Raw genomic sequence first — 57,671 nt, 5'->3', positions numbered from 1 at the left:
TTGCTAGTACCAATTCTTCATTGGCTCTGGTATCATTTTCCGCCAAGATTTCTTGCACCATGGGTTGATAGGTCATGACTTGCTTGATATCTTGGCGAATCCTGTAGAACTGATAGGCTAGAAAAACAAGGACGATAAGGGCGATCGTTCTTGTTAGTTTTTTCATCTTATTTGCTCTTAATATCTTCTATATTCTTGATGAGGATAGAGTAGGTTCCGTTGTCATTCTGGATAAATTCGACGGATTCTGCATCTTCATAAATCGTGGTTGGTACAATCAGCTCAATCCCGTTTGAGAGGGACAATTTCTGATTTTCAAATTTTTTCAGTTGGCGACTGTTGTCAATTTCCTCAAAGCTAACTTTTTCTGGAATCACATCTTTCAACTCATCGACGAAACTCAAACGAGCGCTGAGATTGTTATCAAATAATTGATTGGCCAGTTTTTCAGACGACAATTCATTGTCTTCTTCCAGATGATTGAAAATCGCTGACTTGACCTTGGATTGGAACTGGAAATCTGCCTGATTGAAGTTCTCCGCAATCTTCTGAGCTGTTTGTTCAACTGCCTTAATGGATTTCTTGGCGGAGATGGCGGGACTATCTTGTAGGACATTATCTGAGAAATAATTCAGAAAAGTCCCATTGTACTTGATTCGTTTTTCAATCAAGTGGTACTTGTAGGTTTGCAGATTAAGAATCAAGGCCTCGTCTGGGGCAGAGCCGGCACTCGGCAGATTATTCTGCGTGAGTTTCAAGGGGTTATCACTTTCTGCACCAACATGGACGAGATTTTCACGAAGTGAAATCCGTAAGAAAGCAAATTGTTCCACGCCATTTTTTTCAAACCGAACGAAGACCAAGTCATTGGTTTTAAGATTTTCCGAAACAGAAAACTCCTCTTTCCAAAGGTTGGCGATGGTGATGGAACTTGCTAGCAAATCATCTGACAGATAGGCAAGAAAGGGGCTGTCCTCCCCCAATTGACCTGTCTTTGCTTCGTCCGAATAGGAACGCTCGATTTTTTTCCGCAGATACTCCTCAATTTTGGGTGTAATGGTCAACAGCTTGTCTGCCAAGACCAGCTCTGTGTCTTCTGGAGAAAATTGGTGAATAACAGCTTCTTTAATATAAATATCCATGGATATTAGGCCTCATACAATGGAAAAGCATCGGTCAAGGCACGGACTTCTTGACGAATCTCGTCTAATACCGCCTCATTGTCAGCATTTTCTAAGGCTTTAATAGTCAATTCAGCCACCTTGCGCGCTTCTTCAACACCAAATCCGCGAGCCGTAATTGCCGCAGAACCAATCCGAATACCACTTGTCTTAAACGGTGACAATGTTTCAAATGGAATCGAATTTTTGTTTAAGGTGATGTGTACTTCGTCTAGGAGATTTTGAGCCACTTTTCCATTTTCAACGACCTTGGTCACATCAACAAGGAAGAGATGATTGTCTGTTCCGCCTGTGATGACACGGAATTTATCATGCGCCAAGAATACATCTGCCATCGTCTTACTATTATCGATGACTTTTTGGGCATATTCCTTGAAGGCAGGGTCCAAAACTTCCTTGAAAGCAACGGCTTTTGCGGCAATGACATGCTCAAGCGGTCCACCTTGGATTCCAGGAAAAATGGCAGAATTGATTTTCTTCGCTAATTCTTCATCATTGGTCAAAATCAAGCCACCACGAGGACCACGTAAGGTTTTATGGGTCGTTGTAGTTGTAATATGGGCATGTAGTACTGGGTTCGGATGCAAACCTGCTGCAACCAAACCTGCGATATGCGCCATATCCACCATGAGCTTAGCTCCAACCTTGTCTGCGATTTCACGGAACTTAGCAAAATCAATGATACGCGCATAAGCAGAAGCCCCTGCAACAATGAGCTTAGGTTGTACTTCTTTGGCTTGGGCTAAAATGGCATCGTAATCCAGTAAACCTGTTTCTTCATCTACATTGTAAGCGACAAAGTTATAGGTTTGACCAGAAAAGCTAACCGCAGCACCGTGGGTTAAGTGCCCACCAGCTGCTAAATCCATTCCCATAACCGTATCACCCGGTTCAATCAAGGCCATATAAGCTGCGCAGTTGGCTTGGCTACCAGAATGTGGCTGCACATTGGCAAATCTTGCGCCAAAGATTTGCTTGGCACGTTCGATTGCAAGACTCTCCACAACATCTACACATTCGGTTCCTCCGTAGTAGCGACGATCTGGGTAGCCCTCAGCATACTTATTGGTCAAAATCGAACCTTGTGCTGCCATGACAGCCTTTGACACGACATTTTCTGAGGCAATCAATTCAATATTGTGCTGTTGGCGCTCTTCTTCTGCAGCAATGGCAGTCCATAGTTCTTTATCGTAGGCTTTGTAATCTTCTTTATCAAAAATCATGCGTTTTCTCCTTTAAACTTCAGTTCTGGTAGCTGGGCGAGAAGGTTCTCGCGAGTGATAGCGCCTTGGCGTAAAATCCGAGCTTCCGCTCCTGACAAGTCCAAAATCGTCGAATCTTGTCCAGTTAGAAACTCATCGTCTTTTACACCTATGACCTCCCCATGAAAGTCCTGCATAATCTGGTCAAACAAGACACCACTTGTCCTTCCAGATAGATTAGCAGACGGTCCAATCAGAGGTCCAAATGTCTGTATCAAGTTGAGCGTCACAGGGTGGCTCGGAACACGAAAACCAACCGTTTTCATGCCAGAATTGACCCAGTGAGGGACTTGTTCATTTGCTTGTAAAATAATGGTCAAGGGACCCGGTAAAAAAGCTTGAAAGAGGTGGGCTAGGTAGGCTGGTTGGTGCTTGGAAAAGGCTAGCATATCCTCTAAACTTGCCACATTCAAATTCATGGCCTTATCTAGCGGACGGTTTTTAAGGTCATAGACACGCTGGACAGCCCTTTTGTCTAAGGCTCGACCAAACAAGCCATAGACAGTCTCGGTCGGCAAGACAACCGCCCCACCTGCTTCTAGTATCCTTTCAATCCTATCCATGGTCGACCACCACCATTCTATCCTGTCCAAATTGGTCTTTTAGAATACGGACACGTTTGCATGGAAAGGCTGTTTGAAAGAGTTCAGAGACTGTTTTCCCTTGCTTATAGCCGATTTCATGGTAGATTTTTCCACCTTCAGCTAGAAATTTAGCCGCTCCTGCTGCTATTTCCCGATAGATAGCAAGACCGTTTTCTGCTGCAAATAGGGCTAGGTGGGGTTCCGAGTGAAGCACATTCAAGCCGACTTCTGCCTCATCCTGTCGTGAAATATACGGAGGATTTGAAACAATGATGTCATACTTTCCGCTTATCTTCTCCCAAATATCCGATTGGACCAAGGTCACCTCAACCTGATGTTGCTCTACATTTGCCTTTGCGACCGCAAGAGCTTCTGCCGAAATATCTGAAGCTACTACCTTCCAACTTGGCTTGCTGTGGGCAAGGCTAATCGCAATCGCACCACTTCCTGTCCCAATGTCTAAGACAGAAAGCTTTTCTGTCGGATTTTCAGCGAGAATCAAGTCCACCAACTCTTCTGTCTCAGGACGGGGAATTAGCACGCGCGGGTCTACCATTAATTCCAGACCATGAAAGTCGGATTTTCCAACAATGTACTGGGCTGGATAATGATGAAGCAGCTGCTGAAAAATATCAGCTAACAGTACCTCATCTTCTGCTGTCACTTCTTTGGTCAGCTGCAAGACAAAGTCTGTCAGACTGAGAGCTTTCAACTTGCGAAAAGCATAGGCTAGGCTTTCTGGCTCTTCGCCAACCTCCTCCAACTTGCTTTCATAGCTTGAAAACAATTGAGCATAGTTCATTATTTATTCAACTCTTCTAATTTCTGCGTTTGATCATAGAGCACCAAGGCATCGATGACTTCGTCCATTTTCCCAGACAAAATCGTATCGAGTTTTTGAAGAGTCAAGCCGATACGGTGGTCTGTCACACGGTTTTGCGGGAAATTATAGGTCCGAATCCGCTCTGAACGGTCTCCCGTACCAATGGTTGACTTCCGCTCTGCATCTTGCTCGTCTTGGGCAATTTGTGCAAAGTGGTCTGCCACCCGTGCCCGAATAACCTTCATCGCCTTATCACGGTTTTTCTGCTGGGTTCGCTCCTCCTGCATTTCAACCTTGATATTGGTCGGCAAGTGGACAATCCGCACAGCTGTCGCCACCTTATTGACGTTCTGACCACCCGCACCTGAAGCGTGGTAAATGTCAATTCGCAGGTCTTTTGGATCGATGTCATACTCGACTTCTTCAATCTCTGGCATAATCAAGACAGTTGCGGTTGATGTATGCACGCGTCCTTGACTCTCGGTCACAGGCACGCGTTGAACCCGGTGAGCACCTGATTCATACTTCAACTTAGAATAGACCGATTGTCCTGATACCATGGCGACAACCTCTTTGATCCCTCCGACACCATTGTAAGAGGCCTCCATGACATCAAAACGCCAGCCTTGGCTTTCTGCAAATTTCTGATACATGGTCAGCAAATCTCCTGCAAAGAGAGCTGCCTCATCACCACCAGCTGCTCCACGAATTTCTAAGATGATATTCTTGTCATCATTCGGGTCTTTTGGTAGTAGCAAAATCTTCAATTTTTCTTCGTAGGCTTCCTTGTCAGCCTTAGCTGTCTTTAGCTCTTCCTTTGCCATTTCTTCCAAGTCAGCATCACCAGAGGCATCCTTAATCATTTCTTCAGCGTCTATGATATTTTGAAGCACTTTTTTATATTCGCGGTAAGCTGTTACCGTATCACGAGTTGCAGCTTCTTCCTTTGACAATTCCATAAAACGCTTGGTGTCACTCACCACAGCTGGGTCACTCAGCAATTCTCCCAGTTCTTCATAGCGGTTCTCCACCGCCTGCAATTGATCATAAATGTTCATAATAAGATACAAAGCCCGTAAAGAAAGCAAGAGAAAAATAGGAGACTGATGAAAGGTGGTTACACCTACAGCAGTCTATCTTTTTTCCGTAGCTTTTAGGGCATGTTCAGTTCCTTTCTAAGATAAATTTTTCTAAACAACATAACACCGTCACTTATTCTTTCAAATGAACAACAGCTTCTTTTTCATTTAACTCCCCTATATTTCTGGTCTAAAATAATGCCTGCGACATACAGGGATATAGGTCTCATTGCCCCCGATTTGAATCTGCTCTCCTTCGTATACAGGCTTGCCATTCACTGTCCGCAAAACCATAGTCGCTTTTTTCGAACAATATTGGCAGATCGTCTTAATTTCATCCAACTTATCCGCTAGAAGCAACAAATGCTTGGAGCCTTCAAATAGTTCATTGCGAAAATCATTTTTTAGTCCAAATGCCATAACTGGCACACCTAATTCATCTACTACACGAGCAAAGTCATAGACATGCTGCTTGGTTAAAAACTGGGCCTCATCAATCAAGACACAGTAGGGTTTTAAGGACAAATCAGCGATGTAGTCATAGACATTCATCTTTTCTGTGATTGCCACCGCTTCTCGTTGCATTCCGATACGACTCGCAACAATTCCCACGCCTGCACGTGTATCAAGGGCTGATGTCATGATGACCACGTTCTTGCCCTGTTCCTCGTAATTATGCGCCACCTTTAAAATCTCAATGGTCTTTCCAGAATTCATGGAACCATATTTAAAATAAAATTGAGCCAATTTTTTTCTTTCCAATCTATCAAACTCATTCATTCCATTCTACCATAAAATCAGCAAATGCGGTACTAGAGAGAAAGAAAAAAACGTTTCCGTTCGGCTATCCTATTCCGTGCAAATGTGCTATACTAGTCCTAGCAAAGAAAAAGGAGAATCCTATGCCGTTTGTACGAATTGATTTATTTGAAGGACGCACCGAAGAACAAAAAATCGCCCTTGCGCGTGAAGTGACTGAAGTTGTCTCCCGCAACACCAATGCCCCCAAAGAAGCCATTCACGTCTTTATCAACGACATGCCAGAAGGCACCTACTTCCCCCATGGAGAAATAAAACGGAAGGGATAGAAAAAACTCAGTTTAGTCATTCGCTAAGCTGAGTTTTTTTATTTCACTTTATCCCATAGAGGCGAGGAATAACATGGTTCATGTCCTGCTAAATTGCTTTTATCAAATTTATTGATATATCTGCTTTCATAAAAATTATTTACTATACCAAGCAATGCCTTCTTGTCTCCAGCCGCGTTTTGAAAGGACTTTGTATTCATTAGCATCTTTGGTATAGAGGTGTTTTTTGATGCCTGGATGGTACATCCGATAGATTTTTACAGAGCCTGATGAGCGATACGCTACACCTTCTTGTCGCCAACCTCGTTTTGAAAGGACTTTGTATTCGTTAGCATCCTTGGTATAGAGGTGGACTTTGAGCCCTGGATTGTACATACGGTATACTGGTTGACCCTTGCTTGTTTCCGTCTTCCAAGCAGTACCTTCTTGTCTCCAGCCACGGGTTGAAAGCACCTTGTATTCGTTGGTATCTGTGGTGTAGAGGTGGACTTGTAGACCTGGGTTATACATACGGAAGACTGATTGTAAGCTAGCTGGTTGTTGGGTGTTCTTCTTAGAAGAAGACGATGATGATGGTGGTGTTGGTTTAGGAGCTGGTTTTGGCTTTGGTTGAGCTGCCGCAAGAGCTGCTTGTGCTTGATTTAATGCTTGCTGGGCTGCTTTTTGTTTAGCGATGGCATTATTGTATACAGTTTCTGAAATAGTGTATTGCATTTGCGCCTCACTGAGTTGTTGTTGTAAGATAGATCTTTCTGGTAGGGTAGTTTGTAAGATATTCAAATCAATTTTTGAAGCATCAACAACATTTTTGTTTTCAAAGTCTAGTACGTGTACTCGTAATTGACCTCCGTTTTGAGACATAGATACACCTAGATAAACCTCACTGGTACTCTCTAAGCCTGCGATACTAGCCGCATGCGCCCACTCACCACCGTTGAACATAAAACTAAGAAACGCTTTGTATACATACTCTTTAGCTTCTGCCATTGACATCGATTGTTGGCTAGTCAAGGTTGTATTCAGATTTTCGTAGTAATTATTCTGTCCAGCCTTTAAGCCAGAACTTCGTGCGCCTTCATTGATTGCTTGGACATCATGTCCGTTATTCCAACTATCCCAATTATCAATAAGATAGCCTGGAGTAACAAGAGATGCGAAACGGACAGATCCGTTGCTTACGTGGGCTTTTGGTGTCCCCATTTGGCTTCTAATTTGGTTCATGAGGGCTTGTGCAAAAAAAGTTAGTTCTTGTTGTTCTGCGACTGACATGCGATTGATGTCTGAAATCATACGGGTCTTATCATCATTGTTTTGAGTGTAGACGTTGAGGGCTTTGACACTATCGTTGATGGCTTTGAGTTTTGCACTAGCTGCAGCATGACCTCCAGGAGTGCGTTGTTCTTTCAGATATGCGACATACTCAGGTGTCAAGGTGAACGTTGGAAGAGAATCAACTTTGTTTTGGGCATCATCTACTCTTGCCTTAGATACGTTTAGATCGTTTGTAGCTACAGTAACTGCTTGATTGGCTTGTTCTAGCGCTCTTTGTGCTTGACTGACTGCTTGTTGTGCTTGTGTCAGTTTGCTGGATTCTGTCTCTGCATAAGCAACTGTTGTCTGTGTAACTGTAGAGACGGTGACAGTTGCTAGAGAAGCAAGCGCTCCTAACAATAATATCTTCTTTTTCATTGATTTCTCCTTGTTTTTCAATTATTTTCCTACTTACTAGTATACCATGTTTTAAGAGGTGTTTATAGCTGATGATGTAAAGATTATCTACATTTTTTTGAATAGATAATCTAGTTGATGATAACACCTTTTTATGCTATTCCTTTTTGTTTCTTCCTTGTCTCCTGTTTCAAACTTACATTCTTGGAACAAGAAACTCGCATAAACATTTTGTTTGTAACAGGCTTCTAGTTCATCATAGTATGTTTCGATAAACTCTTCTAAACGATGCTTATCTAATGGACTTGGTGCAAATGGTACGTTAAAAGTGCTGAGTATCTGTATCATAAAACAAATAAGAGCCTTGACTTAATGCATATAGCTGAATTTTATTTATTTTCATTCCATTCCATTTACCAACAGTCTACCCCTTATTTCTACGATAGAGCGGATCTTTTTAGGGCTTTTCCCCATTTAATTTGTCGTTTCTGGTATTTTTCAACAACATTCAGCCAACGAATGGGGTTATTTTGCCACACAAGGAAGTACAAAAAATGGCATGATACCTACTAAACTAATCATAATGATTTCACTACCAATAACCTTCCAAGCATATTTAACCCCTGCCAATATGTAACATTCTTATACAAGGCACGTTCCAACAGCCAAATCAGTCCAAGACACTCCACTATCCACGCAATTATCAAAAATACTAGCGTCGCTTCGCTATAATAGCCACCAAAAACCAAGGCAATGAGTCCAGATATATCAACAGATTGGTCATTCCTGCACCAGTCGCATTTAGCAACTTACTTTGAGGGGCAACTAAAGTTATGTTACGCTCTGTGTCAAAGTAGTCTGCCCTCGCTACATTCGCCCCTATAGATGACTTTTCAAAAAAACATATTTCACTAACCTGTATTTATCGCTCATTCGTCACTGTTCTATGATAAATATGATTCTATTATACCCAAAAAAGCCTTGGATGGCTCCAAAGCATCAAGATTTAATGATTTTAATATTGTTTCCTAACAATCTTCAAACGCAGATTCAGACAGATACCGCAGACGAAGATTCCGACAATGAGGCCAATCCAATAGGCAAATGGTCCTAGTGAAGTACGATTATCAAGGAAAAAAGCGATAGGAAAGGTCAGGCTCCAATAAGAGACCAGGCCGATGATAAAGGGCATGGTGGTGTCCTTGTAACCCCGTAAAATCCCCTGTATTGGTGCTGTAAACGCATCTGCCAGCTGGAAAAAGAGGGCATAGGTCAAAAATTGGGAGGTCAATTGAATAAAGGTTTCGTCATGACCGTAAAGACTTGCCACCATTGGACGAAAGAAATAGAGAAAGGATAAGGTCAGAGACGCAAAACCTAGTGCAATCAAGCGCCCCAAGCGACTGTAGGCCCTCACATCTTGATAGCGTCCCGCTCCAATTTCATAGGAAATCATAATCGGCAAGGTCGCAGAGATACTTAAGGGAAAAGCGTAGAGAAGCGTTGCAAAATTCATGGCAGCCTGATGCGAGGCAATGACTTGCGAAGAAAATTGGGACATATAAAGCCCTACGACCGCAAAAATCGCTACTTCCGCAAAAATTTGGAGACCGATTGGTAGTCCTAACCGCACATCTTCCCTGATAAAAGAAAGGTCGAAGATAGTCTGACGCCAACTCCCATAGCCCTGCATCTTAGGATGTCGGTACATAACCCAGATGACAATCCCTAACACAGCCCAATAGGTGAGAGCTGTTCCCATACCAGTTCCTGCTCCTCCTAGTCTAGGCAAGCCCCATTTTCCATAAATCAACAGGTAGTTAAAAAAGGAATTGAACGGGACAATTAAGAGCATCAGATACATGGACAATCTCGTCAATCCCAACGCATCAAAAAAGGAACGAAAGACGCTAAACAATAAAAGAGGTAAAATACCAATTGAAATATAGATAAGGTAGTGCTCTGCTACCTGAAAGACGGTACGCTCTAGCTGTAACAACCGTAACATCGGTATCGCACCCAAAAAGACAAGCAGAAAGAAGATCATGGATAGACCGATTGCTAAGTAGATAAAATGATGCAATTCCTGTCGAATCCGTTTCTGATTTCCCTGCCCCAACTGTTGACCAACAATCGGAACCAGAGCTGATACAATTCCTGTTGAGAGCGCAAAAAAGGGATTCCATAAGCTGGTCGCCATTGACACACCTGCCAGATCCACCGTGCTGTACTTCCCCGTCATCATCGTATCGATAAAACTGGCTGAAAAATTCGCAAATTGATAGATCAAGAGGGGAACAAAAATCTTTAAAAATACGAAAATCTTTTCTTTCCAAGTCTGCGTTTGATACATACTTCCTCCTTTTCTCTCACTGAAATTCTCATCTTTAATACGCAATAAAAATCAAAAAGCAAATGAATTGAACTCGGACTAAAACCTCGGAAAAAAGAGACGTAGCCGTTGCGAACTTTGTTCGCTTTACGGATATGGCTCCTATCAGGGCAGGTAGCTGTTCTAGCTTTAGCTAGTTACAGCTAAGAATCCCTTTGGGGATAATAGAAATAGTTAAGGGAGTGACTATTTCTACCCGAGCCTAAAAACTAAGAAGCGAGGCTTAGCGGAGAAATAGGAGTTTGTGGAGCAAACTCTCCTCTAATACTTCGACCGCCTATTTTACCGTAGCTGTTGCAGGCTATGCCTGCTTTACAGATACAGAAGAAATAATCCAGTGGATTGTTTCTTCAAACAGGGTACGCTTTGAGTTTTTTTACGGGCTTTGGATCTTAAGGCTGACACTTCATTTTAAGGAAGAAAGTGCAAAATGTCAACTCGTTACTGATTGTCTATTTCTTTGATAAAAAATCTGCTGAATAGCGTATTCAGCAGATTTGTTGGTAGCTACTAGTGGGCATCGCCATTCCAAATGGAGTTTTTCACGATGACATAGTCCACGTGTTTCAAACTTGACAAGTCCTTTCCACCGGCGTAGGAAATAGAACTTTGCAAGTCTTGCTCCATTTCAATCAAGGTATCGCCCAAATGCCCTTTGGCCGGTAGGAGAATCTTCTTTCCTTCAACATTTTTATACGCACCTTTTTGGTATTCAGAAGCAGAGCCGTAATATTCCTTGAATTGCTCGCCGTCTACTTCAATCGTTTTTCCTGGGCTTTCAATGTGACCTGCAAAGAGTGACCCAATCATCACCATGCTGGCTCCAAAGCGAATGGATTTGGCAATATCGCCATGAGTACGAATCCCCCCATCTGCGATAATCGGTTTCCGTGCAGCCTTGGCACACCAGCGAAGTGCAGCCAACTGCCAACCACCAGTTCCAAAACCTGTTTTGACCTTTGTGATACAGACTTTCCCCGGTCCAATGCCGACTTTGGTCGCATCTGCCCCTGCATTTTCCAATTCACGAACGGCTTCTGGCGTTCCAACGTTTCCAGCGATGACAAAGGTTTCTGGCAATTCTTTCTTGATGTGCTGAATCATTTGGATGACACTATCCGCATGGCCATGGGCAATATCAATGGTAATGTATTCAGGCGCGTCAGCCTTCAACTGGCTGACAAAGGCGTACTCGTAGTCCTTTACCCCCACTGAGATAGAGGCAATCAAGCCCTGTTCGTGCATGCGCTTGATAAAGGGAATCCGCCCTGCTTCATCAAAACGATGCATAATGTAGAAATACCCCTCTTTTGCCAATTGCTCCGCTAGTTTTTCATCAATAATGGTTTGCATATTAGCTGGTACAACAGGCAATTTGAAGCTGTGACTCCCCAAGGTCACCCGAGTATCCGCTTCTGAGCGGCTCTTAATGATACATTTGTTGGGAATCAATTGAATGTCTTCATAGTCAAAAATAGGGAATTCGTTCAGCATTTCAGCTCTCCTTTAAGATAATGACCTACCTATGCTACGTGCATCGCTACGCCTTCCATGGCGTTTCCTTAATTTATTATACAGAAACGTTTGTATTTTGTCAATTTAAAAACTATATGATTTTCAAATATTCGCCATTTCTTAAATTTATGTTTGTTAAAAATGGATATCATTCGGTTTTTATGTATCCCGATTCAAAAAATCGCAATCGATAGATTGCGATAAGAAAAATTTAATCAAATTCATATAATTGGGGATAGTTGGCACATTCGGGATTCTTGGGATGGCAGACCTCACGCCCGAAATAAATCATCGCCTGATGCGCTTTGAGCCACAATTCTGGGGGGAGAACTTCCATAACCCGTTTCTCCGTTTCCAGAGGTGTCGCTGATTTTTTGACAATATCATGGTGTTTACAGATACGCCCCACATGGGTATCTACCGCAAAGGCTGGAATGCCAAAGCCAACACTCATCACCACATTAGCGGTCTTGCGTCCCACTCCTGATAGAGCTTCTAATTCTTCCCTTGTCTGTGGCACGGTACCTCCATGGCGACTGAGTAATTGCTGGGCACATTCTTTAAGAAATTTAGCCTTGTTGCGGTACAGTCCTAGCCTTGAAATATAGCCTGCAATATCGGACTCGCTGGCTGCTGCCATCTTCTCAGGGGTCGGCAGTGCTTCAAAAAGGGCTGGGGTTACCGTGTTGACTGCCGCATCTGTCGTCTGAGCAGATAGCATGACCGCTACCAACAATTCAAAATGGTTGCGGAAGTCCAGACTAGGCTTCGCGTCAGGATAGAGGGCTATAATTTCTTCAATCACTTTTCGCGCACGTTTTTTTGATAATACCATATACTCTCACTTCTTTTTTCATTTTTCACTATCTATTATTATAGCACAGGACTAGGACAAATGAAAAAACAGAGTATCTTTAACGTATCCACTTCTCCGTTCACAACTGGTGCAACTGCCCTTGCCTGCATAGCCATAAAGCTGCCCAGATCGTAGACTCTTTACATCTTCATATCCCCACCACTATTTCCAGCTAAAAATCTCCAGCATCAGTTTCATAGACATAACTTGAAAGCAACTTATTCTTCTTGTCTGAATGACGGATTTCTGTAATACGGTGTGCCTTGTCATAGGTGTAAGATTCATTGAGGTCTTGATTGTCTTTCTTGGTCACCATACGATTAGTCGCATCATAAGCTGTACCCTGTGATGAGACCACTCCCTGCTCTTCCTCAAGTTTGGAGGTGTTTAGGTGACTCTAGCTGTGTTTTGTAATGTAGTCTCTTATGGTAGCATCAATCAAAAAGCCAAAGGACATCGGGTTTTTATCTCCCTCCATTGTCGAACCGTTCGCAAGGCCAATCACTTGATTCTTATCATTGAAAAGAGGAGAGCCTGAAGAACCTCCAGCAATTGGGGCAGTAAAGCTCAAGAAGTTACCGTCTCGTTCTGTAATTGTCCCCTTACTATCCCACAAGCTACCCAGCTCCTTATCCCCCGGATACCCCACTGTCCGAATAAACTGGCTCGCTTTGACCTTCTCAATGGTGGCCTCATCTGCCAAGGCAAAGGGTTTAATATGCTGTAACTGCTCGTTCGAGCTAATCGGTTCTTTCAACTTTACAATCCCTACATCCATACTTTCGTCGTCTGGTATCGCAAATGACTTCACGGGAAGCTCTATTTCTTTATTATCTTTCGTTACAACACGCACAACTGTATCCTCAGCTTTTTCAAGTGCTGTTAAAACATGCCTGTTCGTCATAAGGGTGTCCGGGGAAATAAAACTTCCTGTGCCAAACTCTTCTGAGTTTGTTTTCGATTGAATTCGCGCAACGGCGCTGTACTGACTAGAGGCTATATCCGTGATTTGTTCACGACTGCCTTTACTTGTCTCTCCTCCCATGGATTGTGTTGGAATACTGGTTGATTGATTCGTTGAATTGGAACAAGCAACTAGACCACTACTCGCAAGCAATAGGACACCTGCAATCGCAAACCGAAGATAATATGTTTGTTTCATATGAAAACTTTCCTTTCCGTTTTATACAGCCAGTTAGAAACAAGGGAAATCCCATGCATGCTTGGTGCATGAGTACCAGCCGCCCCTTGCTTGTAAAACGCTTACTTTTAGTCCTATTCTAGTGTCAAATCCTTAACGATTGCTTAAAATAAAGGGGCATCTGTCTGTTTATTATCTGTAGGTTTCCAATCAAATCTTGAAGAGATCTTAACATGTGAACATAATCTAGCACGGTAAGACATTTGTAACAGCACAATAATTAAACTATCTCACCTGAGCTACTTCACTATTGATTATAGAAAATCCTGTCATCTATGCATACATACTACAATCAATATACAATATATTATAAGCCATATACTTTTAAGCCATACTTGCTCACCTTTTGCTTTACCATCGTTTTGAACATCTTTGTAATTCACTTTCAAACTTTTCAAGATACAGTATCAATCTGCACAACAAGTAGCTTATTTATGCTGCAATTAAAAGAGTCTATCAACACTTCCATCCATACATAAGCGAGTGAATCAAAGTTTCTTTCGCTGTTTTCCAGCTAAGTAGCTGTCCCACATCTTTTGCTGCGGTTTAGCAAAAGGATAGCGATGAAAATCTTCGACTACAACCCACTGCACTTCTCGGTCTGTTTGAAATGCTTCGTTTGAAGTAAGTCCTTCTAAAAGCTCAATCTGCCATTTGCGGTGGCTAAAGATATGCTGAACTGGCGAAAATTCATCTGCCTGCCATTCGACTGTTAGTGGATAGAGCTTGCAAAATTCCTTACGAACATCAACTTGTGGACCGTCTTCTGTCACCTCAAACAAAGACACTTGCGGGAGCATGACAGCTCCTTTTTCTATCAAGGGAAAGGACCAGAATCCTGCCAATAAATTAGACTGCTGATTTTTTTCCAGTAGAAACTCATTTTTTTCATTTCGGATAATAAAGGCTTGGTAAGCAACTGGTCGAGGCTTTTTCTTTGGTGCCTTTATCGGATATTTGTCCATTGTTCCATTAAGATACGCTGCGCTGAACTCCTTGACAGGACTGTCTTCAGGGCGTGGATTGATAGGTGATTCAATGTCTGAACCCAAATCCATAAGAGCTTGGTTAAAATCTCCAGGGCGGTCTGGATCAATCAGTTCTTCCATGATAGCCTGAAAAATTTTGCGGTTTCCTGGTACACCAATGTCATAATCCACCTCAAACAAACGACTCATCACTCGCATGACGTTGCCGTCAACAGCTGGCTCTGGTAAGTCAAAGGCGATGCTGGCAATCGCACCTGCAGTATAAGGACCAATGCCTTTGAGACTAGCAATTTCTGCATAGGTATTTGGAAAAGCACCACCAAAGTCGGCCACCATGTGCTGGGCAGCCTTTTGCATATTCCGCACTCGGGAATAATACCCCAGCCCCTCCCAGAGTTTCAAAATCACCTCTTCCGGCGCTTCTGCCAAATCTCGAATGGTCGGCAGGTGATACAAAAAGCGCTCATAATAGGACTTAACCGTATCGACCCGCGTCTGTTGGAGCATGATTTCAGACAGCCAAATCGCATAAGGGTCTTTTGTGTGCCGCCATGGTAAATCCCGTTTATGCTCATCATACCAATCAAGCAAGGCTTTTCGAAATGCTACTATCTTCTCCTGTGGCCACATTTCAATGCCATATTTCTTAAAATCAAACATGTAACCAGTATATCATAAAAATCACCCATTTCCCTAGTTCACAATCTAAGAATAGAGACTGGACAAATGTCCAGCCTCTATTCTTAGATTGAAGAAAAAATTCTTTTGTGCTGCGGACGGTAGCGACCTCCTGCAGAATTCCATACCTATAATGAATGAAATAAAGGTTGGATATCGTTCAGTCGCTTTGATGAACGCCAGTTCTATCTGCAACTCCTTGCTCTGTCCAACTTCCCTATTCAGTAACTCCCTGGCTCGTCTGCAATTGGTAATAAAATCCTTTTGCCTGCATGAGTTGATCATGATTACCTTGTTCCACAATCTGACCAGCCACCATGACCAAAATCATATCAGCGGACTGGATAGTAGATAGGCGATGAGCAATAATAAAGCTTGTCCGACCTTGCATCAGACGTTCAAAGGCCTGCTGGACAAGAATTTCTGTCCGTGTATCAATGGACGACGTCGCTTCATCCAAAATGAGAATATTAGGGAGATGGACAAAGACCCGCGCAATCGATAGCAATTGTCGTTGCCCTTGAGACAGGGAAGCTCCGCCATCTCTTAATTCTGTATCGTAACCTTGTGGCAACTGCCGAATGAAGAAATCAGCATTGGCAGCTTTGGCCGCTTCTATCACCATTTCACGTGTCGCCTCGGGATAGCCATAGGCGATATTTTCATGGATTGTTCCTGTCTTCATCCACGTTTCCTGCAAGACCATACCGATTTGACGGCGCACATCCTTACGGCTGTAACGCGAAATGGGGACATTGTCCAGTAAAATTTGGCCTTTATTGACCTCATAAAAACGCATCAAAAGATTGATAACCGTTGATTTTCCAGCCCCAGTCGGACCCACAATAGCTACCCTAGCACCCGATGGAACATGAACAGTCAAATTTTCAATCAAAGGCTGAAGAGGATTATAGGAAAAATCCACCTCTTCAAAGCGAATTTCTCCGCGTACCTCTTCTTCTATCAGCGACAATACATTCCCTTCTTCAACAGACTCTTCCTCCAAGATTTCAAAGAGCCGCTCTGCACAGACAAGGGCACTCTGCAATTCTGATAAGACTGACGAAATATCATTGAAAGGCTTTGTATATTGACTAGCATAATTGAGAAAGGTCGTGAGTTCTCCCACGGTGAAATTTCCAGCCATAATCCGCATGGCACCAAGTCCAGCCAACAAGGCATAAATCAAGGCATTAATAAAACGGGTCATCGGATTGCTCGTTGAAGAAGCAAAAATCGCTGATTGCGAATAGGTCGCATAGGTCTGGCTGACTTCCTCAAACTGGTTGATTAATTGCTCCTGAGCATTGAAGGCCTGAATCAGGGGCAACTGTCGGATACTTTCTTCCAGTAACTTGGTCTGTTGCCCACGCGATTGAGTCTGCTGTTGATAATACCCATAACTTTTTTTAGCAATGAAGCGGGCGACAAACAGAGAAATTGGAGTCAATATTACCACCAGTAGCATCATGGTTCGATCCAGCCTTGCCATACTAAAAATCGTTAGGAAAATGGTGAGCACACCGATGAGAAATTGGCTGAAAATCATGGTCAAGCCATTGGTTAATTGTTCGCTATCGCTAGTAATGCGGGCAACAATATCCCCGATACTCTGACGGTCCATATAAGCCAGAGGCAAACGATGGATTTTCTCATAGACCTCTTGGCGTAGCTCATTCATCATGCGGAAAATCAGCTGATTGATGAAAAGTGGTAAAAAGAACTGGATAAGGGTATTGAGTACAATGACCAGCGCCATTCTCACCAACAACTGGACAAAGCGGTCTGTATTTCCTTGGACCAACACCGCATCTACTGCCTGCCCAACCAAGACTGGTAGATAAACAGACAATATCACCTGTCCTAGACTTCCGATGAGAATAGTCAGGGCCCGAATAGGCTGCCGCAAGATACGAGCTAGGAGTTGAGACAAACTTGTCTTAGTCTTCATGAGACACCTCCTGACAATGTTGAGACTGATCAATCTCCTGATAAATTGCACAGGTCCGCAATAATTCCTCATGGCTTCCTAATCCAACTTGCCGTCCTTGATCCAAGACCAAAATCTGATCTGCCTGGGAAAGACTATTGGTCCTCTGGGAAATCATGATGAGCAATTTATCTGGCAAAGCCGTTTGAATCGCTGTCAGTAACCTGCGTTCTGTCAGATAATCAAGGGCTGAGGTCGCATCATCTAAAATCAGAATTGGCGCCTCCTGCAAGAGGGCGCGTGCAATGGTCAACCGCTGGCGCTGGCCTCCTGAAAAATTACGTCCAAATGCCTCAACCTCTGCTTCCAATCCACCTTTTTCAAGGACAAAGTCCTTGGCCTGCGCCATCTCTAATGCCTCCCACAAATCTTCATCTGATGCAGACTGCCGACCAAGCAAGAGATTGGAGCGAATCGTTCCGCTAAAGAGCTGGGCCTGTTGGCCAACCCAAGCAAATTGCTCACGCCATTCTCTCAAATTGACAGGCGAATGCCCATCTGGTTTAAATAAAGCTAGGTGCTGAGGAGCTACAGGATAGAGTTGCACCAACAAGTCGACCAAGGTTGATTTTCCAGCACCCGTTCCTCCGATGATACCAAAAAATTCTCCTTTTTTAGCCCTAAAAGAAAGAGCTGTCAAGGCATGTTCTGCTGCACTAGGATAGGTAAAAGACAAATCGTCCACCACCAAGGTCCACACCTCTGACACACTGGCATACGGAAACGGCTGTTCAATATCTTCTGATTTCTGCTCAAAAATTTCATTCAAGCGACCAACGCTGGTAAAACTTTGGTTTAAAGTCGAAATGACCATGACCATTTTCACCAATTCCACCAGGATTTGCGATAGATAGTTAATCAAGGCAACCAGCATACCTTGGTTTAAACTCCCTTGACCAATGGCTAGTTTCCCCTGATACAGCAAAATAAGCAGCGTGCTATTAACCACCAAAAAGGTAGCTGGGGTCAGTAAAGAGGACCAAAAACCAGCAGTTAATTGCTCTCGGGTATAGGTCAGATTGACCTGTTGGAAAAACCGTATTTCACGCAAGGTTTGTCCAAAAGCACGGATAACCCGCATGCCCGTTAGACTTTCCCGAACCTGCCCTACTAGACGGTCAAGGCTTTTACGCATGAGGAGGTAAAACCTGCTCGCCATGACTGAAACGGCAGAAACAATCAAAAACAATAGGGCAATCATGGCCAAAAAATCTAGTGATAAGCTAGGACTGATGTAAAAAGCCATCACGAGAGAACCAAATACCACAATCGGTGCCCGCAAAAAAAGGCGCAAGAAGATGTTAATGCCCGTCTGAATCTGCAGAGTATCGCTCGACAAACGTGTTAGCAAGCTATCACTGGACAAATGGTCACGACTAGACTTGGGGAGGGATAAGACTTTTTTGTAGAGATCCTGAGTTAGTTCTTTGGTGTAGCCTACTGCTGCCTTGGCTGAATAATATTGGGCGGTAAGTGCCACAATCACACCAACTACTGCAAAAAGAACCAATAATAAAATCATAGCAATCAGCTGTTCGTGATTGCTATGAGGAATTATGGTATCAACAACAAAGGCAATGATAAGAGGGACAGCTAGCTCAAAACAGGCTTCTAAGAATTTGAACAAAGGAGCAAAAATTGCTTCCTTTACATAGCCATTCCCATACTCCCTAAATCGTCTCATCTTATTTTTCGTTTTCTAGGGCTTGCGCAGCAGTAATAATAGCAAGTTTGTAAATATCGTCCGCGCTTGAACCACGAGAAAGGTCATTAACAGGCATGTTCAATCCTTGCAAGATTGGCCCGATAGCATCAAACATTCCCAAGCGTTGCGCAATTTTGTAGCCGATATTTCCTGCTTGCAAGTCTGGGAAGACAAAGACATTTGCCTGACCAGCTACATCGCTATCTGGTGCTTTGATAGCCGCTGTTTCTGGTACAAAGGCTGCGTCAAACTGCAATTCACCATCCAAGGCTAAATCTGGCGCCAACTCCTTAGCAATACGTGTTGCTTCTGCTACCTTATCAACTTGAGGGGCTTTACCACTACCTTTTGTTGAGAAGCTCAACATGGCAACTTTTGGCTCAATGTCAAAGATACTTGCTGTTTCTGCTGTATTGACAGCAATTTCAGCCAACTCTTGGGCGTTTGGATCAATGTTAATCGCACAATCCGCAAAGACATAGCGCTCATTGGTATTTTCACGGTTCATCAAGAAGACACCTGATGTACGAGAAATACCTGGTTTGGTTTTAATGATTTGTAGCGCTGGACGCACTGTATCAGCTGTTGAATGGATAGCACCTGACACCATACCATCAGCCAAACCCATTTTCACGAGCATCACACCGAAGTAGTTGACATCGCGGAGCAATTTATCTGCATCTTCCATCGTTGCTTTCCCTTTACGAACTTCTACAAACGCTTCTTTCATTGCTTCAAAATCCGCATATTCATTTGGATTGATGATGGTACAGTGTGGGTCTGCAAATCCAAACTCTGACAATAGACCGCGCACATCATCAGGGTCACCGAGAATAATTGGATCCAACAATCCCTCGAATTTCAGACGTGCAGCAGCACGCACCACGCGCTCATCGTTTCCTTCTGGAAAGACAATTTTCACTTGTTGTCCAACAATCTTCTCACGTAAACCACCAAATAGTGAACGAATTCCCATTTTAATTACCTTTATAGCCATTTTCGTTTTCTTTATTGCGTCGTTAATGCGCCCTTGCCTAACTCCAGTTATGCCTGCGCCGCATTGCCTAGTACTAAATTCAACGGAAAGGATATACCTCTTTCTAAATTTTATCTTGCAAGTTCATGATAACGCTTTTAAAGTCATTTGTCAAATCGCTTTCACTGATCAGTTCTTTTTCTGTAAATGGATTAAAAAAAACAATCCGATGACAATGCAAGGCCTGCCGCTCTATCCCATGCTCCATACTACCACCGTACAAATCATCTCCTAACAAGGGAAAACCAATATGGGCAAAATGTACACGAATCTGGTGCGTTCGCCCCGTATGCAAACGGATATCGACCAGATGCACATCACCCCAAGACTGAACAATCTCATAAGAAGTATGGGCATGTTTTCCTATCGGGGTCACGCAACGCGTGATAATACTATCTTCTGGCCGACCGATTGGCGCAATAATGTCACCACTCTGTGCCAGCTGACCTGCACCATGAACCAGGGCAAAGTAGCGTTTTTGAATCAATTTTTGCTGAAGCTGTTTATCCAGCCTCGCATGGGCATAGCCATGTTTGGCAAAAAGCATAAGACCTGACGTGTCACGATCGAGACGCGTTACAATGTGAACTTGCTTATTTTCATAGCCCTGCTCTATATAATAGCCCTTGACAAAATTTGCAATCGTTGACGAATGTAAGACGCTCGGAATTGAGGCAAAACCTGCTGGCTTATTGATCAGCATGAAATGGTCATCCTCATAAACAATATCCAAGGGATGGGCAATCGGCTCTAACTTCCCTGTCAAGTCTTCCTCGCTTGGAATCTCAATGCGGAGATGGTCCCCGATGTCTAGCAAATAGGTCGCATTCTGTGGCTGCCCATTGACGACAATAGCTCCACCTTCATACTTAATCTTTGCCAACAAGCCTTTTGAAATATCGTGTTTTTTCAAAAAAGTCTTGATTTTCACATGCTGATCCACGATGAATTCAAACCGCATTACTCCACCTCACCGATGAAGGCATCCTTGACCCGATTCCAGAAACTTGTATGGCTCGGCGTCGCCAAAAAATGAATCTTACTATTATCAATCTGGTAGTCAATCTGCTCAATATTGTCATAGACAAAGGTCCGATTATCAATTGAGATAGAATACCTATCATCATGCTTGGGCTCAATGACAATCTTATCTTTTTTTGGTACGACAATCGAAGATCCCAAGGTCCGATAAACACGGTTATTCAAGCTCGCAACCTCTGCAATCTGCAAAGCTTCGATGGTCGGATGTAAGACCGCGCCTCCTAGAGATTTATTATAGGCTGTCGAACCTGTCGGGGTCGATACGGAAATCCCATCCCCTCGGAAACGTTCAAAAGGAACCTTATTGATAAAGATATCTGCAACCATCGTCTTTGATAAGCGTTTGATAGTGGCTTCGTTTAAGGCTCGCATGACAATCTCACGCCCGTTCATCAGCTTGACCCGGACATGTAAAATCGGATAAGACACACGCGCGCCTGTATCCAACTTCAAATTCTCAATCAATTTATCGACTTCAAAGTCGCGGTAATCCGTATAAAAGCCAAGATGCCCTGTATGGATACCGACAAAACGGACCCGATCCATGATGGCTTCATACTTGTGAAAGGCGGACAAGAGCATGCCGTCACCACCGATTGAAATTACAATATCTGGATTTTTGGGAGTCAAAATAAACTGCGCTTCTTTTAATTTAGTCCACAGTTCATTCATCACCACTTGACTTTTAGGATTTTTGCTACTCAGTAGAGCGATTTTTTTTCTATCTGTATTCTTCATCTGTATCATCGCTATTTCCCACTCCGTCATTCAATTTGCGATGGGCTGGGTCAAACAAAGCCTGTGCCTCTTGAATATCGTCGCGGATTTTGCGCATCTCCTCATCTAATTGGTAAGCAATCTTAGCCGTAATTTCCAAACGTTGCTTGATTTCTTCTGGAAAATTTCCTTTGTACTTATAATTCAAGGAATGTTCAATCGTAGCCCAAAAGTTCATGGACAAGGTGCGAATCTGAATTTCAGCCAGCACCGTCTCATTGCCGTTAATGGTGTCAACCGGATATTCAATCACGACATGGTAGGAACGGTAGCCTGACGATTTCATATTATTGATATAATCGCGTTCATGAACAATCCGCATGTCTTTTCGCTTCCTAAGAATCTCAAGCACTTCTTCCACGTCATCGACAAATTGCACCATGACCCGAACACCTGCTATATCCTGCATATCTTGAGCTAAATTTTCCAGTTGGATATGGCGCAAAGCCATCTTCTCCTTGATCGATTCAATCGGTTTGACACGCCCTGTCACAAATTCAATCGGAGAATGTTTATTGGCCTTTCGATATTGCTTGCGGACGCCACGCAGTTTAATTTTTAATTCCCCAACCGCTTGAATATACGGATCTAGGAACTCTTCCCAATTCATTTCCATGGCTGCTCCTTTCTTGTCAAATACTAGTTTTTATAATAGAATAGCACAAGAACCATTATACCATACGAAAAGGTTTTGTCCTATGAAAAAAAATCATTTAGAAATTGAATACAAGACACTGCTGACTGAGACAGAATTTCAACGTCTGTTAGCAGAATTTTCCGATGTAACGCCAGTTATCCAGACCAACTATTACATTGATACGCCGGAGTTTAGCCTACGCAAACACCGTCACGCCTTACGCATCCGCACCTTAGAAGACCGAGCGGAGTTGACCTTAAAAATCCCGCAGGATATCGGCAATCAAGAATACAATCAAGACTTGACTTTGGAGCAGGCACAAACCATCCTCCAAACGGTAGACTTGCCTAAGGGCGACATTTTAAGCCTGATTCAACAGACGAAAACAGCCCTTGAAAACTTGACAGTTTGGGGACAGTTGACTACGAAACGCTATGAAAAAGAGACTGCGATTGGCCTGATGGCTCTTGATGAAAATGCCTATCAAGGCCAGAAAGACTATGAACTAGAAGTCGAGGTCCAAGATGCCGAACAAGGGAAAAAGGCCTTTGAAGACTATCTCAAACACCGCCACATTGCCTTTAAATATGCCAGTAGCAAGGTAGCCCGTACCGCTGCTACTTTAAATAGCACTTCCTAACCCGATAAAGTTCAATAAATCCATTTCATTACTGAAAATTTTTAGATTTTCTGATAAAATAGAACTATCGAATAAAAGGAGTATTTCTGATCATGGTTCAACCTTATGGTGATAAACAAATTAAACTGTTTTCTTTGAATGCCAATCGCGCAATTGCTGAGAAAATTGCAGCAGCTTCGGGCATCCCCCTTGGAAAAATGACGACCCGGCAATTCTCAGACGGAGAAATTCAGGTTAACATCGAAGAGAGTGTGCGTGGAGTTGATGTCTACATCATCCAATCAACCAGCTACCCTGTCAATAACCACCTCTGGGAATTGTTGATTATGGTAGACGCATGTAAACGCGCTAGCGCTCACTCTGTCACGGTCGTCATGCCTTATTTTGGCTATGCTCGTCAGGATCGTACTGCCGCTCCTCGCGAACCTATTACAGCAAAACTCGTTGCCAACATGCTCGTAAAAGCAGGCGTTGACCGCGTACTTTCACTTGATTTGCATGCTGTTCAGGTACAAGGTTTCTTTGATATTCCAGTTGATAACCTCTTTACGGTACCATTGTTTGCTGAGCATTACATGGCAAAAGGTCTGTGCAATGAGAATGTCGTTATCGTCAGCCCCAAAAATTCAGGTATCAAACGTGCGCGTAGCCTAGCAGAATACCTCAATTCACCAATTGCCATTATCGATTATGCACAAGATGATGCGGACCGTACAGAAGGCTACATTATCGGAGATGTCGCTGGCAAAACAGCCATCCTGATCGATGATATTTTAAATACTGGTCGGACCTTCTCAGAAGCCGCTCGTATCGTACAAGAAGGCGGGGCGACTGAAATTTATGCAGTAGCTAGTCACGGTCTATTTGCTGGAACGGCTGCTGAGCTTTTGGATCAAGCACCGATTAAGGAAGTTTTGGTTACGGACTCCGTAGCAAGTAAGGAACAACTCCCTCAGAATATCGCCTTTATCACCGCTAGCGAGTTGATTGCAGATGCAATTATCCGTATCCATGAACGCCGTCCAGTCAGCCCGCTCTTTAACTTTACCAATCCCACTAAAGATAACTAGGAGTTTTCTTTGATTTATTTAGACCATGCAGCAACCACATCGCTGTCTGATGCTGCCCTTCAAACCTTTATAGATATTTCAAAAGAATACTATGGCAATCCCTCTAGTATTCATTGGGCAGGCAGAAAGGCAAATAGTATTCTTCGTAAAGCCAGACTTGACATTGCTCAAATTTTTGATACCAAGCCAGAGCAAATCATCTTTACATCTGGCGGTTCAGAAGCTGACACGCTAGCGATTCAGGGCTACGCCCTCGCCAATCAGCACAAGGGCAAACACCTGATTACTACAGCTATTGAGCACCATGCCGTACTCCATACTATGGAGTATCTAGAAAAGTGCTTTGGCTTTGAAGTGACCTACATTGAACCTGTCAACCAAGTGATTTCTGCTCAGCAGATTAAGGAAGCCTTGCGCCCAGACACTATTTTGGTCAGTGTCATGTATGCCAATAATGAAACTGGACTGCTACTTCCTATTCGAGAAATCGGAGAAATCCTCTACGATCACCAGGCTGTTTTTCACGTGGATGCCGTCCAAGCGATTGGAAAAATCCCTATCTTACCTGAAGAACTACACATTGATTTCCTCTCTGCTGCTGCCCACAAATTTCACGGCCCCAAAGGTGTCGGTTTCCTCTATAGTCGGCTTGCCAACTTTGACTCGCTCATTCACGGAGGACGACAAGAAGAACAACATCGGGCAGGTACCGAAAATCTGGCTGGAATTGCTGCCATGGCAACCGCTTTGAAAGAACAAACCGACCAGCTAGAGCAACACTACCAGACTGTGACTGACTTGAAAGCCTTCTTGCTGGATAAGTTGGCACCAAGCAACTACTATCTCAACGAAAGCGGTCCTAGTCTACCCTACGTGGTGAACATTGGTTTTCCACACCAGCTCAATGAACAGCTCCTCATGCGCCTTGATCTCGCAGGAATCGCTGTATCAAGTGGATCCGCCTGCACAGCTGGTGTCATTCAAGCGAGTCATGTCCTAGAAGCCATGTACGGTCAGGATTCAGATCGGCTGAAAGAATCGATTCGGATTAGCTTTTCCCACAAAACGACCAAAGAAGAACTCGATTTCCTCGTTCAACAACTACATCAAATCATCGGAGGCACCCAGTAATGGCTTTTGCAACATCTGTAACGCTTAAAAATTGTGACTATAGCTACACTATTAGTCCCGCTATTAAAAAATATACCTTGCGCGACAACACATTTGAACAAACTCATGTCGGCAATTATCAACTGACCCGCATGTTAGAGGAAATCCCTAACTCAAATCAAGGATTCCTCCTAAAAATCATCATCAACAAGGATTTGACTGGTTTCAAAATCAATATCACAGACAAGTCAGGCTTACATTTGGTAGATATTTTTAAGACGGGTGGCAATGCTGTCATTCAAGAAAAATTTTATTTCCTCATGGATAGCTTGGTTGACCGAGACATTTTCACAAAAGAAAGCACAAAATCATGATTGAATTACGTTATCAAGATTCCTATCAGCAAATTCGTTCACAAACGTTTGAAAACTTTGATGTCCTGCTTCTTACTTTCTCGGGTTGCGTGACCATTCCGGATCACCTCAAGGTCCTCTCCTTAACTCAGGACGGGAAAGACTTAGGCTATCAAGGATTAATCGGTGATTTATACCGCTATTTACAAACAATTGACCCTATAAATCAGTAGAAAAACAAGAACAATTCTTGTTTTTTTCTCTGTTTTTTAAGTATAATCTGTTGCTTTTTTCACAAACTTTTACTAAAATAGAGATAATCATCGAAAGGAGTAAAAGATTGTGAAAAACGAAAAAAAATCTGCTATCCCTCGTGCTACTGCCAAACGTTTATCCATCTACTACCGCATCTTCAAACGATTCCATGCTGGAAATATTGAAAAGGCTAGTTCAAAAGAAATTGCTGAAGCTATCGGTATTGATTCTGCTACTGTTCGCCGTGACTTCTCCTACTTTGGTGAGCTTGGTCGGCGCGGATTTGGTTATGATGTCAAGAAATTGATGGATTTCTTTGCGGATATCCTAAATGATAATTCAATCACAAATGTGATGCTAATCGGGGTCGGAAATATGGGACGTGCTCTCCTTCATTACCGCTTCCACGAACGTAATAAAATGAAAATTGTCATGGCCTTTGAAGCAGATAACCATCCAGCGGTCGGTACCATTGATGAAAATGTACCTATCTATGCGATTTCAGAAATTGAAGAAAAGATCAAAGAAGCCAATGCTCAAACCGCTATTTTGACAGTACCAAGTAGTAAGGCCCAGGAAGTTGCCAATGTTCTTATAAAAGCAGGAGTCAAAGGAATTTTGAGCTTTTCTCCTGTCAATCTGTCTGTTCCAAAAGATGTTGTTGTCCAATATGTAGATTTGACAAGCGAATTACAGACACTCCTTTACTTCATGAGAAAGGGTTAACCTATGAAACCCATTATCGGCATTTCAGGCAATGAATTTAACAATGCAAACGATGATACCGAACCAACCCTCTCCTATGTAGCCACGAGTTTTGTACAGGCCATTGAAGATGCTGGTGGCATTCCGCTGATCCTGCCAATCGTATCTCCCGATACCGCAAAACAATACGTGAGCATGATTGATAAGCTCATCCTGACTGGTGGACAAAATGTCCTACCGTACTATTATGGACAAGAAAAGACAATCGATAGCGATAATTACCACGCTAAGCGTGATGCTTTTGACTTTTCCCTTATTCAAGAAGCGATAGCACAGCAAAAACCGATTTTAGGTATCTGTCGTGGAATGCAACTCTTCAATGTTGCCATGGGGGGAACCCTGCACCAAACCATTCCCAATCATTGGCAGACGATTCCTGCTGATACTCCTTCTCAGACAATTCAACTAGTAGCTGAGACAGCACTGACTAGAATTTATGGAGAGCAACCGCAAGTCAATTCCTTCCACAGACAAGCCTTGGATCAAGTAGCCCCTGGCTTACAGGTCATCGGTCAAGCAGCTGATGGAATCATAGAGGCTGTTCTCATGACAGAAAACCCACCCTTTCTCGGTGTTCAATGGCATCCTGAAATGCTCTACGCTACCTGTCCAGAATCGCAAGAATTGTTCAAATATTTTGTGCAAGACTATTAGTCAAGCTGATTTTCCTCGCGCAAGCTATAGTAGCTTGACCTTCCAACAATTAAATGGTCTAACAGTATAAGTCCTAGCATATCGCAGGACTTTTTTAGTGCTTGAGTAAATGCAATGTCATTTCTACTAGGCTGAACAAAGCCTGACGGATGATTGTGTACAACGATAATTGAAGTCGCCATATGCTTAATCGCATAGTGTAAAATTTCACGTGGCTCTGCGATACTACGGTTGACACTGCCGATAAAAATGGTGCGTTGACACTGCCGATAAAAATGGTGCGTTGACTGATAATCTTATTCTGGGTGTCCAAATAAATAGCGACTAAATGTTCCTGTTTTTTGGAACCAAATTCCTGAATCATTTTTCTTGCAAGTAACTCGCTACCAACAATCTGTTCCTCGACAAGCAATTCAGACTGATTGATTCTTCTGCCTAACTCAATCATAGCTTTTATCTCAATCGCCTTAACTTGACCAATTCCTGCTAACTCCTGTAATTCTGCAATAGATAAGTCCTTTAGCATAGCAAGGTTTTCAATCCTTGCTAATAGATTATTTGAGACAGCAGAAACAGGTTGGTTTTTTGTACCTGTACGGATAAAAATCGCGAGTAGTTCTTGGTTACTGAGGCGCTCAGCTCCTACTTCCAATAACCTTTCCCGTGGCAATAAACGTTCCTCTTTAAATGCAATCTTATACATCTCTAGCATTCCTCCTTCATACTATTGATTCGTAAAAAGGAATAAGAAATTCATAAGCATCATGTTTTTCTTATTTTACAGTAAAATAAGAGGCTGGAATCATCCAGCCTCTTTAAATGTATATAGCAATCATAGCGAAACACCATTGAAAATTTTTCTCCACTCCTGATACCTTATAATTGAAGTTGATTGTATTTCTTTTCAAAGTGTTTCAGCATACTTTTTGGTGCTTCCTTATATGGAACACTTGTTTCTAGCTTGCCTTTAACAATCGTTCGCATAGTGGCAGCTGCATCTTCACACGTCACAAGCGTAATCTCAGTTTGACCTTCAATATCATCAATTACTTCAATACTCTCTGGAGTAACAGACTTAACTTCCGTCACGATATAGGTATATACATGTTGCTTATCAGTCACATAGATTTTCATACCTTCTTTAGCACGCAATAGAGGAGCGAAGAGAGTTTCGCTAGAACCAGCCATTCCAATAATATTATGACTAGCAAGGGCATAGTTACCCTGCCCCATTTCTTGCCCCTCTTTCATCGTCCCTGCGCCATACATGAGCGAAACATTAGACACACCTTTAAAAATCGGTAAATTGATGTTCAAATCAGGAATCGCAATCCCTCCGATTACAGGTAGTTCTTGCGCTTCCCATTGTGCTTTCAGAACAGCCTCTGTTGAGATGGATTCTACCTGATCAAAATCAAAGGTCGTTGCTGCCTGCTTATTTTTCTCAATATCAGCTTCTGTGATCTTACTCACCTGATAGCGATTACTATTCCAGGCGATAATCATATTGCGAATAGATGTGTTAAAAATTAAGGCGATAGCAATAAGGAGGAGGATAGCCGCGAGGATATTTCTCCAAATGCTACTTGTTTTCTTGTTACTCGAACGTTTACGATTGCTCATAAAATTATTCTTCCTCTACATCTTTAGAATTTGCAGCGTCTACCAAGGCAAAGGTTACGATACTTGCCTCCTCATCCAATCGCATGACTTTCACACCCATAGTCGCCCGACCTGTCTGGGAGATATTCGCTACATTTGTCCGAATGATGACCCCTGTATCTGTAATCACCATGACATCTTCATCACCCGAAACCGTGGTTAAGCCTGCTAGGTAACCATTCTTTTCTGCCACCTTAACAGTCTTGATACCTTTACCACCACGTCCCTTGGTTGGATACTCTTGGGCAGGCGTGCGTTTTCCGAAGCCATTTTCCGTCAAGACAAGAACCTCTTGCTCATCTGACACAACGGCTGCACCAACAAGGCAGTCCCCTTCACGGAGTTTCATCCCCCGTACACCAGTCGCGATACGTCCCATATTGCGGACATCTGTTTCTGTGAAACGAACGGCATAACCAAATTTAGAGCCCATAATGACATCTGTCTGCCCATCCGTCAAGAAGACATTGATCAATTCATCATCTTCTTTCAAATTGAGGGCCTTCAAACCACTTTGACGAATATTTGCAAATTCAGCAACGCTGGTTCGTTTGACAATTCCTTGGCGGGTGGTAAAGAAGAGATAGTGACCTTCTTCTTGCTCCTTGGTCACATTGATAATAGTCTGAATAGACTCATTGTCCTCCAATTTCAAGAGATTGATGACTGGCAGTCCCTTGGCTGTGCGGCCGTATTCAGGAATTTCATACCCTTTCAGACGATAGACCCGTCCCTTATTGGTAAAGAATAAGAGCCTGTCATGCGTGCTGGTCGAAACCAATTCACGGACAAAGTCGTCATCTTTGACCCCTGTTCCTTGAACACCACGTCCACCGCGCTTTTGGGCATGAAATTCATCTTGGGAAAGACGCTTGATATAGCCTTGATTTGATAGGGTAATCAGCACATCTGTTTCTTCAATCAAGTCCTCGTCTTCTAGCGATAGCACTTCTCCGACCATCAATTCTGTCCGGCGAGAATCCGCATATTTCCGCTTGATTTCTTCTAATTCATCCTTGATGATTTGGACGACACGTTCAGGCTTAGCCAAAATATCCGCCAAGTCTGCAATCAAGGCTACCAGATCATCATACTCTGACTGAATCTTGTCTCGTTCCAATCCTGTCAAACGGCGCAGACGCATATCCAGAATGGCTTGACTTTGACGCTCTGACAATTCAAAGCGTGTCATCAATTCCACCTGAGCAATCGCATCAGTTTCACTGTTACGAATGACCTTAATCACTTCATCAATATGATCAAGTGCAATCAGCAAGCCTTCTAAAATGTGGGCACGCGCTTCTGCTTTTTCTTTGTCAAACTGCGTTCGGCGGGTCACCACTTCTTTTTGGTGCTCTACATAAGCATCCAAAATTTGACGGACTGACAAGATCTTCGGCACACCGTTTTGGATCGCCAGCATATTAAAGCTAAAGTTGGTTTGAAGCTGGGTTAATTTGAAGAGGTTATTCAAAATGACATTGGCTGACGCATCACGTCTCACCTCAATGACAAAGCGAACCCCCTCACGGTTGGATTCGTCACGAACAGCTGTGATCCCGTCGATGCGCTTTTCCTGCACCAAGCGAACAATATGCTCATGAACCTTGGTCTTATTAACCATGTAAGGAAATTCAGTAACAACGATCCGTTCGCGACCATTTCCATACTCTTCGATTTCTGTCCGAGAGCGTAGGACGATTGACCCTTTTCCTGTTTCATAAGCACGGTGAATACCGGATCTTCCCATGACAAGAGCGCCTGTTGGAAAGTCGGGGCCGGGCAAGACTTCCATAATGTCACGGGTGGTCGCTTCTGGATTATCGATAATCAAATTCACCGCTTCAATTGTTTCACCGAGATTGTGGGGTGGAATATTTGTCGCCATCCCTACGGCAATCCCCGTAGTCCCATTGACGAGAAGATTTGGAAAGCGGGCTGGCAGAACTTCTGGCTCACGCTCGCTAGCGTCATAGTTATCTGCAAAATTGACGGTATTCTTGTTAATATCCCGCAGCATTTCAAGGGCAATTTTGGTCATACGGGCCTCGGTATAACGCTGGGCAGCCGCTCCGTCTCCGTCCATTGACCCAAAGTTTCCATGACCATCTACTAGCATGTAGCGGTAGCTCCACCATTGAGCCATCCGTACCATAGCCTCATAAATCGCACTATCACCGTGCGGATGGTATTTACCCATAACATCCCCTGTAATACGGGCTGATTTCTTATGCGGTTTATCTGGCGTAATGCCCAATTCATTCATTCCATACAGAATACGACGATGAACGGGTTTTAGACCATCTCGTACATCAGGAAGCGCCCGAGCTACGATAACACTCATTGCATAGTCAATGAAACTGGTCTTCATTTCGCTGGTCAGATTTACATCTACCAAATGTTTATCATGCATTAAATCTGTCTCTTTTCTCTAGAAAGTATCTATTATATTATAACATATTGTGAAGAAATTTTCTTGTAGAGAAGCCATAATGTAAACATTTTCAAAGTGGCTTTCACAAGTGACAAAGTACCTAAAAAATGCTAGAATGATAAATGGTCGGGACGCTCGTCCCTAAATAAAACTAAGGAGATGTTTAGAACATGACTGCAACTAAACAACATAAAAAAGTTATCCTTGTCGGTGATGGTGCCGTAGGTTCTGCTTATGCTTATGCACTTGTCAACCAAGGAATTGGTCAAGAATTAGGTATCGTTGATATCAACAAAGATCGTACTCAAGGTGATGCAGAAGATTTGAGCCACGCTCTTGCATTCACTTCGCCTAAAAAAATCTATTCAGCTGAATATTCTGATGCACACGATGCAGATCTTGTTGTTTTAACAGCAGGTTTGCCACAAAAACCAGGTGAAACTCGCCTTCAATTGATCGAGAAAAATCTTCGTATTAACCAACAAATCGTCAGTGAAATTGTTGCTTCTGGTTTCAACGGTATTTTCCTTGTCGCAGCTAACCCAGTTGACATCCTTACTTACTCAACTTGGAAATTCTCTGGCTTCCCTAAAGAGCGCGTCATCGGTTCTGGTACTTCTCTTGACTCTGCTCGCTTCCGTCAAGCACTTGCTGAAAAGATCGGTATTGATGCGCGTTCAGTTCACGCCTACATCATGGGTGAGCACGGTGATTCAGAGTTTGCCGTATGGTCACATGCAAACGTTGCAGGTGTTAAGTTAGAGCGTTGGTTACAAGACAACCGTGATATTGATGAGCAAGGACTTGTAGACTTGTTTGTATCTGTTCGTGATGCTGCTTACTCTATCATCAATAAAAAAGGGGCAACCTACTATGGTATCGGTGCTGCACTTGCTCGTATCACAAAGGCTATCTTTGATGATGAGAACGCTGTGCTTCCACTTTCTGTTTACCAAGCAGGTCAATACGAGGGCGTTGAAGATGTCTTTATCGGACAACCAGCGATTATCGGTGCACACGGTATTGTTCGTCCAGTAAACATCCCATTGAGCGACGCGGAATTGCAAAAAATGCAAGCCTCTGCTAGACAATTAAAAGAAATCATGGATGATGCCTTTGCAAATCCAGAGATTGCAGCTTCAATCAAAAACTAATCTAAAAACCTTGCTTAGCAAGGTTTTTTAGTTCTGTTAGAGACTTGCATTCAGCGATAGGTCTGGTATAGCCGTTTAGTTTATTTTTAGTATTAGCTCCAACAGTCTGGGGATAGACTGTTGGAGGTTGGAAATAAAGAAAACGAAGTTTTCGTCAACACAGTCTGGGGATAGACTGTTGGAGGTTGGAAATAAAGAAAACGAAGTTTTCGTCAACACAGTCCTGGAGAGAGACTGTTTGAGCTAGGAAATGAAGAAAACGAAGTTTTCGTCAAAAGTCGCAGGTAGCACTGAAGTGCATTAACGAAGTATAAACTAAATGCCTATAATAGACTGATTGCATCTGCTTTATAGCCCTCCGCTTGCTCACTTAAAACCATATAAAAGTAGGAGTAAAATGGTCTAGTCCAGACTATTTTACTCCCACTTCCATTTTTTTATTTTGATTTGATATAGTTGATACCATCTGCTTTCGGTGCAACGGCTTTTCCGAAGAATGCTGCAAGCGCTACTACTGTAATCAAGTAAGGGGCGATCTGTAAGTATACAGTCGGTACTTGAGAAAGGCCTGGAAGCTGCGCTCCAATAACTGCTAAACTTTGAGACAAGCCGAAGAATAGGCTAGCCAGCATCGCACCCAGTGGATTCCATTTACCGAAAATCACAGCTGCTAAGGCAATGAAGCCAGAACCGACAATGGTCGTTGCTGAAAAGTTAATATTAACGGTTTGGGCACTTACAGCACCCCCAACTCCACCGAGGAAGCCTGCAATCAGGACACCAGCATAGCGCATAGCGTATACGTTGATCCCCAAGGTATCTGCTGCCTGTGGATGCTCACCAACTGAACGAAGACGCAAACCAAATTTAGTCTTATAGAGGATAAACCAAGATAAGAAAGCCATAGCAATAGCTACATAGCCCATTAAACTAGTGTTTTTAAAGAATAAATCACCGACTACTGGAATCTTTTCTAGTAATGGGAATGAAAACTTACCAAATGATTGTGGAATGCTATCTGTCTGCCCTTTGTGGTAAAGAACCTTAATGAGAAAGACGGATAAGGCTGGCGCTAGTAAGTTGAGCACCGTTCCTGACACGACATGGTCTGCACGGAAGTTGATCGTTGCGACTGCGTGGATAATAGAAAATACTAATCCTGCTACTCCTCCGACCAAGACAGCTAAAAGTGGAGTTGTCTTACCAAAGATGCTTGCAAATTCAATATTGAATACAACACCAGCAAAAGCACCGATCACCATGATTCCTTCTAGTCCCACATTGACAATACCTGCTCGTTCAGAGAACACGCCTCCAAGACTGGTAAAAATAAGAGGGGCAGAGTAAATCAACATTTGCGAAACAAGCAGCGTTAAGATTGTCAGATTCATACCTAGTTCGCTCCTTTCGCTTTTTTTCTACGTTTCAATAATTGTTCAAAGATGAATTTAACACCGACAAAGAAGATGATAGATGCAGTCACCACGTTGATCAATTCAGGTGGAATCTGCGCTTTCACCATACCAGGCGCTCCGATTGACAAGGTACCAAATAGGAAGGCAGCAAACGGAATTCCAAGTGGCGAATTAGAGGCTAGTAGGGCTACGGACATACCATTGAAACCAATATCCAGATTTCCACCTTGAGTATAGACATTTTGGAAGGTTCCAAGTCCCTGAATGGCACCACCGATACCTGCTAAGGCACCAGAGATAATCATGGAGAGAATGATCGTCCGTTTAGCAGACATGCCTGCATAATCAGAAGCTGTCGGATTGAGACCAACAGAGCGAATCTCAAAACCAAGGGTTGTCTTTGTTAATAAGAACCAGATAACAAGCACAGCAACCACAGCAAAGAAGATACCAATATTTATCCGAGAATTTTCAGTCGCACTCGTCAACCAATCCAAGCGGTAGGAAGCATTGGCAGAGATATTGATACTTGAGTCCTTATTCTTCATCAAATCAGTTGCAAAAACATTGCGGATAATATAGTTGCTGGTATAGAGCAAGATATAGTTCATCATGATGGTCACGATTACCTCGCTCGTTCCGAGATAGGCACGTAAGATCCCCGGAATTGCTCCGGCAAGACCTCCGGCAATCATTGCGACTAAAATCGTTGCCAAGATTAGCACAGGACGTGGTAGATCTGGGTTTGCTAGGGCAAACCATCCCGCAAATACCCAACCGACAAGCGCTTGACCTGAAAGCCCAACGTTAAAGAAGCCTGCGCGACTTGCCACTGCAAATCCTAGAGCTGTAAAGATGAGCGGAGCCATAGCTGCAAAAATTTCTCCGATAGATTTTACAGAGCCAAAGGCTGAATAAAATAATTGATCGTAGCCTGCAATAGGGTCATAGCCAAATACAAGCATGATGATGGCTCCTAGAACCAAGCCTGACAGAACCGCAAGTAGGGGGAGAGTTATATTTTGTAACTTTTTAGGCATTTGCTTCCTCCTTTTCCAGCCTTCCTCCAGCCATTAAGAATCCCAATTCCTGTTTATTGGTCTTGGCAGGATCAACAATCCCATGAATAACACCGTCATGAATGACTGCAATACGGTCAGACACATCTAAAATTTCATCCAATTCAAAGCTGACCACCAGTACCGCTTTTCCTTTATCACGCTCTGCAATGAGGCGTTTACGGATATATTCAATCGCCCCAACATCAAGACCGCGCGTCGGTTGGCTGACAATCAACAAATCAGGATTTCGGTCGATTTCCCGCGCGATAATCGCTTTTTGCTGATTTCCCCCTGAAAGTGCCTTGACGGCTACCAGTTCACTAGCACCCCGAACGTCAAATTCTGCCATGAGTTCACGGGCTTTTTTGTTAATGGTATCATAGTTCAAGATACCGTTTTTAGAAATTGGTTCCTTGTAGTAGGTCTGCAAGGCAATATTTTCAGCCACTGTCATTTGCAAGACCAGACCATCACGGTGACGATCCTCTGGCACATGGCTAACCTTCATCTCTGTTATCTTCCGGGGTGTTTTTCCGACTACTTCTGTGCCCTTAATAAAAATTTGACCAGATTTTACCTTACGAAGCCCTGTAATCGCTTGAATAAGCTCGCTCTGACCATTGCCATCAATCCCTGCAATACCAACAACTTCTCCTGCACGGACATCAAGCGATAAGCCTTTAACAGCAGGAATCCCGCGATTTTCATGAACGACTAAGTCTTTAATCGATAGAATGACTTCTTTAGGATCAGCAGCAACTTTTTCCGTCTTAAAGGATACGGAACGCCCGACCATCCACTCGGCTAGGTCTTCGTTGCTCGCACCAGCGACTTCGACAGTTTCAATTGATTTTCCGCGACGGATAACAGTTACGCTATCCGCAACTGCGCGAATCTCATCTAACTTGTGAGTAATCAGGATGATCGATTTTCCTTCTTGCACCAGAGTTTTCATAATTTTTAGAAGCTCTGTAATTTCTGCCGGCGTCAAAACAGCCGTTGGCTCATCAAAAATCAATAAATCGGCTCCACGATAGAGGGTTTTAAGAATCTCTACCCGTTGCTGTGCCCCGACTGAAATATCTGCGACTTTGGCGGTCGGATCTACCTCCAGACCATATCTAGCTGATAATTCTTTAATATCTTGGATAGCCTTTTTAAGGTCTATCACGCCAGCCTTGGTTGTTTCACTTCCTAAAATAATATTTTCGGCGACTGTAAAAGCATCCACAAGCATGAAATGCTGGTGAACCATCCCAATTCCCAAATGTGCAGCCTTAGATGGAGAATCAATTGTCACAACTTGACCATTTATAGCAATTTCTCCACTTGTCGGCTCTAAAAGACCCGCAAGCATGTTCATCAATGTCGACTTACCTGCACCATTTTCTCCTAAAAGGGCATGAATTTCTCCACGTCTGACATTTAAATTGATATGATCATTTGCGACAAAATCACCAAAAATCTTTGTGATTTCTCGCATTTCAATGACATAATCTTTTGTCATAATCTCTTTTCCTTTCGGATTATATTTTGTCAGTAAAACCTACCAAAACAAGGCTTGATAAGCTTTAATGAAATTATATAATCTCAACTCCTAAAACGGCGACCGAGTCAGGTCGCCGTTTCGGATTAAACACTATTCTATTTTTTCTTAGGCGCTTCTGGAACTTCTACTTTTTTATCCAAGATGTCCTTCTTAGCAGCTGCTACTGCTTCTGAAGCTTCGCTTGAAAGATTGGTTTCAGCCAAGTCTACTCCTTTATCTGCAAGTGAGAATGTGATGATGTCACCACCAGGAAACTCACCTTTAAGAGCTTTTGCAGCAAGGTCTTTAACAGAAGTACCTACTTCTTTAAGAGTAGATGCCAATACGAAGTTTGACTCTTTCCCATCTTTAGAAGTGTATTTACCTTCTGCTGATTGATCACGGTCTACACCAATGATCCAAACCTTGTCTGCCTCATTACGTGTTTCATTTTCTGCTTTCGCTGCGGCAAAGACACCGTTACCTGTACCACCTGATGCGTGGAAGATCACGTCTGCACCAGCAGCATATTGAGCAGCAGCCAATGTTTGACCTTTTGCTGAATCAGCAAATGAACCTGCATAGTCAACCGTTACTTTGATATCTTTATTAACAGATTTCACACCTGCTACGAATCCTGCTTCAAAGCGGTCAATGATAACAGATTCCATACCACCGATAAATCCTACATGGTTTGTTTTTGTTGATTTAGCAGCAGCTACACCAGCAAGGTAAGATGCTTCATGGTCTGCAAAGCCAACGCTCGCTACGTTCTTCTGGTCTTTGACAACACTATCAACAATCACATAGTTTGTGTCAGGATTGTTTGGTGCTACTTCAGCAATCGCATTTTCCAAGGCAAAACCGATACCGAATACAAGGTTGTAGCCGCCTGAAACTGCTGAATCAAGGTTTGTTACGTAATCAGATTGACTACCTGATTGGAAGTAGGTGTAGCCCTCATCTTTTTTAAGACCGTTTTCTTCTCCCCATGCTGTCAAACCTTCCCAAGCTGACTGGTTAAATGAACGGTCGTCAACACCACCAACGTCCGTAACAATTGCTGCTTTTACTCCTGTGGCATCACTTGAGCTTGAATCGTTCTTAGCTGCGCGGTTGCCACAAGCAGCAAGTGCCACAGTTGCAAGAGTCGCAACACCTAAACCAATAAGTTTTTTGTTCATTTCTGAACCCTCCTAAAAATTCTTTGTGCAACCTTCGTTGCAAAATGGAAATGATACAGTCAAACGACTGTCTTACAGACGATACTCTTGAAACTTCAAGGGATACCTTAAGGTATCTTGAGAACGGGAGACATCAGCTTGCTTGCCTTTGTAGGATGACAGCTGCGTTCCCATCTATTTGACCTTTCTTGAGTATTAGTTTAAGTCTGTAAAAGAATACGGAAGTAATTCCCCGACTGTCATCTCGACTGTCGATTTATCTTTAGCAACTAATGTTACTCTTAAATCTTCTTCAAAAAATTCTGCCATCACTTGGCGACATGCCCCGCATGGTGAAACGGGCTTGGCTGTTTCACCATAAACAATGAGCTCTGAAAACTCCAAAACACCTTCTGAAATAGCTTTAAAAATCGCTGTCCGCTCCCCACAATTGGTCAAACCAAAGCTAGCATTTTCAATATTAACACCTGTAAAGACCTGACCGTCCTTTGCGACTAAGACAGCTCCGATAGGAAAGTGGGAATAAGGAACATAGGCTTTTTTACTAACTTCAATGGATAAATCAATTAAATCAGTAGTCGCCATTCGCCTTTTCTCCTTTCATAATCGCCACCCCAGAAGAAGCTCCGATACGAGTTGCACCTGCTTCAATAAAGGCTTTCGCATCTTCGTACGAACGAGCACCACCAGATGCTTTCACTCCCATATCTGGTCCAACTGTTTTTCTCATCAAGGCGACATCTGCTACTGTAGCACCTCCAGTTGAGAAGCCCGTAGAAGTCTTGACAAAATCAGCACCTGCTTCTTGTGATAATTGACAAGCTTTGACTTTTTCTTCATCTGTCAATAGGCAGGTTTCAATGATGACCTTGACCAAGGTATCACCACTCGCTTCGACAACTGCTTGAATGTCTTTCAAGACAGTATCGTAATCTTGCGATTTGAGGGCACCGACGTTAATCACCATGTCAATTTCATCTGCACCATTTGCAATCGCATCTTTGGTTTCAAATGCTTTAACCGCTGGTGTATTTGCCCCTAGAGGAAAGCCGATAACGGTACAAACTTTTACGTCTGTGTCTTTCAGCTCCTGTGCTGAAAGAGCTACCCACGTAGGATTGACACAGACACTAGCAAAATCATATTCTTTTGCTTCAGCAATAATTGCCAAGACCTGCTCTTTGGTCGCATTTGGTTTTAGTAGGGTGTGATCAATATATTTATTTAATTTCATCTTTTTCTCCGTACATTATGAAACAATTTCGATAATTTCTTTCGTCTTTACACTTACATTTCCTATTTTAACATTTTTTTGGAAATTTGCGAGCATATTTTCCGAAATATTTTCATTTGCGAAAATCGTTGCGATTTCTTGACCAGCTTCAACAGCCTCCCCGGCCTTTTTATGAAAGACAATTCCGGTTTCGTAATCGAGCGAGTCCGTCTTAACTGACCGCCCTGCACCTAATTTCATAGCAAACAAGCCAAATTCCAAAGCTGGGAGAGCTTCGATATAGCCACTTTCTTGTGCCAAGACAGGCACTTGATGTGAAACATGGACCTGACGATACAAGTCCTCTAGGTCACCACCTTGAGCAACTACCATTTCTTCAAATTTTCGAAGGGCAGATCCGTCGTGCAAATGTGCGCGGACTTCGTCCACTGTCTTTTCGACATCAGCAAGTCCTAACATAATCTGTGCCAACTCGCAGATAAACTCGGTCACATCCTCGCGTCCCTTGCCTTGTAAAATCTCCAAGGCTTCGAGAATCTCCAGACGATTTCCGATGCTGGTTCCGACAGGTTGTGACATATCCGTAATAACGGCAACCGTTTTTCTGCCGACTGCTTTTCCGAGCTCAACCATGGTCTGTGCCAATTGACGGGCATCTTCGATATTTTTCATGAAGGCACCTTCCCCAACCGTCACATCTAGTAAAATCGCATCCGCTCCCGCCGCAATTTTCTTGGACATGACCGAACTTGCAATCAGGGGAATAATGTCCACTGTTGCCGTCACATCACGAAGAGCATAGAGCAATTTATCTGCCTTCACCATATTATCAGACTGACCAATCACTGCTACACCGATGTCTTGGACCTGCTTGATAAACTGGTCCTGGGTCACTTCAATCTGGTAGCCCTTGATGGATTCTAGCTTATCCAAGGTTCCGCCTGTATGACCCAAGCCACGTCCGCTCATCTTCGCAACGGGTATTCCAAAGCTAGCAACGAGAGGTGCTAAAATCAAGGTCACCTTGTCACCGACACCTCCAGTCGAATGCTTATCTACTTTCACACCTGCAATCGCTGAAAGGTCAATCTCTTCCCCACTTGCCACCATCGCCATGGTCAAATCAGAGATTTCCCGAGTAGACATGCCTCTAAAGTAGACAGCCATTGCAAATGCTGCCATCTGATAATCAGGAACACTCCCCTCAGCGTATCCGCTGATGAGCCAGTTGATTTCTTCTGTGGTGAGTTCATGATCGTCCCGCTTTTTCTGAATTAAGTCAACTGTCCTCATTCTTTCACACTTTCTAAAATATAATATCCCTTATCTTTTTTCAAGATAATACAGTTACCAAAAACCTCCTCCATCTTGGCTTTGGCGCTTGGAGCACCCTGCTTTTTCTGAATCACGATGGTCAACCGTCCAGAAGCTACCAAATGGTCATACGCTCCTTCAATAATCTCGTGGACAACTGCCTTACCAGCTCGAATCGGAGGATTTGAAATCACATAGTCAAAAGTTCCAACAACTTCTTCATAGATATTGGATTGGAAAACAGAGGCCTGAACCTTATTTTTTCCAGCATTTTGAATCGCCAACTCAATAGCTCGGCTATTAATATCGACCATGGTCGGCAAAATACCAAAAACCTTCCCTAAAGTCAAACCAAGTGGACCATATCCACAGCCCACATCCAATAATGTCTTTCCTTTTTCCAGTTCTAGGGTATTGAGTAGTACTTGACTACCATAATCCACCATCTTCTTACTGAACACTCCTGCATCTGTTAGGAAGAACATTTCTTGATCGAGCAAGGTGACGCGCAACTCATGAAAATCATGAGCAACACTAGGATTTTTCTCGTAATACATATTTGCCATGTCCTTATTATACCATTTAAGAAAAACGTTTACAAGAGATTGCTAAAACTCTTACAATCATTTTACACCCATGAAAAATCATGCTACAATGGTGCTATGAAGAATGAATTGATCAATTTTGAAAAAATCAGTCGCCAGACTTGGCAACAACTGCATCGAAACACCACGGTTCCGCTAACCCAGGAAGAACTAAATTCGATTAAAAGTTTTAATGATACCATTAGCCTACAAGATGTCCTTGATGTCTACCTACCACTCATTAACCTGATTCGGATTTATAAAAAGGCTAGCGAGGATTTGTCGTTTTCCAAAAGTCTCTTTTTACAGAAGAAAATCAAAACTCATCCCTTTATCATTGGCATTTCAGGTAGTGTGGCTGTTGGAAAGTCGACAACCAGCAGGCTTTTACAGATTCTACTGACTAGAACTTTTAAGCGTGCCAAGGTGGAAATGGTCACAACAGATGGTTTTCTCTATCCTAATGCTGTTTTAAAAGAAAGAAATCTCCTCGACCGCAAGGGCTTCCCTGAGTCCTACAATATGGAGTTGCTGCTTGACTTTTTAAACACCATTGAAAATGGGCATGATTTTAAAATTCCCGTCTACTCCCATGAAGTCTACGATATTGTACCAAATCAGTATCGAACCATTTCAGCACCCGACTTCCTGATTGTAGAGGGAATTAATGTCTTACAAAATCCTCAAAATCAGCATCTCTATGTCAGTGATTACTTTGATTTGGCCATCTATGTTGATGCCGCAGTGGAAAATATCGAAAGCTGGTACTTGGAGCGCTTTAAGAAACTGTTGAAACTGGCAGAAAGGGATCCGAGCAATTACTACCACCGCTTTTTGGACATGTCTGAAGAGGACAGCTCTGCATTTGCCCACAGCATTTGGGAGACCATCAATCTGGTCAATCTGAAAGACTATATCGAGCCGACCCGACATCGGGCAGATATCATTCTTCATAAAGCAAAAAATCATGAGATTGATGAAATTTACTTGAAAAAATAATTTCCTCTTGTCAAAATCTCTTTTTTCAGATATAATAGTGTAGTTAGTATAGAAAAGGTGGAGGTGAAACCATTGGCAAACATTAAGTCAGCTATCAAACGTGCTGAATTGAACGTAAAACAAAACGAAAAAAACTCAGCTCAAAAATCAGCTATGCGTACTGCAATCAAAGCATTTGAAGCAAACCCTTCTGAGGAACTTTTCCGCGCTGCTAGCTCAGCTATTGATAAAGCAGAAACAAAAGGTTTGATTCACAAAAACAAAGCAAGCCGCGACAAAGCACGTCTTGCATCAAAACTTGCTTAATAAAAAGAGCCTTTCGGCTTCTTTTTTTATCCAAATTTCTAGAAAGGTTCTGACATGAAAATTGCAATTATCGGCTATAGCGCTTCTGGCAAATCAACCTTAGCTAGCTATCTCAGTAAACATTATGGGATTCCCTGTCTACATTTAGACAAGTTACGATTCCTTCCTAACTGGCAGGAACGACCCGATGAAGACATGCGCAGCCAACTTCAGACTTTTTTAGAGAATAATTCATGGATCATCGAAGGAAATTACAGTGACTTCTACTACCAAGAGCGCATGGAAGAAGCGGACCAGATTATCCTGATGGTATTTTCACGCTGGAGTTGTCTATTCCGCGCTGTTAAACGCTATATCACCTATGCTGGACGAGTCCGTGAGAGTAGTGCAGAGGGCTGCAGCGAAAAACTGGACTGGGAATTTATCCGCTGGATTTTAAAAGATGGACGATCTCCAAAAGCCCGAAAACGCTACCAAGCAATCTGCCAGACCTACGCTGACAAGATCACTATTCTCCATAACCAGAAAGAACTGGATGAACTTATGAGTGCTCTGAGAGGCCGAACTCAAGTTCAGCCTCTCAAAACGTAGATAAACAATTTTCTATTTAACCAAGCTCAAAAGCCCCGTTCACTTAACATTCGATTTTCTCGAGCGGAGCGAGCCTCATCCGCTGCTTTTCGCTGTGGTAAAGGTAGGGAGTTTACCTCGTTACGTTTCATAGGTTTAACAGGTTGATGCAGTCGTTTCTAGTTGATAAGAGGACTACAAAATCGATTTCTACGAAATCACGATTGAATTCCACTTCCTACTCAGAAATGTTAGGAGGTTTAGTTCAACATTTATATAGTGGATTGAGAAAAGATTAGGACGAGGCAAGGAGCTATAGATAGAACTTAGCATTCATCAAAGCGACTGAACGATGTCCTAACTTTTATGCAATTCACATAGGTATGGAATGCCGCAGGAAGTCGCTCCCCTCCGCACCACCTAAGAACAATAGCACAAAAGAACTTTTTCTTCAATCTAAAAGGCTGAACTCAAGTTCAACCTTTTTTCTACATGTTTTTATTTCATTGCACCAACTTGTTGACCAGCAATTCGACCGTAGGTAATAATATCAGTAATGGCATTTCCACCTAGACGGTTCTTCCCTTGGATGACACCTGTCAACTCGCCTGCTGCATATAGTCCCGGAATCGCTTTTCCACTTTCATCTAAAACTTCTGTTTTTTCATTGATGACCAAGCCACCCATGGTGTGATGTACAGACGGTGCTGCCTTTTCGATATAGTAGGGACCTTTTTCAAGGGATACCAAGCCCGCACGGTGGTGGAAATCCTTATCCTCACCGTCTTTTGCGTAGGCATTAACCTTTTCAAGGGTTGCTTTCAAGGTATCTACATCAATGTCAAAGAATTTTGCTGCTTCTTCAATCGTATCTGCCTTGACCAATAATTTTTCACGAATCAACTCATCATACTCTGCCTTGTGGGCTTCTTTGGTCTTAGAAATTGCGTCAATATCGTCGTTCCAGATTTGGTAGGCATATCCACCTGTTTGTGCAAGGATTGCTTTAGAAATCACATCGCGACGTTCCAGTTCTTCCACGAAGCGTTTACCTTCTTGGTTGACTAAGATTGCACCGTCAAAGCGGGTATCTGCCAACAAGGAAATCATACCTGTTTTTGGATTAGCAATTGGGTAGGTTTGGATACTTTCCATATTGGTAAGGGCAGCGCCTACTTCTTGTGCCATCACAATTCCGTCTCCTGTTGTACCAACAGAGTCAGTAGAATGGTAGCGCTCGTCGTATTCTTTGTTGTATTGTTTGCGCATTTCGATATTGGAACCAAATCCGCCCGTTGTCAAAATAACAGCATTGGTAGCATGGAAAGTCACTTCACGCTTTTCTCTATCTGTTGCAGTAACCCCGACGATTTTGCCACTATCATCTTTCAGTAGCTTCTCCGCTTTCACATTCAGAAAGACTGGAATCTTCAACTCGTCCGCTTTCATCTTCAACTTAGAAATCAACTCAGCACCCGTATGCCCAACTGGGATGAGGGCACGTTTGAAGCTGTGACCACCAAATTGGAACAATTGATCTGGGAGAAATTCAACTTTGATGTCATCACGGAGCCATTCAGCTGATTCCAAGGCTTTTTCAGCCATCAAGCGAACCATCTTCGGATCTCCGACATTGTCGCCACCTTTCATGGTGTCTTGGTAGTAGATGTCGACTGAATCCCCTTCAATTCCTAATTTCTTTTGAACCCAGTTACCTGGTGCATTCATTTCACCACCAGAAAGGAGGGTATTTCCGCCAATTGCAGGAAGTTTTTCCAAAATAGCTACCTTTTTACCAGCTTCTGCTGCTTCAATGGCTGCGCTAAATCCTGCCCCACCAGAACCGACAACGACCACATCAAAGGTTTGCTCTGCTGGGATTTGTTCCTTTTCTTTGGCTTGTTTTGATTTCTTAGCTGCAACAAGGGTAATCCCTGATTTTTCAACGGCATCTTTTACCGCATTGAGGTAGCCTTCGCTAGTTGCAGAAGCACCAGATACCGCTTCCACATCTGCTGAGTTTTGCGCAATAATCATCTCTTGCAACTCTTCGTAAACAGGCTCAGACAAGACCTTGTTTTCATCTTGCTCCAAAACATCAACCTTGGTAATGGCGCCGTCTTTAATGGTCACAGCTACCTTGATGTCACCATGCTTCCCACTCCCCACACCTTCAAAGGTTCCACCTTTTTTCGCAGCAGAACAGCCAATCATCAGCAATACTGCTACAAAGCTGAGCAGTATGACCTTCAAACTTCTTTTCATCTTACTCTCCTTTTTTCTATTGTTTGCCAATAGATATGAAATAATATGTGCTTTTTATCACACTCTCTATTTTAGCATAAACAGGACATAATGCAACCGTTATCATAAATTTTTTCATGACTATGAGGAAAGTCAGAAAATTGCTATTTTTTAATCTTTTCAAGCCAAAAGGAGCCGAGACTTTCGCTCAACTCCTACTCTTTTTATTTTAGTGCTATTTTCGATATTCTTTAGGCAACTTGACCTCAAAAATGGTGCCTTTGGGCTGACGATCTTGCACCGTAATGGTTCCGCGAAGGGTTTCAATAATTTGCTTGGCGAGAGATAAACCAAGACCAAAGCCCCCCTTTTGACGGGTTCTGGCCTTGTCGACACGATAGAACCGGTCGAAAATTTTCTTTTTATTTTCAGAACTAATACCAAACCCGTTATCCGCTACCCTGATGATGAGGAAACGATCTTTGGTATAAATATCTACCCAGATATGCCCATCTTCTTCCGAATACTTCATGGCATTATCCACCAAAATAGTCATCAACTGCTTGAGCAAGGTCTTATCGGAGCGAATCACTTCCGTGACATCTTGGTGGACTTCAATTGTTTTCCCATTTTCTTCCGCCATAATGATATAGTTGACCAAGGTGTCATCAAAGAAAGAGGGCTGAACATCTACGATTTCTGGTTTCAAACCATCATCACGTCTGGCAAGATTTAGTAAATTGGTCGTTAACAACCGCATATTGCGCACTTCTGCAAGACTTGACGCAATATTTGCGCTACTATCCATAATGGTCGCTTCAGGATGTCTAAAGAGGCTTTCAAGACGATTTTGCAAGACCGTTAGAGGCGTCCGCAATTCGTGGCTGGCATTTTCGACAAACTCCTTCTGCTTTTGAAAACTCGCGAGGATTGGGCGCATGCTGACATTTGAAAGATAGATGCTGGCTACAATCGAAATCAACCAGAACCCAATCATGACAATCATGACGGTTGATTCATACGAGGCAATTGAGGACTTAATTTGACTGGTGTTAAAGAGGATAGCTGCGTATTTGATGTCTAAACCTGTGTAGGCAGAAACAGCACTGGTCGGCAGGGTCAGGCTCATACACCGATAGGTTTCTTTCTCACCAAAAGGAGTCGTCACAGTACACTCCGTAATGGTATCTAACGATTCCTTATCAAGCTGTAAAGTGGACAAACCAGAAAAATAATCTACTTGATTGAGACGATTGCCCTTGCTATCGTACAGTATCACGTGGTAGTTAGCATTCAGCCGGATTTTAGAAGCCGGATAGACGAACTTGTATTCAGGTTCTCCCTTCTCTTCTTCGGCGTCCCCATTGTTCGTGCCCTTTTCAACTTTGTTTGCACTCTCATTTTTTTCCCAAACAATTTCGACTTCTGATGATAAACCACGAGCTCTTGCAAATTCCAGCAGCATATCGGGAGCGTTTGCCATTTCCTTAAAATTTTCATCGGAACTCCGATACATAGTGGAGCGCATCAGCTGGAAAATAATAAGGGTCATCAGCCCAAAAATAAGGGTAAATACAGCAAAATAACGGATAAAATAAGAAAAATTATCCGTATGGTAGAGCTTGCGAAATTTAGTTAACATGTTTCAAGATGTAGCCGACACTTCTGAGGGTTTGCAGCTGCTCACCAAAGGTCGTCCCTTTCAATTTTTTTCTAATTTTGGAGACATAGACCTCTACAACTGAAATGGTCGTATCGCTGTCAAAGCCCCAAATTCGGTCAAAAATTTGTGTCTTTGGTAAAATGACGTTTTGATTCTGCAAGAAATAAACCAGCAGGTCAAACTCTTTCCCGAGCATCTCTACCTCACTACCATTGACTGTTGTTGTATTGGTAGAAAGGTCAACAGACAGATCACCAAACGTTAGAGTATTTTCGTTGAATTTTCCCGAACGCTTCAAAAGGGCCTGAATCCGCATCTTCAACTCTTCTAGGTAAAAGGGCTTGGTTAAGTAATCATCCGCTCCCAATTCAAAACCGTGTCCCTTATCATCCAAACTTTCCTTAGCAGTTGTAATGAGGACAGGCGTTGTAATGCCTTTAGCCCGCAATTCTTTGAGGACTTGGAAACCATCTTTTTCTGGCAACATCAAGTCCAGCAAAATAAGGTCATAGACACCTGATTCGGCTTCATACAAACCCTCATCACCGTCAAACACCTGCATGACATCTGCAAAATCATCTAAAAAATCAAATACGGAATTGGATAAGCTCAAATCGTCTTCTATCAGTAGTATCTTAATCAATTTCATCTCTCCTATCTTATCCCATTATACCATGAACGCTCCCACATCATGGTAACTTTTACTAGCTATTCATACAGTCTACCTTCTCAAACTTAAAAAAAACTAAAAATCTGGACAAATACTAAGATACAAGGGCGTGAAAAGAACACAGTGAAAATAGGAAATCTGACGAAGAGTCTGTAGACTCTAGGAAGATTTATCTTTTTCACACAGTGCTTAGCCCGAGTTCAATTACTCAAGATACAGCGGTAGTTTACTTGTTACGCAATTTTTCATCACTCATCCACCAAAGATACACTGTATCTTTGGTGCGTTAAAAACTCAAAGCGCACTCAAGAGTATCCGTATCCGTAAGCGAACAAAATTCGCAACGGCTACGGAAAAATAGGAAATTTGACGCAGAAACTGTAGTTTCTAGGAAAATTTATCTTTTTCGCACAGAGTTTAGGGCGTGTTCAATTATAAGATACAAGGGCGTATAAAAATCTGTATGAAAATAGGAATCTTGACGAAGTGCTGAGGCACTAGGAAAGATTATACCTAAAGGTAGCCACAGTTGTAATCGGCTAAAGCCGAAACATCTGCGTCTCTTTTTCACTAAGATTTTAGCCCGCGTTCAGTTATATAAGATACGAGGGCGTGAACAGCACACAGTGAAAAGCTCCACTGGAGCTTTTCACTCATCAAGACAAGTTAACAAAGGAGCCTTTTGATTTACTAAGAGTATTGAATCATTATAACTCTGTGATATTTCCTGTACGAAGATAAACGACCCACTCACAGATATTTTTGGCGTAGTCACCGATGCGTTCGAGGTAGGAGATGACTTGGAAATAGTCGCGTCCAGCAATCAAGGCATCTGGATTTTTCTTGATTTCTTCTGTCGCTAAATCTTGAATGGCATTGTAGTATTGGTTGATGATTTCGTCGTGAGCAGCTAGTTCGTAGGCCTGCTCCGTCTCACCACCGTTTAGGTAGAGTTCCAGAGCAGCTTCCACTAATTTACGGACTTCGCGGCCCATTTTCTTAATCTCTGCTTCCACGACCTGGATGCGGACTTCTCCTTTCATACGGATAGCCGCTTCTGCAATCGACACCGCATGGTCTCCCATGCGCTCCAAGTCGTTAGTGGCTTTCAAGACGGTAATAACGGTGCGTAGATCTGTAGAGACAGGTTGCTGAAGTGCGATGATTTCAAGTGATTTTTTTTCGAGCTTGATTTCAAAGGCATTGATTTTAGCATCTGATTCGATGACTTCTTTGGCCAATTCCCGATCATGCGTGATGAAGGCTTGGACAGTATTGTTGATTTGTCCAAGCACTTCATTTCCCATGGCGTAAAACTGGTTATGCAATTTGTCTAGTTCTTCTTCAAATTGTGTTCTTAGCATTGTGATTATTCCTTTTTATTATCCAAATTTTCCTGTGATATAGTCCTCGGTTTCCTTATGGCGAGGATTTAAGAAGACTTGCTTGGTCTGGTCATACTCAATCAAATCTCCGTCTAAGAAGAAGCCTGTTCTGTCTGAAATCCGCGAAGCTTGCTGCATGGAGCGTGTCACCAAGACCATGGTGTACTTCTCTTTTAAGCCATACAAGGTATCTTCGATTTTCCCTGCTGAAATCGGGTCGAGCGCTGAGGTCGGCTCATCCAAGAGGATAATCTTCGGACTAGTCGCAAGAACCCGCGCGACACAAACCCGCTGCTGCTGTCCACCTGATAAACCAAGCGCTGAATCATGTAGGCGATCCTTGACCTCGTCCCAGATAGAAGCACTAATCAAGGATTTCTCCACTGCTTCATCTAGGACCTGTTTGTCCTTAATCCCATTGATTCGCAAGCCATAGACAACATTTTCATAAATCGTCATCGGGAAGGGATTAGGCTGTTGGAAAACCATGCCAATCTCTTTGCGTAAATCAACTGTATCAGTCCGCGGACTGTAGATGTTGCGACCGTTATAGTCAATCGCTCCTGTCAGAGTCACTTCTGGATTCAAATCGCCCATGCGGTTGATGGAACGTAAAAGCGTTGATTTTCCAGAACCAGATGGGCCAATCAACGCTGTGATTTCATTTGGATAAAAATCAACGGAAACGTTGTTCAAGGCCTTTTTTTTATTGTAATAAACAGACAAGTCTTTGACTTGTAAAATCGGTGCTGTCATCAAAGTTCCTTTCTATCCAAAGTGTCCTGACACGTAGTCGTTGGTGGATTGTAGTTTGGCATTTTGGAAGATGTTAGCTGTCTTATCATACTCAATCAAATCTCCCAAGTAAAAGAAGGCTGTATAATCGCTTGCACGGGCTGCTTGTTGCATATTGTGAGTCACGATGATAATGGTATAGTTCTTCTTCAATTCAAACATGGTTTCTTCCAGCTGCATCGTCGCAATCGGATCAAGAGCTGAAGCAGGTTCGTCCATGAGTAAGATTTTCGGCTTAACCGAGATTGCACGGGCAATGCACAAACGTTGCTGCTGTCCACCTGATAGGGTCAGGGCAGACTTGTGAAGATCATCCTTGACCTGTTCCCAGAGAGCCGCTTGCTTAAGAGAGGTTTCAACAAGCTCATCCAAGACTTTTTTGTCTTTTACACCCGCCCGTTCATGGGCAAAGGTGATATTGCGATAGATAGACTTTGCAAAAGGATTAGGACGCTGAAAGACCATGCCAATGTGCTTACGCATTTCATAGACATTGATTTCAGGTCGGTTAACATCCACTCCCTCATAGAGAATTTCCCCAGTCACCTTGGCAATATCAATCGTATCGTTCATACGGTTTAAGCTCCGCAGATAGGTAGACTTACCAGATCCAGATGGACCAATCAAGGCTGTAATTTTATTTTTTTCAAACTGCATATCAATGCCCTTAATGGATTCCTTACCACCATAGTAGACATGTAAATCCTTTGTTTCTAAGGCAATTTTCTCCTGCGGAAAGGTGATGATATGCTTTTCATTCCAATTATATTCTGCCATTGTTTCTCCTCTAATTTAGGCTGCAGATGTTAATTTCGCATGCAATTTCTTACCAATATAGCGTGCAGAAACGTTGAAAATCAAGATAAAAACCAAGAGAATGGCTGCACTACCAGCAGAAACCTGAGTCGCATCTGGAATCGTCCCCTCACTGTTGACTTTCCAGATATGAACCGCAAGGGTTTCTGACTGACGGAAAATCGAAATCGGGCTCGTCACACTAAGCGGATTCCAGTTCGACCAGTCGAGGGCTGGTGCTGATTGACCTGCTGTATAAATCAAGGCCGCTGCTTCTCCGAAGATACGACCAGAAGCAAGGACAATCCCTGTCACAATCCCTGGAAGAGCTTCGGGGATGACCACATGAACCACTGTTTCCCAGCGAGAAATTCCAAGGGCAAGCCCTGCCTCACGCTGAGTGTGGTGAACATGGCGAAGACTGTCCTCCACATTGCGGGTCATTTGTGGCAAGTTAAAGACCGTCAGCGCCAAGGCTCCTGATAGAATTGAAAAGCCATACTGGAACTGCACAACGAAAATAAGATAACCAAACAAACCAACAACGACAGATGGCAAGGAAGACAAAATCTCAATACAGGTACGGATAAAATTGGTCAAACGACCTTTTTTCGCATACTCAGCCAGATAAATCCCTGCTCCCATTGAAAGCGGCACCGAAATCAAAATCGTAATCACAAGTAGGAAGAAAGAATTATAAAGCTGAATTCCAATTCCTCCCCCTGCTTGGTAAGAAGAAGATTTCCCCGTCAAGAAGGACCAGCTGACATGCGGTAAACCGCGCAACAGAATATAGAGAATGAGGGAGGTCAAGATTGCAACGATAATACCTGCAATAGAATACAAAATACCAGTCGCTAACTTATCAATTTTTTTAGCGTGCATAGTTTCTCTTCCTCTCTCTCGTAATAAATTTCATCATCAAATTAAAGACTAGGCTCATCAACAATAGAACGAGAGCTAGTGACCAAAGAACGTTGTTTTGCACCGTTCCCATGACAGTATTTCCAATTCCCATGGTGAGGACAGAGGTGAGCGTAGCTGCCGGAGTTGTCAAAGATGTTGGAACAACGGCTGAATTTCCCACGACCATTTGAATAGCAAGTGCTTCACCGAAAGCCCGAGCCATTCCAAAGATGACCGCGGTAAAAATACCAGACTTGGCTGCATGGAGAATGACCCGCCAAATGGTTTGCCAGCGAGTTGCTCCCATGGCAAGACTGGCTTCACGGTAATGACGAGGAACAGCACGTAAGCTATCAACTGTCATAAAGGTCACTGTCGGTAAAATCATGACAAAGAGAACAAAGACCCCTGATAAGATACCAAAACCTGTTCCACCAAAGATAGAGCGGACAAAGGGTACCACGACCTGCAAACCGATAAAGCCATAGACAACCGACGGAATACCGACCAAGAGTTCAATAACGGGTTGCAAGATTTTCGCCCCATACTTAGGCGATACTTCGGTCATAAAGACTGCAGCTCCAATGGCAAAAGGCGTTGCGATAATCGCAGATAAAATGGTCACGATGAAAGAACCTGCAATCATCGGAAACGCTCCGAAGGACTTAATGGCGGGCTTCCAGACGCTACCAAATAAAAATTCAAAGATGTTGACACCATTCACAAAGAAGGTAGACAGTCCTCGTTGGGCAACAAAGAGCAGAATCATGGCTACAATAAAAACGATTAAGCCCAAGCAGAGAAAGGTGATGCTCTTGCCAAATTTCTCTAAACGAGAATTTTTGGACGGGGAGAGCAATGCTTTCGCAAGTTGTTCATTTTTCATGCTTACTTTTTCTCCTTCACTATACCGTCTGAACTCTTGATGACCTTCATATCATTCACTGAAATATAGCCCATATCCACAACGATTCCCTTTTGAACCTTGTCCGACATAACATAGTTGATAAATTCTTTCTCAAGACCAGTTGCTTCCCCCATGGTATACATGTGCTCGTAGGACCAAATCGGCCAATCATTGGTGACCACATTGTCCATAGTTGGTGCAAAGCCATTCAGCTCAATAGTTTTCACCGAATCATCCACATAGGAAAAGGCAAGATAAGAAATAGCACCTGGCGTTTGAGATACGATTGACTTCACCATTCCGTTTGAATCCTGCTCCAAACTTTGAGCTGCTTCTTCGCCTTGCATGACCACTGCGTCAAAGGTTGCTCGAGAACCAGACCCTACCGCACGGTTGATGATGGAAATCGCTAAATCTTTTCCGCCCAACTCTTTCCAATTGCTCACTTCGCCCTTGAAAATCTTTTTCAGCTGGTCAAGACTGATGTTTTCTACATCAACCTCTTTGTTGACAATGACCGCAATCCCTGCCACCGCAACTTGATAGTCAACCAATTTGTCTGCATCAATCCCAGATTTTTCCTCGGCAAAGACATCACTATTGCCAATCTGAACAGCTCCTGACTGAACCTGTGACAAACCTGTACCAGATCCACCCCCTTGAACATTGATGGTCTTGCCTTTGTTTTCAATCCCAAATTCATCTGCTGCTGCTTCTACCAAGGGCTGAAGGGCTGTTGATCCGACTGCTGTAATCGACTCTCCACGGTCAATCCATGAAGCACAAGCAGATAAGCTGAGGCTCGCTGAAAGGCATAAAGCTAATATACCAAGCGTACGCTTTTGTTTCATTTTTCACATTTCCTTTACATTTTTCCGTGTTACTTCATGCAATGGTTTTTCCATAACTATTACAAGCCATTTACAAGAATTTTACACATTTCCACTATATCATATAACACCACAAGTTGCAACAAGATACGAGGGCGTGAAAAAAGCGACAGAAAAATAGAAAATACGACAAAGAAGCTCAGGCTTCTAGGAGTATTTATCTTTTTTCCGAGCTTTTAGCCCGAGTTCAATTACACAAGATACGAGGGCGTTAAGCGAGCATAGCAAAAATAGGAATTTTGACGAGCGAAAAGCTCCTGTGGAGGTTTTCAGCCCATTTCCTAAAGGGATTCTCAGCTGTAACTCGCTAAAGCGAGAACAGCTGCCTATCTTTTTTCCGAGCTTTTAGCCCGAGTTCAATTAAGTAGTGAGAGTGTCAGAAAAGTCCTAATGTACCACAAGGGTATCCACATCCGTAAGCGAACAAAGTTCGCAACGGCTACGGTAAAATAGGAGATTGCTGCCGTGTTTAACGTGAACACAAGGCAGTCTATCTTTTTCATAATGACTTTTAGCTCGAACACAATTCAAACTTCCTCAAGATACAAAGCCCGTAAAGAACTCAAAGCGCACTCAAGAGTATAACTATACCAAATGTCACAAACTGCGTTTGTTGTATCTAATAACCACCGACAGTCTATCCGAAGAATGATAAGAAAGTTGGCAAGCAACTTCCATCTCCCACCTCCCAAGGTATACTTATACCTTGGGAGCTAACCAAACCTGAGCCCTTTGGGAAAGGTGTTTTTTAGGGTTCCTGAGACAATCTTGGCAAAACCAAGGCCGTTTCCTGCGACAGCCACTTGGTACCAGCCATTGGGTAAGTCCTTTGATACTGCAATTGTCCGCCCTGCTACATACTGAACAAAGTCTTCTTCTGAAATCTCGACTCGCTGCCTCACTTCCTCACTCTTGAGGGCTAATCCCAAAGCAAAACTTGGCTCAAACCGCTTCTTCTTAAAGGTTCCCAAGTGCAATCCATTGCGGGCAATTTTTAGCTTTGAAATATCAGGTAGATCGTGGGGTAAGAGATACAGCTGATCCCCAAAAGCCTGCAAAATGCCCTCTGCCTGAAAAAACAGATTCGCTTTCGCAAAATCCTGCCATAATTGAACCTGCTCTCGGTTGAGGTTGGAAATATTGCCCTTTTTCTTCTTACTTGGATGTGCCTCTCCATAGTAGCCGAATTTCGCGACAAATTGTCCTTCTCCTTTAAATTGATGCGGATACATGCGAGCAGTTTGTGGTAGGTCAATCCCTGCCACCATGCCATTGATCTTGGGAATATCTAGCAATTCAACATCGTAATTCTCCATCAACCAGTGGACGATATCCTCGTTTTCCTCTGGCGCCCAGGTACAGGTCGAATAGATCAACTGCCCGTTGGGAGCAAGCATCTCTATCGCTGATTGTAAAATCTCCCTTTGCACAACTGCGCACTCACTGGGGTAATCTTTTGACCAATACTCCATGGCAGCTGGCTCCTTACGAAACATACCCTCTCCCGAACAAGGTGCGTCTAAGACAATCATATCAAAATAGCCTGCAAAACCCCTTGCTAAACGCTCGGCAGATTCATTGGTCACAAGGACATTGCGCGCCCCAAATCGTTCGATATTTTCGACCAATATTTTCGAGCGTTTTTTGGATATTTCATTACTGACGAGAATCCCTCTGTTGTCTAGATAAGAAAGAAGATGAGTTGACTTGCCACCTGGTGCTGCTGCCAAGTCCAGCACTTTCATACCAGGAGCAGGCGCTGCAATCTGTCCGACAATTTGAGCAGCAGGCTCTTGCGAATAAACGAGTCCTGTGACATGCGCTACTGACTTGCCAGAGACTTTTCCGTAGTAAGACCAGGGCATATTCTCAATCTTTTCTTCAAACGATTGCTGATTTTCCTTTAAAGGATTGGTGCGAAAACCTGCGACTGCCGGCTCTTGAAAGCTCTCAAAAAAGGCTGGTGCTTCCGCACCCAGCAGTTGTTCGTATTTCTCTTTAAATTCTCTCGGTAATGATATCACTGTAAATACCTTTTTATTTCTCTTATTTTTTCAGTTGGAGCAAGCATCACACATTCACGACCATAAAAGGCTGGTTTTTCTCCCTTGGTCGTCATCAGGGTGTAGCCCAGTTTTTCACCCAAGATACTGGCTGCGGCATAATCCCAAGGATAGACATAAGAAGCCTGTGCGAGCAAGCGCCCTGTCAAGACATGGGCAAAGCTAATGCCTGCACTACCGATGGAGCGTGTTCCCAAGGTTTGATCTGCAACATCTGCTAAACCATCGTAATTTTGGGCGTAGAGACCTGCATTGAGACCAATCAAACTTTCTTTCAAAGGCCTAGGATTGGCTGGTGGTAACAACTGTTCATTCTCATAGACAGGAAAATCACCACCCCCATGATAGAGCTTGTCTGCCATCACATCATAAATCAAGCCAAATTTTCCCACACCATTTTCAAAATAGGCGAGCAAGACCGCAAAATCAGCCTTTTGCACAATAAAATTGGTCGTCCCGTCAATGGGATCAATGACCCAGACCTTCCCCTGACCAAGCGGGAGATGTTCGGGACTTTCTTCTCCTAAAATACGGTCTTTGGGATAGCGCTCCAGAATGCTCTTTGTCAAGCACTCCTGCACCTTCTTATCTAGTTGGGTCACTAAATCGGTAAAATGCCCCTTTTCTTCAATTTCAAGATCATCGTGCAAATGCTGCCTGAGAAACTCTCCAGCTTCCAGAACAATCTTTTGGGCGAATTGGTACTTATCTTCCAAGAGAAACCACTCCTTTCCCTTGCTCTTTTGCCTGCTTCACAGCACGATAGGTCGAATAGCCTGAGGCTACTTCAAATTCTCGGTCGATTCGCCGCTCTTCCCCCTTACTTTTCACAATGGTTTTAAACTGGTCATAGGCATCTAAAAGAGCTTGAGCTGTCACACCGCCTTCGTAGGCTTTTTCCACCTGATTCAAAAAAGAAAGCACGGAGGAAAGCTCCTCTGTGCTCCACGAAAAATCAAGTGGATAGGAATAATTTTTGTCCATATCTATACTTGTCCTATCTCCGCTTTTAATGTTGCATTTTTTAATTCTTGCTTGCGATATTTCCGTGGTAAAAAGGCCCGGATTTCATCCTCATTAAATCCAATTTGCATCCTTTTTTCGTCTAGGATAATCGGACGACGAAGCAAATTTGGATAGGTAACAATCAATTCAATCAACTCTGAAATTGAGAGTTCGTCAACATCAACATTGAGCTTTTGAAAGACCTTTGATCGGGTAGAAATCAAATCGTCTGTCCCATTTTCAGTTAAGGCTAGAATATTTTTCAATTCCTCTGTCGTCAAGGGACTGGTCATAATATTATGCTCAGAAAAAGGTACCTGATGATTGGTTAGCCATGCCCTAGCCTTACGACAGCTGGTACAGCTAGGTGACAAAAATAGTGTAATCATAAGCATACCTTTCTATATTATTTTCTCACCCTCTATTATACACTAGATAAAAGCGTTTTACAAGATAAAATCAGATTTAGTCAGAACAAATGCACGAAACAACCGTTTCCGAATGATTCCCTAAATAGAAACCGTTTATTGTAAAGTTCTTCTATAGTAAAAACACTAAACCCTCCCCAATGCTTTATGAAAAATCCGAACTATGAAATACAGAAAACTTTATTTTCTCTCTAAAAATCTTTCATGCGTTTGGTGTGAGATTTGGTCTTGCTATTGCCGAGATAAATCATCGATTTTTGCTTCCAAGCGCTCTAGCAGGAGATTCTGTTCTTCGATTTTTAAGGTCAGCTCATCAATTTTGGCATCGCGTTCGCTATCGACAAAAAAGCGGGTAATGATGGCCGTCACCATCCCGAAGGTCAGAATACCAATCAGCATGAGCACAATCGCAATAGCCTTTGCAATAGCTGTCTGCGGCACAATATCGCCGTAGCCAACGGTCGTCATGGTCACAATCGACCACCATAAGGAGTTCAAGAGAGATTGCTTTTCAACTACAGAGAGAACACCACTGGCAATCATGACCGCAACAAAGTTGAGTACCAAAATCTTATACAGGCCACTGGTATTCATCAGCTTACGGAGAATATCCCAGAGCTTACTAGAAACCGCAACAAGGCGGGTAAATTTTAAGAGCCCAAACAATTTTGCAAAGCGGGCAATTCGTCCAATTCTGAAAAAGGCTGCCAGTTGGACAAAAGGCAAAATCGCAATTAAGTCAAGGAGATTGTTGCGGATATATTTCCCTTTATTGTCGGCATAATACAGATTACTACTATAATCAAACACAAAAATAGCCCAAAGCATGGTATCAAAAATGTGATAAAAGAGACTTTGAGCAGAAACAAGTGCCAGCATTTCACTAACAATCAGTAAAACGTAGAGCACAGCCATCACAATCATCGCTACTTCATAGCGCGAATCGTTTATGATTTTCTTAATCATGATCCTTCCAAGTGAGCGCTAATCGCTCATCTTCTTTCATTTGTGTCATTAAGGCATCAATGCCATCAAATTTAATCATGTCACGAATTTTTTCAAGCCAGTAAATCGTGATTGTTTCACCGTAGATATAGCGTTCAAAACCAAATATATGGGCTTCTAA

57 protein-coding genes and 1 pseudogene (2 of these 58 only partly in view) are annotated in these 57,671 nt (G+C 43.0%); 12 read left to right on the top strand and 46 right to left on the bottom strand.

Translation table 11 applies throughout. The features are described 5' to 3' along the window. The 7 genes from E4T82_RS02200 to E4T82_RS02170 form a co-directional block, all read right to left on the bottom strand. Window positions 1–166: the 5' end (the start) of a lysozyme family protein gene (locus E4T82_RS02200; protein ID WP_135181266.1), read on the bottom strand. The gene continues 434 nt to the left of window position 1, outside the view; the window shows 166 of its 600 coding nt (coding positions 1–166); it begins with the start codon at window positions 164–166; the stop codon falls past the left edge of the window. 1 nt (window position 167) lies between these two features. Continuing rightward, window positions 168–1,142 carry a nucleoid-associated protein gene (locus E4T82_RS02195; protein ID WP_135181265.1) on the bottom strand — a complete coding sequence of 325 codons (975 nt, stop codon included), beginning with the start codon at window positions 1,140–1,142 and terminating at the stop codon, window positions 168–170. A 5-nt stretch (window positions 1,143–1,147) separates the two neighbouring features. Further along, complete coding sequence (glyA, locus tag E4T82_RS02190; protein WP_135181264.1) at window positions 1,148–2,404, bottom strand: serine hydroxymethyltransferase; 1,257 nt, start codon at window positions 2,402–2,404, stop codon at window positions 1,148–1,150. Further along, window positions 2,401–3,006, bottom strand: a complete 606-nt coding sequence (locus tag E4T82_RS02185; RefSeq protein WP_135181263.1) for an L-threonylcarbamoyladenylate synthase — start codon at window positions 3,004–3,006, stop codon at window positions 2,401–2,403. Before E4T82_RS02185 ends, glyA begins: the two co-directional genes overlap by 4 nt. Continuing rightward, on the bottom strand, window positions 2,999–3,829 hold the full coding sequence (gene prmC, locus E4T82_RS02180; RefSeq protein WP_135181262.1) for a peptide chain release factor N(5)-glutamine methyltransferase: 831 nt from the start codon (window positions 3,827–3,829) through the stop codon (window positions 2,999–3,001). The genes E4T82_RS02185 and prmC overlap by 8 nt, the downstream gene beginning before the upstream one ends. After that, complete coding sequence (gene prfA, locus E4T82_RS02175; RefSeq protein ID WP_135181261.1) at window positions 3,829–4,908, bottom strand: peptide chain release factor 1; 1,080 nt, start codon at window positions 4,906–4,908, stop codon at window positions 3,829–3,831. The genes prmC and prfA overlap by 1 nt, the downstream gene beginning before the upstream one ends. Before the next feature lie 198 nt (window positions 4,909–5,106). Beyond that, a complete protein-coding gene (locus E4T82_RS02170) occupies window positions 5,107–5,676 on the bottom strand; it encodes a thymidine kinase (RefSeq protein ID WP_135181260.1) in 570 nt (189 codons plus the stop codon). Window positions 5,677–5,831: 155 nt separating this feature from the next. On the opposite strand from E4T82_RS02170, the gene E4T82_RS02165 reads away from it, so the two are divergent. Beyond that, window positions 5,832–6,017, top strand: a complete 186-nt coding sequence (locus tag E4T82_RS02165; RefSeq protein WP_135181259.1) for a 4-oxalocrotonate tautomerase — start codon at window positions 5,832–5,834, stop codon at window positions 6,015–6,017. A gap of 135 nt (window positions 6,018–6,152) precedes the next feature. Here E4T82_RS02165 and E4T82_RS02160 read toward each other — a convergent pair whose 3' ends face one another. The 13 genes from E4T82_RS02160 to E4T82_RS02100 all read right to left on the bottom strand — a co-directional run bounded on the left by E4T82_RS02160 (window position 6,153) and on the right by E4T82_RS02100 (window position 22,481). Continuing rightward, entirely contained in the window at window positions 6,153–7,706 is a 1,554-nt protein-coding gene (locus E4T82_RS02160; protein ID WP_135181258.1) for an SEC10/PgrA surface exclusion domain-containing protein, read from the bottom strand. Between the two features lie 994 nt (window positions 7,707–8,700). Next, the gene (locus E4T82_RS02155; protein WP_135181257.1) at window positions 8,701–10,038 is read right to left on the bottom strand and encodes an MATE family efflux transporter; all 1,338 of its coding nucleotides are present in this window, start codon (window positions 10,036–10,038) and stop codon (window positions 8,701–8,703) included. A gap of 549 nt (window positions 10,039–10,587) precedes the next feature. Further along, window positions 10,588–11,571 (bottom strand): GMP reductase, encoded by a 984-nt coding sequence (guaC, locus tag E4T82_RS02150; RefSeq protein WP_135181256.1) that lies wholly within the window; start codon window positions 11,569–11,571, stop codon window positions 10,588–10,590. A 232-nt stretch (window positions 11,572–11,803) separates the two neighbouring features. Further along, window positions 11,804–12,427 (bottom strand): endonuclease III, encoded by a 624-nt coding sequence (gene nth / locus E4T82_RS02145; RefSeq protein ID WP_135181255.1) that lies wholly within the window; start codon window positions 12,425–12,427, stop codon window positions 11,804–11,806. A 193-nt stretch (window positions 12,428–12,620) separates the two neighbouring features. After that, window positions 12,621–12,806: an RHS repeat domain-containing protein gene (locus tag E4T82_RS02140; RefSeq protein ID WP_135181254.1), complete on the bottom strand. Its 186-nt coding sequence runs from the start codon at window positions 12,804–12,806 to the stop codon at window positions 12,621–12,623. Between the two features lie 39 nt (window positions 12,807–12,845). Then, on the bottom strand, window positions 12,846–13,610 hold the full coding sequence (locus E4T82_RS02135) for a trypsin-like serine peptidase (protein ID WP_135181253.1): 765 nt from the start codon (window positions 13,608–13,610) through the stop codon (window positions 12,846–12,848). Window positions 13,611–14,137: 527 nt separating this feature from the next. Further along, entirely contained in the window at window positions 14,138–15,298 is a 1,161-nt protein-coding gene (mutY, locus tag E4T82_RS02130) for an A/G-specific adenine glycosylase (RefSeq protein WP_167753540.1), read from the bottom strand. A gap of 235 nt (window positions 15,299–15,533) precedes the next feature. After that, window positions 15,534–17,267, bottom strand: a complete 1,734-nt coding sequence (locus tag E4T82_RS02125; RefSeq protein ID WP_135181252.1) for an ABC transporter ATP-binding protein — start codon at window positions 17,265–17,267, stop codon at window positions 15,534–15,536. Beyond that, window positions 17,257–18,990 (bottom strand): ABC transporter ATP-binding protein, encoded by a 1,734-nt coding sequence (locus tag E4T82_RS02120; protein WP_135181251.1) that lies wholly within the window; start codon window positions 18,988–18,990, stop codon window positions 17,257–17,259. The genes E4T82_RS02125 and E4T82_RS02120 overlap by 11 nt, the downstream gene beginning before the upstream one ends. Before the next feature lies 1 nt (window position 18,991). Then, a complete protein-coding gene (gene pta / locus E4T82_RS02115; RefSeq protein WP_135181250.1) occupies window positions 18,992–19,987 on the bottom strand; it encodes a phosphate acetyltransferase in 996 nt (331 codons plus the stop codon). A gap of 124 nt (window positions 19,988–20,111) precedes the next feature. Further along, window positions 20,112–21,008: an RluA family pseudouridine synthase gene (locus E4T82_RS02110; protein WP_135181249.1), complete on the bottom strand. Its 897-nt coding sequence runs from the start codon at window positions 21,006–21,008 to the stop codon at window positions 20,112–20,114. Then, window positions 21,008–21,826, bottom strand: coding sequence for an NAD kinase (locus E4T82_RS02105; protein WP_135181373.1), 819 nt, complete (start codon window positions 21,824–21,826; stop codon window positions 21,008–21,010). Before E4T82_RS02105 ends, E4T82_RS02110 begins: the two co-directional genes overlap by 1 nt. Continuing rightward, window positions 21,810–22,481, bottom strand: a complete 672-nt coding sequence (locus tag E4T82_RS02100) for a GTP pyrophosphokinase (RefSeq protein WP_135181248.1) — start codon at window positions 22,479–22,481, stop codon at window positions 21,810–21,812. Before E4T82_RS02100 ends, E4T82_RS02105 begins: the two co-directional genes overlap by 17 nt. Window positions 22,482–22,563: 82 nt before the next feature. Here E4T82_RS02100 and E4T82_RS02095 point away from each other — a divergent pair, with 82 nt between their 5' ends. From E4T82_RS02095 to E4T82_RS02065, 7 genes are all read left to right on the top strand, one after another. Beyond that, the gene (locus tag E4T82_RS02095) at window positions 22,564–23,142 is read left to right on the top strand and encodes a CYTH domain-containing protein (protein WP_135181247.1); all 579 of its coding nucleotides are present in this window, start codon (window positions 22,564–22,566) and stop codon (window positions 23,140–23,142) included. Window positions 23,143–23,234: 92 nt separating this feature from the next. Further along, window positions 23,235–24,212, top strand: coding sequence for a ribose-phosphate diphosphokinase (locus tag E4T82_RS02090; protein ID WP_135181246.1), 978 nt, complete (start codon window positions 23,235–23,237; stop codon window positions 24,210–24,212). Window positions 24,213–24,221: 9 nt separating this feature from the next. Then, window positions 24,222–25,343 carry a cysteine desulfurase family protein gene (locus E4T82_RS02085; RefSeq protein WP_135181245.1) on the top strand — a complete coding sequence of 374 codons (1,122 nt, stop codon included), beginning with the start codon at window positions 24,222–24,224 and terminating at the stop codon, window positions 25,341–25,343. Continuing rightward, the gene (locus tag E4T82_RS02080; RefSeq protein WP_135181244.1) at window positions 25,343–25,696 is read left to right on the top strand and encodes a DUF1831 domain-containing protein; all 354 of its coding nucleotides are present in this window, start codon (window positions 25,343–25,345) and stop codon (window positions 25,694–25,696) included. The genes E4T82_RS02085 and E4T82_RS02080 overlap by 1 nt, the downstream gene beginning before the upstream one ends. Beyond that, window positions 25,693–25,908, top strand: coding sequence for a DUF4649 family protein (locus E4T82_RS02075; protein WP_135181243.1), 216 nt, complete (start codon window positions 25,693–25,695; stop codon window positions 25,906–25,908). Before E4T82_RS02080 ends, E4T82_RS02075 begins: the two co-directional genes overlap by 4 nt. Before the next feature lie 109 nt (window positions 25,909–26,017). Continuing rightward, window positions 26,018–26,656 carry a redox-sensing transcriptional repressor Rex gene (locus E4T82_RS02070; protein ID WP_135181242.1) on the top strand — a complete coding sequence of 213 codons (639 nt, stop codon included), beginning with the start codon at window positions 26,018–26,020 and terminating at the stop codon, window positions 26,654–26,656. 3 nt (window positions 26,657–26,659) lie between these two features. Continuing rightward, the gene (locus E4T82_RS02065) at window positions 26,660–27,349 is read left to right on the top strand and encodes a gamma-glutamyl-gamma-aminobutyrate hydrolase family protein (protein ID WP_135181241.1); all 690 of its coding nucleotides are present in this window, start codon (window positions 26,660–26,662) and stop codon (window positions 27,347–27,349) included. Here E4T82_RS02065 and radC read toward each other — a convergent pair. The 3 genes and pseudogenes from radC to gyrA form a co-directional block, all read right to left on the bottom strand. Beyond that, window positions 27,346–28,052, bottom strand: a pseudogene (gene radC / locus E4T82_RS02060) (RadC family protein). The gene E4T82_RS02065 and the pseudogene radC overlap by 4 nt on opposite strands. A gap of 173 nt (window positions 28,053–28,225) precedes the next feature. Continuing rightward, window positions 28,226–28,972 (bottom strand): class A sortase, encoded by a 747-nt coding sequence (locus tag E4T82_RS02055; RefSeq protein ID WP_135181240.1) that lies wholly within the window; start codon window positions 28,970–28,972, stop codon window positions 28,226–28,228. A 4-nt stretch (window positions 28,973–28,976) separates the two neighbouring features. Then, window positions 28,977–31,424, bottom strand: a complete 2,448-nt coding sequence (gyrA, locus tag E4T82_RS02050) for a DNA gyrase subunit A (protein WP_135181239.1) — start codon at window positions 31,422–31,424, stop codon at window positions 28,977–28,979. A gap of 191 nt (window positions 31,425–31,615) precedes the next feature. Between gyrA and E4T82_RS02045 the strand changes: the two genes are divergently transcribed. After that, complete coding sequence (locus tag E4T82_RS02045; RefSeq protein ID WP_135052835.1) at window positions 31,616–32,599, top strand: L-lactate dehydrogenase; 984 nt, start codon at window positions 31,616–31,618, stop codon at window positions 32,597–32,599. A gap of 437 nt (window positions 32,600–33,036) precedes the next feature. Here E4T82_RS02045 and E4T82_RS02040 read toward each other — a convergent pair whose 3' ends face one another. The 8 genes from E4T82_RS02040 to E4T82_RS02005 all read right to left on the bottom strand — a co-directional run bounded on the left by E4T82_RS02040 (window position 33,037) and on the right by E4T82_RS02005 (window position 40,901). Then, window positions 33,037–33,990, bottom strand: coding sequence for an ABC transporter permease (locus tag E4T82_RS02040; RefSeq protein WP_075098310.1), 954 nt, complete (start codon window positions 33,988–33,990; stop codon window positions 33,037–33,039). Between the two features lie 2 nt (window positions 33,991–33,992). Then, the gene (locus E4T82_RS02035; protein ID WP_075098309.1) at window positions 33,993–35,054 is read right to left on the bottom strand and encodes an ABC transporter permease; all 1,062 of its coding nucleotides are present in this window, start codon (window positions 35,052–35,054) and stop codon (window positions 33,993–33,995) included. Then, complete coding sequence (locus E4T82_RS02030; protein WP_075098308.1) at window positions 35,047–36,582, bottom strand: ABC transporter ATP-binding protein; 1,536 nt, start codon at window positions 36,580–36,582, stop codon at window positions 35,047–35,049. The genes E4T82_RS02035 and E4T82_RS02030 overlap by 8 nt, the downstream gene beginning before the upstream one ends. Window positions 36,583–36,719: 137 nt before the next feature. After that, the gene (locus E4T82_RS02025; protein ID WP_135181238.1) at window positions 36,720–37,787 is read right to left on the bottom strand and encodes a BMP family lipoprotein; all 1,068 of its coding nucleotides are present in this window, start codon (window positions 37,785–37,787) and stop codon (window positions 36,720–36,722) included. Window positions 37,788–37,982: 195 nt separating this feature from the next. Continuing rightward, window positions 37,983–38,372 (bottom strand): cytidine deaminase, encoded by a 390-nt coding sequence (locus E4T82_RS02020; RefSeq protein WP_135181237.1) that lies wholly within the window; start codon window positions 38,370–38,372, stop codon window positions 37,983–37,985. Continuing rightward, window positions 38,359–39,021, bottom strand: coding sequence for a deoxyribose-phosphate aldolase (gene deoC / locus E4T82_RS02015; RefSeq protein ID WP_135181236.1), 663 nt, complete (start codon window positions 39,019–39,021; stop codon window positions 38,359–38,361). Before deoC ends, E4T82_RS02020 begins: the two co-directional genes overlap by 14 nt. Window positions 39,022–39,036: 15 nt before the next feature. Next, window positions 39,037–40,314 (bottom strand): pyrimidine-nucleoside phosphorylase, encoded by a 1,278-nt coding sequence (locus E4T82_RS02010; protein ID WP_135181235.1) that lies wholly within the window; start codon window positions 40,312–40,314, stop codon window positions 39,037–39,039. After that, the gene (locus E4T82_RS02005; RefSeq protein ID WP_135181234.1) at window positions 40,311–40,901 is read right to left on the bottom strand and encodes a class I SAM-dependent methyltransferase; all 591 of its coding nucleotides are present in this window, start codon (window positions 40,899–40,901) and stop codon (window positions 40,311–40,313) included. The genes E4T82_RS02010 and E4T82_RS02005 overlap by 4 nt, the downstream gene beginning before the upstream one ends. A 96-nt stretch (window positions 40,902–40,997) precedes the next feature. Here E4T82_RS02005 and coaA point away from each other — a divergent pair, with 96 nt between their 5' ends. The 3 genes from coaA to E4T82_RS01990 are packed head-to-tail and all read left to right on the top strand — an operon-like array spanning window position 40,998 to window position 42,815. Then, the gene (gene coaA, locus E4T82_RS02000; RefSeq protein WP_135181233.1) at window positions 40,998–41,918 is read left to right on the top strand and encodes a type I pantothenate kinase; all 921 of its coding nucleotides are present in this window, start codon (window positions 40,998–41,000) and stop codon (window positions 41,916–41,918) included. Between the two features lie 57 nt (window positions 41,919–41,975). Continuing rightward, window positions 41,976–42,224, top strand: a complete 249-nt coding sequence (gene rpsT / locus E4T82_RS01995) for a 30S ribosomal protein S20 (protein WP_012027069.1) — start codon at window positions 41,976–41,978, stop codon at window positions 42,222–42,224. 54 nt (window positions 42,225–42,278) lie between these two features. Beyond that, window positions 42,279–42,815 carry a DNA topology modulation protein gene (locus E4T82_RS01990; RefSeq protein WP_135181232.1) on the top strand — a complete coding sequence of 179 codons (537 nt, stop codon included), beginning with the start codon at window positions 42,279–42,281 and terminating at the stop codon, window positions 42,813–42,815. A 477-nt stretch (window positions 42,816–43,292) separates the two neighbouring features. Here the strand turns inward: E4T82_RS01990 and E4T82_RS01985 are convergent, their stop codons facing one another. The 15 genes from E4T82_RS01985 to E4T82_RS01915 all read right to left on the bottom strand — a co-directional run. Next, window positions 43,293–45,059 (bottom strand): flavocytochrome c, encoded by a 1,767-nt coding sequence (locus E4T82_RS01985; protein ID WP_135181231.1) that lies wholly within the window; start codon window positions 45,057–45,059, stop codon window positions 43,293–43,295. 214 nt (window positions 45,060–45,273) lie between these two features. Beyond that, window positions 45,274–46,680, bottom strand: coding sequence for a sensor histidine kinase (locus E4T82_RS01980; protein WP_135181230.1), 1,407 nt, complete (start codon window positions 46,678–46,680; stop codon window positions 45,274–45,276). Further along, the gene (locus E4T82_RS01975) at window positions 46,670–47,344 is read right to left on the bottom strand and encodes a response regulator transcription factor (protein ID WP_135181229.1); all 675 of its coding nucleotides are present in this window, start codon (window positions 47,342–47,344) and stop codon (window positions 46,670–46,672) included. Before E4T82_RS01975 ends, E4T82_RS01980 begins: the two co-directional genes overlap by 11 nt. A 734-nt stretch (window positions 47,345–48,078) precedes the next feature. Beyond that, a complete protein-coding gene (phoU, locus tag E4T82_RS01970; protein ID WP_135181228.1) occupies window positions 48,079–48,735 on the bottom strand; it encodes a phosphate signaling complex protein PhoU in 657 nt (218 codons plus the stop codon). An 18-nt stretch (window positions 48,736–48,753) separates the two neighbouring features. Then, a complete protein-coding gene (gene pstB / locus E4T82_RS01965) occupies window positions 48,754–49,512 on the bottom strand; it encodes a phosphate ABC transporter ATP-binding protein PstB (protein ID WP_135181227.1) in 759 nt (252 codons plus the stop codon). A 12-nt stretch (window positions 49,513–49,524) separates the two neighbouring features. Continuing rightward, the gene (pstB, locus tag E4T82_RS01960) at window positions 49,525–50,328 is read right to left on the bottom strand and encodes a phosphate ABC transporter ATP-binding protein PstB (protein ID WP_135181226.1); all 804 of its coding nucleotides are present in this window, start codon (window positions 50,326–50,328) and stop codon (window positions 49,525–49,527) included. Window positions 50,329–50,343: 15 nt separating this feature from the next. Beyond that, window positions 50,344–51,231, bottom strand: a complete 888-nt coding sequence (pstA, locus tag E4T82_RS01955) for a phosphate ABC transporter permease PstA (RefSeq protein ID WP_135181225.1) — start codon at window positions 51,229–51,231, stop codon at window positions 50,344–50,346. Beyond that, entirely contained in the window at window positions 51,221–52,138 is a 918-nt protein-coding gene (gene pstC / locus E4T82_RS01950) for a phosphate ABC transporter permease subunit PstC (RefSeq protein ID WP_135181224.1), read from the bottom strand. The genes pstA and pstC overlap by 11 nt, the downstream gene beginning before the upstream one ends. Window positions 52,139–52,140: 2 nt before the next feature. Further along, complete coding sequence (locus E4T82_RS01945) at window positions 52,141–53,010, bottom strand: phosphate ABC transporter substrate-binding protein PstS family protein (RefSeq protein WP_135181223.1); 870 nt, start codon at window positions 53,008–53,010, stop codon at window positions 52,141–52,143. A 752-nt stretch (window positions 53,011–53,762) separates the two neighbouring features. Further along, window positions 53,763–55,070 carry an RsmF rRNA methyltransferase first C-terminal domain-containing protein gene (locus tag E4T82_RS01940; RefSeq protein WP_135181372.1) on the bottom strand — a complete coding sequence of 436 codons (1,308 nt, stop codon included), beginning with the start codon at window positions 55,068–55,070 and terminating at the stop codon, window positions 53,763–53,765. Then, on the bottom strand, window positions 55,070–55,828 hold the full coding sequence (locus E4T82_RS01935) for an inositol monophosphatase family protein (RefSeq protein WP_135181222.1): 759 nt from the start codon (window positions 55,826–55,828) through the stop codon (window positions 55,070–55,072). The genes E4T82_RS01940 and E4T82_RS01935 overlap by 1 nt, the downstream gene beginning before the upstream one ends. Continuing rightward, entirely contained in the window at window positions 55,818–56,096 is a 279-nt protein-coding gene (locus E4T82_RS01930; protein WP_135181221.1) for a UPF0223 family protein, read from the bottom strand. The genes E4T82_RS01935 and E4T82_RS01930 overlap by 11 nt, the downstream gene beginning before the upstream one ends. 2 nt (window positions 56,097–56,098) lie before the next feature. Continuing rightward, window positions 56,099–56,506, bottom strand: coding sequence for a transcriptional regulator SpxA (spxA, locus tag E4T82_RS01925; protein ID WP_135181220.1), 408 nt, complete (start codon window positions 56,504–56,506; stop codon window positions 56,099–56,101). A 270-nt stretch (window positions 56,507–56,776) separates the two neighbouring features. After that, window positions 56,777–57,511, bottom strand: coding sequence for a potassium channel family protein (locus E4T82_RS01920; protein WP_135181219.1), 735 nt, complete (start codon window positions 57,509–57,511; stop codon window positions 56,777–56,779). Next, a protein-coding gene (locus tag E4T82_RS01915; RefSeq protein WP_135181371.1) for a bifunctional riboflavin kinase/FAD synthetase crosses the window boundary here: on the bottom strand, window positions 57,504–57,671 show its final stretch. 756 nt of this gene lie beyond the right edge of the window; the window shows 168 of its 924 coding nt (coding positions 757–924); its start codon lies beyond the right edge, outside the window; its stop codon occupies window positions 57,504–57,506. The genes E4T82_RS01920 and E4T82_RS01915 overlap by 8 nt, the downstream gene beginning before the upstream one ends.

This window comes from Streptococcus cuniculi (assembly GCF_004570575.1).
GTDB classification, from domain to species: Bacteria; Bacillota; Bacilli; order Lactobacillales; family Streptococcaceae; genus Streptococcus; species Streptococcus cuniculi_A.
The sequence above is the reverse complement of the archived record's forward strand: the minus strand, read 5'-3'. Positions and strand labels throughout refer to the sequence as shown.

Excerpts from the sequence above, each read along its gene's own strand:
- E4T82_RS02125 (WP_135181252.1), bottom strand. The coding sequence starts at position 17,267 with ATGAAGACTAAGACAAGTTTGTCTCAACTCCTAGCTCGTATCTTGCGG.
- E4T82_RS02025 (WP_135181238.1), bottom strand. The coding sequence starts at position 37,787 with ATGAACAAAAAACTTATTGGTTTAGGTGTTGCGACTCTTGCAACTGTG.
- E4T82_RS02090 (WP_135181246.1), top strand. The coding sequence starts at position 23,235 with ATGGTTCAACCTTATGGTGATAAACAAATTAAACTGTTTTCTTTGAAT.
- E4T82_RS02120 (WP_135181251.1), bottom strand. The coding sequence starts at position 18,990 with ATGAGACGATTTAGGGAGTATGGGAATGGCTATGTAAAGGAAGCAATT.
- mutY (WP_167753540.1), bottom strand. The coding sequence starts at position 15,298 with ATGTTTGATTTTAAGAAATATGGCATTGAAATGTGGCCACAGGAGAAG.
- E4T82_RS02005 (WP_135181234.1), bottom strand. The coding sequence starts at position 40,901 with ATGGCAAATATGTATTACGAGAAAAATCCTAGTGTTGCTCATGATTTT.
- E4T82_RS02160 (WP_135181258.1), bottom strand. The coding sequence starts at position 7,706 with ATGAAAAAGAAGATATTATTGTTAGGAGCGCTTGCTTCTCTAGCAACT.
- spxA (WP_135181220.1), bottom strand. The coding sequence starts at position 56,506 with ATGATTACACTATTTTTGTCACCTAGCTGTACCAGCTGTCGTAAGGCT.
- E4T82_RS01985 (WP_135181231.1), bottom strand. The coding sequence starts at position 45,059 with ATGAAAAGAAGTTTGAAGGTCATACTGCTCAGCTTTGTAGCAGTATTG.
- E4T82_RS02195 (WP_135181265.1), bottom strand. The coding sequence starts at position 1,142 with ATGGATATTTATATTAAAGAAGCTGTTATTCACCAATTTTCTCCAGAA.
- pta (WP_135181250.1), bottom strand. The coding sequence starts at position 19,987 with ATGGGAATTCGTTCACTATTTGGTGGTTTACGTGAGAAGATTGTTGGA.
- guaC (WP_135181256.1), bottom strand. The coding sequence starts at position 11,571 with ATGCTGAACGAATTCCCTATTTTTGACTATGAAGACATTCAATTGATT.
- E4T82_RS02055 (WP_135181240.1), bottom strand. The coding sequence starts at position 28,972 with ATGAGCAATCGTAAACGTTCGAGTAACAAGAAAACAAGTAGCATTTGG.
- deoC (WP_135181236.1), bottom strand. The coding sequence starts at position 39,021 with ATGAAATTAAATAAATATATTGATCACACCCTACTAAAACCAAATGCG.
- E4T82_RS02010 (WP_135181235.1), bottom strand. The coding sequence starts at position 40,314 with ATGAGGACAGTTGACTTAATTCAGAAAAAGCGGGACGATCATGAACTC.
- E4T82_RS02100 (WP_135181248.1), bottom strand. The coding sequence starts at position 22,481 with ATGGAAATGAATTGGGAAGAGTTCCTAGATCCGTATATTCAAGCGGTT.
- E4T82_RS02095 (WP_135181247.1), top strand. The coding sequence starts at position 22,564 with ATGAAAAAAAATCATTTAGAAATTGAATACAAGACACTGCTGACTGAG.
- pstA (WP_135181225.1), bottom strand. The coding sequence starts at position 51,231 with ATGCACGCTAAAAAAATTGATAAGTTAGCGACTGGTATTTTGTATTCT.
- E4T82_RS02105 (WP_135181373.1), bottom strand. The coding sequence starts at position 21,826 with ATGAAGAATACAGATAGAAAAAAAATCGCTCTACTGAGTAGCAAAAAT.
- E4T82_RS02110 (WP_135181249.1), bottom strand. The coding sequence starts at position 21,008 with ATGCGGTTTGAATTCATCGTGGATCAGCATGTGAAAATCAAGACTTTT.
- E4T82_RS02020 (WP_135181237.1), bottom strand. The coding sequence starts at position 38,372 with ATGGCGACTACTGATTTAATTGATTTATCCATTGAAGTTAGTAAAAAA.
- E4T82_RS01920 (WP_135181219.1), bottom strand. The coding sequence starts at position 57,511 with ATGATTAAGAAAATCATAAACGATTCGCGCTATGAAGTAGCGATGATT.
- E4T82_RS02165 (WP_135181259.1), top strand. The coding sequence starts at position 5,832 with ATGCCGTTTGTACGAATTGATTTATTTGAAGGACGCACCGAAGAACAA.
- prfA (WP_135181261.1), bottom strand. The coding sequence starts at position 4,908 with ATGAACATTTATGATCAATTGCAGGCGGTGGAGAACCGCTATGAAGAA.
- coaA (WP_135181233.1), top strand. The coding sequence starts at position 40,998 with ATGAAGAATGAATTGATCAATTTTGAAAAAATCAGTCGCCAGACTTGG.
- gyrA (WP_135181239.1), bottom strand. The coding sequence starts at position 31,424 with ATGCATGATAAACATTTGGTAGATGTAAATCTGACCAGCGAAATGAAG.
- E4T82_RS02030 (WP_075098308.1), bottom strand. The coding sequence starts at position 36,582 with ATGACAAAAGATTATGTCATTGAAATGCGAGAAATCACAAAGATTTTT.
- glyA (WP_135181264.1), bottom strand. The coding sequence starts at position 2,404 with ATGATTTTTGATAAAGAAGATTACAAAGCCTACGATAAAGAACTATGG.
- E4T82_RS01990 (WP_135181232.1), top strand. The coding sequence starts at position 42,279 with ATGAAAATTGCAATTATCGGCTATAGCGCTTCTGGCAAATCAACCTTA.
- E4T82_RS01980 (WP_135181230.1), bottom strand. The coding sequence starts at position 46,680 with ATGTTAACTAAATTTCGCAAGCTCTACCATACGGATAATTTTTCTTAT.
- E4T82_RS02065 (WP_135181241.1), top strand. The coding sequence starts at position 26,660 with ATGAAACCCATTATCGGCATTTCAGGCAATGAATTTAACAATGCAAAC.
- nth (WP_135181255.1), bottom strand. The coding sequence starts at position 12,427 with ATGGTATTATCAAAAAAACGTGCGCGAAAAGTGATTGAAGAAATTATA.
- pstC (WP_135181224.1), bottom strand. The coding sequence starts at position 52,138 with ATGAAAAATGAACAACTTGCGAAAGCATTGCTCTCCCCGTCCAAAAAT.
- E4T82_RS02135 (WP_135181253.1), bottom strand. The coding sequence starts at position 13,610 with ATGAAACAAACATATTATCTTCGGTTTGCGATTGCAGGTGTCCTATTG.
- pstB (WP_135181227.1), bottom strand. The coding sequence starts at position 49,512 with ATGACAGCACCGATTTTACAAGTCAAAGACTTGTCTGTTTATTACAAT.
- E4T82_RS02045 (WP_135052835.1), top strand. The coding sequence starts at position 31,616 with ATGACTGCAACTAAACAACATAAAAAAGTTATCCTTGTCGGTGATGGT.
- E4T82_RS01945 (WP_135181223.1), bottom strand. The coding sequence starts at position 53,010 with ATGAAACAAAAGCGTACGCTTGGTATATTAGCTTTATGCCTTTCAGCG.
- E4T82_RS02035 (WP_075098309.1), bottom strand. The coding sequence starts at position 35,054 with ATGCCTAAAAAGTTACAAAATATAACTCTCCCCCTACTTGCGGTTCTG.
- phoU (WP_135181228.1), bottom strand. The coding sequence starts at position 48,735 with ATGCTAAGAACACAATTTGAAGAAGAACTAGACAAATTGCATAACCAG.
- E4T82_RS02185 (WP_135181263.1), bottom strand. The coding sequence starts at position 3,006 with ATGGATAGGATTGAAAGGATACTAGAAGCAGGTGGGGCGGTTGTCTTG.
- pstB (WP_135181226.1), bottom strand. The coding sequence starts at position 50,328 with ATGGCAGAATATAATTGGAATGAAAAGCATATCATCACCTTTCCGCAG.
- E4T82_RS02075 (WP_135181243.1), top strand. The coding sequence starts at position 25,693 with ATGATTGAATTACGTTATCAAGATTCCTATCAGCAAATTCGTTCACAA.
- E4T82_RS01930 (WP_135181221.1), bottom strand. The coding sequence starts at position 56,096 with ATGGACAAAAATTATTCCTATCCACTTGATTTTTCGTGGAGCACAGAG.
- E4T82_RS02040 (WP_075098310.1), bottom strand. The coding sequence starts at position 33,990 with ATGAATCTGACAATCTTAACGCTGCTTGTTTCGCAAATGTTGATTTAC.
- prmC (WP_135181262.1), bottom strand. The coding sequence starts at position 3,829 with ATGAACTATGCTCAATTGTTTTCAAGCTATGAAAGCAAGTTGGAGGAG.
- E4T82_RS02080 (WP_135181244.1), top strand. The coding sequence starts at position 25,343 with ATGGCTTTTGCAACATCTGTAACGCTTAAAAATTGTGACTATAGCTAC.
- E4T82_RS02155 (WP_135181257.1), bottom strand. The coding sequence starts at position 10,038 with ATGTATCAAACGCAGACTTGGAAAGAAAAGATTTTCGTATTTTTAAAG.